The organism is Yinghuangia seranimata (assembly GCF_029953285.1).
Taxonomy (GTDB): domain Bacteria; phylum Actinomycetota; class Actinomycetes; order Streptomycetales; family Streptomycetaceae; genus Yinghuangia; species Yinghuangia seranimata.
This window is the reverse complement of record NZ_JASAOI010000006.1, coordinates 1-57,671: the sequence shown is the minus strand read 5'-3', so window position 1 is coordinate 57,671 and position 57,671 is coordinate 1. Positions and strand designations below refer to the sequence as shown.

The following is a 57,671-nucleotide window of genomic DNA, read 5'->3' as shown; positions in this document are numbered from 1 at the left end:
AAGCGGTTGCCGCCGCGGCTGACGAGCGTGCGCCGGTTGACGGCACCGCTGGTCGAGTCGACGAGTGCCACGTCGTGCTGGGACGGCTTGTCGGCGCCGTTGTACAACCCGCCGATCACATACGGGTGTTCGACGCTGCCCTGCTCGAACCCGACGAGCACCTCGTCGCCGACCTCGGGCCCGAACACCCCGCCGCCGCCCTTGCCGCCGAGCCCGGCCGTGCGCGCCCAGTCGCTCACGTAGTCGTCGGACAGCCACGGGAACGCGAGCTTCACCCGGCCGCGTTCCTCCGGGTCGCGGGTGTCGGTGACGGTCGCGTTGGCGACGCCCGGCACCCGGTCGCGCCCCGGCGCCGCGCCGCCGCCGGACGCCAGCCCGTACAGCGACCGGTCGGCGCGGCCGCTGACGGTGAGCCAGGTCTGGTAGCCGGTGTCCGGGTCGAACACGTGCCGGGTGGCGGTGACGGTGTACCGGCCCTCGAAGGGCTCCCCGACGTTGGCGAGCGCAACCGCGCTCCCGGCCCGCAGCCGCGGGATGCCCATGGCGACCGCCTCCACCTCGGCGAACGACGACGCGATCTCGTCGGCCAGCGAGGCCGCCGCGCGGTCGGCCTCGGCCTGCGTGCGGTGCGGCGTGTCCGTCGCGAGGAACGTGGCCTGCCCGAACGGCGTGGCGGTGTCGCCGGGCGTCAGACCGAGGGCCAGCCGGGTGGTCGAGGTCGCGTCGGCGCGCCCCACCACGGCGCGCTTGGCGTGCACGTCCCAGCCCCGCGCCTCGACGCCGGCGACCTGGTCGGACGAGGTGACCGCGAGGTGGCAGCGCAGCAGGTTGCGGCCCATCTCCAGGACGTACGGGCTCGCATCGACCTTCGTGGACGGGTCGGGCGCCGCCGCGGCCCGCGCCGGGGTCCGGAACGTGAACTTCCCGTCGACGACGGCGACCTCGGCACCCGCGCGCACGGCCAACCGCTGCAGGAAGTCCCAGTCGCTGACGCCCGGTTGCACTAGGTGCTGGTACACGGTGGTCGTCGCGTCGACGGTGCCGACGTCGAGGCCGGCACGCCTCGCGACCTTGGAGGCGACGTCCGAGATCGTCATCTGCTGGTAGCCCGCGACGCGGCGGCCCCGGAACAGCCGGTGCGAGTGGTCGAGTCCGCGCACGACGGTGAACGTCCCGGTCGTGTCGAGGTCGATCTCCAGCGCCGTCACCTCGCCCGACACCAGCAGCCGTCGCTCGCTGTCGTCGCCCGCCCGCGCGTACAGCTTCATCGGCGTGCCGATCCTGATGCCCGTCTTGCCGAGCACCAGCCGGTGCGGGTCGCGGAACCGCAGCGCGAACAGGTCGGGCAGGTTGCGGCTGTCGTCGACGTAGGCGGACACCAGGAGTCCGGCGACGTCGGCGGCGAGCGGCTGCCCGGCGGCCTCGACCGTCAGCGTGTTGGTGAACGTCTCTCCGGCCATGCCGAGCGCCTTCCTTGCCGGGTAAGGGACTTGGGAGTACAGGTGCGAGTAACGGACGCATCAGGAACGCGCGGTCAGTTCCTCGGCCCCCGGGATGAGCAGTTCGCTGCCGGGGCGCAGCCGCATCGGGTCGTCGATGTCGTTCGCCTCGGCGATCTCCCGCCACGCGGTGGGGTCGCCGTACTCGCGCCACGCCAGCATCGCGAGCGTGTCGCCGGCCACTGTGCGGTGCACGCGGCGCGCCGACAGCGCCCCCGACGTCGGGTTCTGGCCCGGCATTTCGCCGCTGATCTCCTCCAGCGTGACCTGGCACGTCGCCCGGACCGGCAGGCCTCCGGAGGTGAACAGCGTGTACTTGACCTGCACTTGGCTGACGTACGCGACGAACCCCGTGAGCCCGCCCCAGTGGAAGATCACCCACGGCGGCACGCCTCGCTGCTGGTCGTGACTCTGGTCGGTCGGCACGCAGCACGAGAACAGCTGCTCGACGGACTTCACGACCTTGTCGCCCATGGTGTCGGTCGCGTCGAAGAACATCTCCAGCGTCAGCTTGCTCGGCTCGGTGCCCTTGAACTCGACCGGGCCCGCCCCTTGCACGCCGGTCGCCGGCTTCCGCTGCCACGACGCGGACTTGGCGAGACTCAGCTCCTTGGGGTTGAACTGGAACTCGATCTTGCCGAGGTGCGGCCCGGGTTGGCTCGTGCCGCCGTCGGACGGCGGATGCCGCAGCTCGAGGTAGGCCCGCTCCAGCTTGGCGGTGCGGCCGCCGACCCCCGCGGTACCGCCCCCGGACGCCGCGGTGAAGACCACCGGTGACGAAGACATGTCGCAACCCCTCCCCTACCGGCCGGCTTCGAGGAAGCCGTGGTGCGCGATCTCCAGCGTCTCGGTGGCCACCTTCGGCGTGTCGAGGTTCAGCGACGGGCCCGACCAGCGCACGGGCACCACGCCCATGAGGTTCCAGCACGCGATGACACTGCCGTCCATGCGCATCGCGCTGATCCGGCCGGTCTTGCGCGTCACGCCCGACGTCATCCCGGCGATCCAGCGCGTGACCCGCATGCTGTCGCGCGTGACCGGGCGCGTCAGCTTGATCGTCGAGTACTTGATACGGGACGGGAACTGCCACACGAAGCCGTTGTTGCCGCCCTCCTCGCGCTGCTCCATGACGACTTCGCAGCCCAGGCCCTCGCAGCTGTTGAAGGCACCCAGGCTGAGGTCGTCGATCTGCACCATGAAGCAGACGCTGACGGCGGGGTCCTCGAACTCCATCCGTGCCTCCTTCTGTTCGGGTCCTTCGCGGGGTGCGGGCGGTGCGGGACGTACGGCGTGGGCGTGCGCGCGGGTCAGTGCCTGATGTCCAGGCGGCGTCCGCCGCGCTCGCGTTCCAGGCGCAGTTCGGCGCGCAGCAGGCGGCTGAGCGGGGCGACGAGACGACGGACGAGTTCGTCCGTGCTCTCCGGCGACGCCGCCGTGGTCGGGGGCGGCTGGGCGGCGGCGGACGGGGTGGCGGGCGAGCCGACCGGGAGTGGGTGGGCCGGGGTCGCGGCTGCGACGAAGCTTTGCGCGGCGGGTGGTTCGGGCTGTCCTCCGGCGCCGGCCGAACGGGCGCCGTCGGCGGGAGGCGAGGGCGGGACGGCGGCGGGCTGCACGTGCGACACCGTCGTCTCGGGCTCCGGGCGACGGAACACCCGTTGTACAGGCGGCAGTCCGGTCGGGGCAGTCGTCACCGGGTCGGCGAACCTGACCGATCCGTCCGGCTCACGCGTGCCGATGCCGTGTGCGATCGCCAACGAGGCGGGGTCGGAGAGCGGTTCGGGTCGCGGCGAAGCGGACGAGGTGACTGCCCGCTGCACGGACGCCGATCCGGACGCGGGACCGGCGGTCGAGGCCGGGGCTGACCCCGCGCGCCAGGTGACCGGGACAGGCGCGGGGGCGAGCGGCGTCGCGTCCATGCCGGACGACCCGCTGGGACCGTCGTGCCCGAGCGCCGGCGCGGTCGGCGTGGGGGCGGCGCGCAGGTCGAGACCGCGGCTGCCGACGAGGCCGGCGACGGCGTCGGGCGTGGCGGCGCGTTGGACGAACCCAACGGCCGAGCTTGCACCCACGCGGGGCTCCGACGAGCCGTCGGCGCTGTGGCCGAGCTGCGGCATGCCGCTGCTCGTTGCCGCGTTCGTGGCGCCCGTCGGGCTCACCGCGCGCTGGACGGCCACAGCGCCGACCGGCATTACGGGTGCGGATGTGAACGCGTGCGCGCCGGAGCCAAGGCCTTGCGCGGATGCCGGGACCGACCCGGCTGCGGGATCGGAGGCATACGACGACGTCGCCGTGCCCCCGCGGTCGCCGGATGCGCCGGGTACAGCGGACGACGGCAAGCCCGGCCGTTCGCCGAGCAGCGGAGCCGTGGACACGCTCGCGGAGGTGGCGGAGGTGGCGGAGGTGGCGGATGAGGTATGAGCGGACAGGCCTGCGTCCGACGACCCGACGGACGTGGCCGCGGAGTCGGCGCCGGAGGACGGAATCCGCTGCACAGGCAGGTCGCCTCCGCCGGCGGCCCGCGCCACCATGCCCGCACGCTCGCCGAGCGACGACGCCGAGAGCGAACCTGCGGAGTCCCCCGCAGGCGGGTCGGCAGCGCGGACGGGCCGACCCGCGTCCGCGCCCGACGACCCGCCCCGGGGGTCCGACGGAGCCGCGGCGCGCTGTACCGCCGCGAGCCCCGCGGACGTGGACCCGCCGCCGGGCGGCAGCAGCGGGGCCAGGCTCGAGGTTTCGACCGAGGGCACGGAGTCGGCCGCCGACGCGCCCTGGCCCCCGCTCGGGGCGACGAGGCCGTGCCGGTCACCGAGCAAGGGCGCCGTCGGTGCCTGGAGTCCCGCCGACAAGACGGAGGTTCCGCCCGGCGGAGGCGTGTCGGCGTCGGATGCCATGCCGGCCCCGGGGTCGACCGTGCCGGACAGCGGCGACGCCGAGGGCAGGCTGCGCCCCTTCCCCGCGGGCTCCGCGGAACCACGGCCGGGCCGACCCGCCTTGGTCCCCGACAGGCCACTGCGGCCGCCTCCTGCGTCGGCCGGAGCCGCAGCGCGTTGCACGACTGCGGACCCGCCGGACGCGGACGCGGACAGGTTGCCGCCACCGGTCGGCCCTTCGCCGCCGACCGGCCCCACGAGGTCCTGCCGGTCACCCAGCAGCGGTGCCGTCAACGACCCGGGCGCGTCGCCCGCGACACGCCCAGAGCCCGCGCCCGGGCGGGACGCGTCCCTGCCCGCCGAGCCGCCGCTACTACCGTGCGCGCCGGTCGGCGCGACGGCCCCGGCGTCGGCCGTGCCGTCGCTCGCGGACAGGTCCCCGAGACCCAGGCGTTCGCCGAGCAACGGCACAGAGGGCAGAGCGGTCCGGCCCCCAGGGGTGTCCATGCTCGACGGCCCTCCGCCGTCGATGTCGGCCGAGGACGCAGCGGCGGCACGCTGCACGGCCGCGAGCCCTGCGACCGAGGAGCCGTGCTCCGTTGTGCCCCCGCCGGCAGCCGAGGCCGAGCCCGACGCGGCCGCGGAGCGCTGCACCGCGGCGGGCAGCGTCGGTGCGGGCGGCGTGGGCATACGCGGCGTGCCTGCCGTGTCGCCCATACCAAGGTCGAGCGCACCGGGCAGCGGCGAAGCCGCCCGTTCGCCGAGCAACGGCGCTGTACGCGAACCCCCTTCCGTGCCCGCCGCGTTCGTGGTGCCGGTGCCGCCTGCCGCCGCGTCGGAGAGACCGGTGTCGTGAGCGCCCGGCTCCGGTGTGGCGGCCCGCTGAACCGGGCTCGGCAGCGTCGTCGGCAGCGGCGCGCCGAGACCGGGCTTACGCGCGGGGCTCGCGGCACGCGGCGGGCCCGCCGTGCGCTGTACCGGCAGTTCGCCGGACGACGGCAGCGGCGCACCCAGCCCGAGTCGGCGGGGCGGGTCGGCGAAGGCCCCGTCACCGCTGCCCTGACCCGCGGTGCCGGTTCGTACCGGCGACGAGTCCGCGGCCTCCGACGGCAGCCGCTGCACCGTGGCGGAGCCGACCTCCGGTGCGGTGTCCGTGTGCGCGAGACGCCGTAGGTCGGGACCGTCGCCGACAGTGGGTGCGGCGTCGTGCACGTCCACCGGCGCTGGTTCCGCCACCGACGCGGGCGTCCTGTCAGGCGCACCGCCGACGACGCCGGACCACGCCCGAGGCACATCGAACTCGCCCGCCGTGGACGCCGATTCCGAACCCGGAACGACCGCGACCGTCCGTACGGGGAGCGGCACCGTCGAGGCTGTCGTCAAGGGCGCGGAGGGCGCGACAGGTTGCGACGTCCCCGCATGCGCGCGCTGCACCCGGGCGCTCGTCGAGGGCGGCGCGGACCGCGTAGGCGGATCCGGGAGATCAGTCGAAGCCTGCTGCGCACGGGTATGCCCACCCGAGCTCTGCCCGCCCGCGACCGGCACCACATCGGCGACCCCGTGCACCACTCCGCCCGGCGCCCCCGCATGCACCGCGTGGCCCAACGGTGCGAGGAACGACGGGTCCTGCCACGACGTCAGCTCGCCGCGGAACGTGTCCGGCGCGCTGACCAGCCGGGGCTCGCTCAGCGTCCTTTGAACCGGCGGCAGTTGCGTCCACGCTGGGGCGGAGCGAACCACAGCGGGCCCGGCCTCCGCAGGAGCGGTCGGCACACCGACCGCGGGCTCATGGCCCTCGTCGCCCGCCGATCCGGCCGTCCCGTGGTCTCCGCCCCGCCACCGCGCGAGCCGGTCGCGCATGCCCATGCGTCAGCGCCCCGAGGCACGGGTGTTCAGCCGGGCGATCTGCTCGACGTAGCGCAGCCGCTCGGAGTGCTCGAGGTCCAGGATGTCGTCCATTCCCCAGTGGAAGTGGTAGGCCACGTACGCGACTTCCTCGTACAGCCGGTCGGTCGCGTACGTCACGATTCCCCCAGGCGCCCGCCGGCGAGGTCGATCGCGAAGTCCGCGGCGCAGGACGGGCAGGTCACCTGTGCGCGGGTGTGCCCCTCGGCGTTGATGCGGCGGTAGAAGTCCTGCAGGAACGCCAGGTCCGACGCGAACAGGTCCTCGATGACCCCGGCGTGCACGTCGGTGACCTCGCCGATCCGCATGACGACGCGGCCGAGCAGCACCACGGACAGGTAGGCCGGGTTCTCGCGGACCCGGTCGTCGCGCAGCGGGACCAGTTCGTCCCGTGCGGTGGCCAGGCGCATGACGCCGGTGCGGTGCACGCGGCCGGCCTCGTCGACGTACCCGCGCGGGAGTTCGAAGGCGAACTCGGTGCGCATGGTCTCGTGTTCGTCCCGTCGGCCGGACGACGGGGCCGCCGCGGCGAACGACGGGGCCAACGGCGGGGCGTCCGCCGCGCCCGGGTCGGGCGCGGCGGCGGCGAGCGGAGAGTGCTGTCGTCGCATCAGGGCCTCACGCGACGTGCATCTCTTCGTACGTGATCACCAGCTTCTCGGTGAGCACGCTGGTGTCGCCGGCCTTCAGCGAGCCGATCTCCAGGCTCTTCGGCCAGGCGTTGACGAACGTGTAGCGCTTGATCGCCTTGCCCTCGTAGTCGAAGACGATGATCGCACCGCCCTTGCGGGCGTTGGCCATCTGACCGAACCGCGACGCCTTGATCCACTTCTCGAAGCCGTCGTCGCTGGTGAGGCCCCGGGTCAGGGTGACCTCGCCGGCCTTGGGGCGGCCGGGGAGCTTCTTGATGACGTACTTGCCGTCGGCGGTGTTCTGCTTGAGCTCGATGACGTCCTGCTCCATCTTGAGCCCGGACACCTCGTTGATCTGCTTGATGACGACACCGTCGAACTCGAGGCCGAAGGAGTGGCCTACCGAGGTGTCCATGTCGGGAAGCGCCATGCGCGGCTACCTGCCTTCCTGGGGAGCCTGGGGGATGCTGCGGGGGTGCGGGCGGAGTGCGGCAGGGCCGCGGGTCACTCGTTCACCAGGCTCGTGCCGCCGGAGAACTGCGCCAGCCGGAAGATCACGAACTCGGCCGGCTTGACCGGCGCGACGCCGATCTCGCACACCACCTGGCCCGCGTCGATGCCCTCGGCCGGGTTCGTCTCGCGGTCGCACTTGACGTAGAAGGCCTCGTCGGGGCTCAGCCCGAACAGCGCGCCCTTGCGCCACTCGTTGACGAGGAACGCCGAGATGGTGCGGCGGATACGCGCCCACAGGGCGTCGTCGTTCGGCTCGAACACCACCCACTGGGTGCCGACCAGGATCGACTCCTCCAGGTAGTTGAACAGCCGGCGGACGTTCAGGTAGCGCCACGACGGATCCGACGACAGGGTGCGCGCGCCCCACACCCGGATGCCGCGCCCGGGGAACGCCCGCAGGCAGTTGACGCCGATCGGGTTCAGCAGGTCGTGCTCGGCCTTGGTCAGCTGGACGGCCAAGTCCACCGCGCCACGCACCACTTCGTTCGCGGGCGCCTTGTGCACGCCGCGGCTCTCGTCGTTGCGCGCCCAGATGCCGGCGACCGCGCCGCTCGGCGGCACGAAGCGGTTGCGTCCGGTGGTCGGGTCCGCGACCTTCGCCCACGGGTAGTACAGGGCCGCGTACTTCGAGTCGTAGCCGGCGCCGACCATGCGCCACTCCTTGACCTGCTGCGGCGACAGCTCCGGCAGCGGGTCGATGATGGCGACGCGGTTCCCCATCAGTTCGCAGTGCGCGATCATCGCGAGCTGCACGGCCTTGACACCCTCGGCGTCCAACGTGCCGTGCTCGTACGCGCTCATCAGGTCGGGCACCGCGAGCATCGTGATCTCGTCGATGGCCTCGAGGCCGGCGAAGCCGGTGCGGTCGTCGGCACTGCCGACGTACTGCGCGGGCGTCACGTCCGCGGCGGGCACGACGGCGCCGACGAGCGCCGCGGCGGCCGGGACGGCCACCGACTGGTTCTCGGGACGCGCGAGCGCGGCCGCGGGCGCGGCCTCCTCGACCACGATCAGGCGGGAGCGTTCGCGGACCACGGTCACCACGTAGTTGCGCTGGCCGCGCTTCGCCGAGACGTCGAACGACTCCGCGGGCTGGCCGCCGCGCTTGACCACGAGGGTGAAGGCGTCCTCGGCGGGGGTGTCCCCTGACGCGTCCGCGACCTCGACGGTGAGCTCACCGGAGGCGGCACCGTCCAGGGGACCGACCTGGAACCCGCCGAGCGCGGCGCGCGGGCCGGCCGGGAGCGCGCTCGCTCCGCCGCCCTTGCCGCGCTTGCCGCCGGGCGCGGCGCCGCCCGCCGCGTTCCCGGCGGGGAGCGCGGCGGCCTCGTCGGCGGCCGGGGCGCCGATGCGGACGACGTAGCAGGAGCCACCGCCGTTGAGGAAGTAGGCGTACACCGCGTGCGCGAGGTACGTCCCCTCGACGAAGTCACCGAAGGCCTGGGTGTACTGGCTCCAGTTGGTCACCAACGTCGGTGTGTCGAACGGGCCGTCGGCGGCGAACCCGACGAACGCGGCCACCGCCGTGCCGACGCCCTCGATCGGGCGGGACCCCGCCTCGACCTCCTCGACGTACACCCCCGGCGAAAGGTACGACGGCATGCTGCTCCTCCCACGGCCCCGACTGGTCAGTGACCAGCCTCCGACAGGCTGCGGGCGGTGTTGAGGGCTGCGGGGGCCCCGGCGAGGGAACCCCGCGATGCCCGAACGGGCAGGTCGTCAGGGGCAGGAGGCCATGTAGGCCTGCACGGCGGGGTCGGCTTCGATGAGTGCCCTGAGCTCGGCCATGCGCTCGGCCGACACCTGTTCGCGGCGGTTCATCACGCGCGCGTCGTCCTCGATGAGCGCCGCGGCGATGGTCCGCTCGTGGTTGATGTTGACCTGTTCCATGTAATCGGCCATGTTCTGGTTGAGGCCGCCGACGACGGGCTCCAGTACGACGCCCGCCATGAAGTCGTCGAACGCGATCTGCTCCGGCGTCCGGTTGGGATTCCGGGCGCGTTCCAGGGCATCGGCCCGGTGCTGCCGCTGGCGCTCGGCCGTCCCCTGCAAGGTCTGGCCGATGTACACCCGGCCGGGGAACCTCGGGTTGGTGCCCCGGTAGATCAGGATGGGGCCGAAGGGGTAGACGGCGATGGGTGCACCGTTGTGGACCAGCGCCCCGGGCCCCACGAAGTAGTTGTGGATCGTGTCCACCGCGAGGTTGTACGTCGTCACGGGCTCGGTGTCGTGGACCTCGTGGGCTTCGACCGGGGTCGGCTCGCCGTCCGGAAGCAGGAGCTTCTCTCCGACGGTGAGTTCGACGGCCGGAACCCAGTCGTCGCGGTCGACGGACCAGAACCGGTGGTCCCTGGTGGACCGGACGAGCCGGCCTCGGACGCGGAGGTGCACGAGGGCGGCCGTCGTACTCCGTCCCAGGTTCCGCAGCGTCGAGACGGTTGCGCGGTCGCGCCCGAAGTCCCATACCAGGACGGGGTCGCCCGGGGTGAGCGAGTCGATGCGCTTGCGGGTCGCGGGCCCGGTCCAGACCAGCGTCTCGCCGGTGAAGCAGGGGATGATGTCGGTGCCCGGGACGGTCACACGCTCGAGCGCGCCCGTTTCGCCGAGGGCCCGGAGGACGCGCCCACGCTGGGTCAGCTCGTTGGTGAGCCGGCCGCGCTCGACCTGGAGACCGCGGATCTTGTCGGCGAGATTGCGGATTGCCTGGTTGAGCCCGGCCAACTTGCGTCCGTTCGCCGCAGTCTGGTTCCGGATATCGCGACACAGCTCTTTCAGCGCGTCCCGCTTCGCCTCCGTGGCGGCCTTCTCCCGGTTGGCCGCGTCGAGGTCTGCCTGGTTCTCCGCCAACGCCTCCTGGCACTGCTGCCTGGCCGCCTCCTGCTCGGCCCTGATCTCCTCGGGCGTCTTGGGCTGCCTCGGCTCCGGCGGCGCTTCAGCGGGAGGCTCGGCCGAGGCGGGCTCAGCGGACGGCGGTTCGGTGGACGGCGGTTCGGTGCTCGGCGGTTCGGTGGACGACGGTTCGGTGCTCGGCGGTTCGTTGCTCGGGAAGTCCACGAGCATGTCCAGCGGGACCTCGTGCGGCGGCTCCGTGCCTGGCGGCTCGGTGCTGCGCGGTTCGGTGCTCGGCGGCTCGGTGCTGGGGAAGTCCGCGAGCTCGCCCCAGTCGACGTCGTTGCCCGACGAACCTGCGTGCTCCGACGGCCCCGGCAACTCGACTACGTGGCCCTGGGCGGCCGGGTTGCCGCCGTTGTTCTGGGGGCCGCCCTCGCCGGCCATGGCCCTCGGCTGGTCGGACAGGCCTCCCGGGATGACCTCGAAGGGGTGTCCGTTCGGGTTGTTCGGGTTCAGCGGCTGGAGGTCGTAGCCTTCGGCGCCGACGGCCTGCTTCATCGGGACGGCTTCGGTCCCGGGGACCGCGTTGTCGTTGGCGGCGGTCTGGCCACCGGGCAGCTCGCTGAGGTCCGTCAGATCGAACGAGGCGTTGTCGTTGGCGGCGCCCGGGTTCGGCAGGTCGGTCAGGTCCGGCGAGGCGTTGTCGTTGGCCGCGTGTTGGGCGTCGGGCAGTTCCACGGGTTCGAGCGCGTGCGGCGGTTCGACCGCGGGTGGGGTCGGCTCCACGGTGTGGGGCGTCGGTTCGATCGGGTGGGGAGCCGTCTCCGGCGCGGCGTGGGGCGGGGCCGCTTCGGCCGCCGCCGCAGGGGCCGCCGGTTCAGGCGCGCCGCCGCCCGAAGGTCCGTGACCCAGGCCGGAGTACTGCATGGCGCCGCCCATCGCCGCGCCCATGGCCGCACCTTGGGCCGCGCCGTGGCCCGCGCCCGACACGATGACCCCCAGCGGGTTGGGGTTGTGCCAGGTGTCCTCGTGCAGCATCGCCCCGGCCGCGCCGCTGACGGCGCCGCCCATGGCGCCTTCGATCGCGCCCTGGAGCGCCGCCTTCGCGGTAGGGGTGAGCGCGCCGCTCTGTGCCGCCTGGCGCAGGATGCCGAACGCCGGCGCCTCCATCAGCGACTTGAGGATCGCCTCCCCCGTCCCGGCGGTCGCGCCCGCGACGACGGCGTCGACGAGGCCTTGGGCGAGGTCGGTCGCGAGGTCCTCGTTGCCGTAGGCGTCGCCCTTGGTCATCGACCGGACGGCTATCCCGGCCGCCGCCGACGCGACCGCGCCCAGGACCGCCGCGGTCGTCGCCGTCGTGACGCCGAGCGTGCCGGCCAGGGACGCGATCCCGGCCGCGACCGCGGGCGCGGCCGTACCGGCGCTGAGCACGGCCACGGTGATGCCCACCACCGTCGCGGCGACCATCGCCCCGGTGTCCGCGATGGTGTCGACGGCCTCGCGGTGTGCCTCGATGTCGAGTTCGCCGTACCCGGCCAGCCGGTCGAAGCGTTCGAGAGCGGCGGCGACCTTCGCGGGGTCCTGCGGGTTCTCGTGGAGCGCGCGCTGGTAGGCCTCGTAGGCGTCCTGGGCGTCGTGCGCGGACTGCTGGAGGTTCGCCTCCTCGGTGTCGTCGAACAGGTCGCCGATGACGCCGGTGCCGTGCTCGGTCTCCCACTCGGCGCGCTGGGCCAGGTAGGCGGCGCGTTCCTCGGGGGTCTTGGAGCCGTTGAGCATGGCGTCGGCGTCGGCCAGGTCGCGGCCGTCGAGGTCGCCGTGCAGGTCCTCGACGAGCGTACGGCCGGTGAGCCGGTAGTACTCGGCCTTGATCGCCTCGATCTCCTCGCGCGACTTGCCGCGCAGGACCTCGCGGATGGCGGCCTCGTTGGTGCCCAGGCCCTCGATGGCGTAGCGGAGCTTCTGCGCGGGGCTGAGGTCGCCGGACTGCTGGACGAGGGCGTGGGCCTCGTTCTTCGACACGCCCTGGAAGTCGTGCTCGATGAAGTTGTCGAAGGCGCCCGGGCCTTCGGTCCCCTGCATGTTGGTGTCGAACGTCGTGTGCAGCGCGTTCATGTTGGCCTGCGCGGCCGCTGTGATGGCGGCCTTGACCTGCGGGTCGTCCTCGAGGTGGGCGAGCCGTTCGGCGCGTTGCGCGGGCGTCAGGGTGGGGTCGCGCTGGATCGCCGCGCGGGCGTCGCGCAGCACGTCGGCCTTGGCGCGGTCGTACTGGTGGCGCAGGATCGCGTTGGCGTGGTCGTCGTCGGTGTACGTCGACTCGTGCTCGATCTGGAGCTGGGCGGCGTCCATCTCGGTCTGGTTGTTGTGCATCTCGCCGAGCGCGAGGTTGAGTTCGCCGTGGTCCGGGTTGTCGCCGCCGTCGGTGAGCTCGTCGGTGATGGCGGCTTCGAGGGCGCCGTCGCCGCCGCCGTGCTGCACGCCGTACCGCTCGGCGACCAGGCGGTTGCGGCGCAGGATCTCGGCGTTCATCTCGGCGGTGGTCATGCCGGTGGCCTGCGCCTGGGCCTCGACCTCGGCGCGGATGCGGGCGTACGCGGCGTGGATGGCAACCTCGTCGGTGCCGGGCCCGTCCATGGCGTTGGCCAGGTGGTAGGCGTCGGCGCCCTCGGCGTCGCCGTTCAGCAGGGCGTGGGCCTCGCCGGCCTCGTTGCCGCTGAGGTCGTCGTCGAGGTCGGCGACCAGCTCGACGCCGTACTTCTCGCGGTAGGCGATGATGATCGCGTCGCGCTCGGCGGCGGTCTTGCCACGCAAAGTCGCCATGATCTGCGCGGTGTTGGTGCCCAGGCCGTCGACGGCGTCGTGCAGGCTGGCGACGGCGGACGCGACGGGGTCGCCCGACATCATCGCGTCGGCGCGCTCTTTCTCCGTGCCCGAGAGCTCGCTCGTCAGCGCTTCGTCGAGCGACGCGCCGTTGTTCATCGACGCGTACATCTTGCGGATGGCGGCGATCTGCAGGGGCGTGTGCCCGCCGAGCGCCGCGAAGAGCTGCTCCTCCTTGGTGCCGAGGCCGCGCATCGAGCTGACGAGCTGGTTGACGGTGGCGCGGGCGTTGAACCCGGGGCTCTGCGCCTGGCCCAGCACGTTGAGGTCGTCGGCGCCGAGCGTCGCGATCGCCTGCTGCTCCAGCGACTTGGCGATGTCCGGCACGCGGCGGTCCTTCAGGCGGGACACCAGCATCTGCGCCACCGTGGTGATCGGGTCACCGCCGCCGGACAGCAGGAACCTTTGGACGAGCCGGAGTTGGTCGGCGGTCAGCCGGGACCGCTCTTCCTCGCTCATCTGCTGGATGCTGGTGATGCCCTGTTCGCGCAGCCTGGCCAGCAGCGCGAAGTCCCCCGCGACCTCGTTCCTGGTCTGGGTGGCGCGCTGCTCCTGCCATGCGGCGGTGTCCGACTTCGCGCCTTGCGCCCAGTCGTGGAAGCTGTCGAGCAGGCGCTCCCACCAGCTGCGCTCACGGCCCTGCTGGGCGGCCGCCCAGTCCCGGATCTGGTCGCGGGCGCCTTCCTTGCGGCTCTGCAACGCCCCGGTCAGCCGCGTGACTTCGGCGTTCGCGTCGCGTTTGAGGGCGGCGGCACGGGCGTCGACGTTCTGGCACTGCGTGTCCACCCAGGCGTGCGCCTTACGGGCGTTGATCTGCGCCTCGGTGTCGGCCTCGCTGCCGGTGAGGATGCGGCGCGCCTCGGCGTCCCCCTGCCTGCGGTACGCGGCGCGCTGGAGGCCGGCGACGCGGTCCAGTTCGGTTCCGCGGGCCTCCCCGGCGGCGCGGAACGCGGCGGCGCCGGCGCTCACCGCGGAGTCCAGGGCGCCGAGGTAGGTGTCCCGTTTGGCGTTGATGGCGGCCGCGTCGGGGGTGCCCTGGGCGGCGGCCTGGCGGCTCTCGATGTGCGCGTCCGCCGCGGCCCGGGCGCCGTCCACGGACTGGAGCTGCTGCTGCTCGCGGTCGCCGACCTGGGTGTGCGCGGTCGCCGCCGCCGACGAGACCTGGTCGGTCGCGGCGACGGTCTGCTGGCTGGCGTTCGCCTGATGCGCGGCCACGGCGGCCGTCATCGCCTGGGTGGCCCCGGCGGCGGTACGGGCGGCCCCCTCCAACTCACCGTTGATCGCCGAGAGCTGGTCGGGCAGGAGCTGCGCGGCGGCGGGCGTGAGGGCGGCGACGCGCTTGCCGGGGTCCAGGCGTTCGCGCCCGGCGTCGACGAACTGCTGGGCGTACTCGGACGCGTGCGCCTTGACGGTGCCGAGCACCTCGCCGATCTGCGCGCCCTGTGCGGGAGTCGGCGCGGGCGGCGCGGGCGGCTGCGAGATGACTGTCTGCTGGCCCGCCGTCCCCGTGGCCGCCGCGGGCGGGGTCACGTTGGTGACCTGGCTGGACACCTGGTCCGCGGCGGGGTCGACACAGACCGGGGCGGCGTCGACGTGACTGGCCTGCGCGGCGGCGTTGCTCGACGTCGCGGGCGTGAGCGCACCCCCGCCGCCACCCCCGCCGCCGTGGCCCGTCGGGCCGAACGACGGCATCGGCACCATGGCCGGGAACGTCTGGTCGCTGAGCCGAGCGGCGGCGGCAGTTCGCACGCCCGCGATCGTCCTGTCCGGCACGGAGGTGTCCAACGTGCTCTGACGCGGCGGCTCAGCGGGAGGTGCCGGCACCCGGGCCGACGCCTCGGCGGCGAAGTCCGGCTGTCGGGCCCGCCGATCGGCATCGACGGCCGAGGCCTGAGCGGTGAGGTCCGCCCCGGCGGTGGCGGGCACGGCGGGCGCTGCGACGGCGGTGGTGGCGCCCTGGATGGACGTGTGCCAGGCGGCCAGGGGATCGCCCCCGGCGGGCGTGGCCGACCCGACAGCGGGCGCGCCACCGGCGGGCGCGGGGCCGTGAGCGGAGGCGGCACCGCCAAGGGGGTGGTGCGCGGCGCCTCCGGCGGTGGGGTGCGAGCCGGCAGCCCCGCCGGGATGGGCAGCGGGGTGCGAGGCGGAGGACGCGGCGTGCGGACCGGGCGAGGCAGGCGGGACGGGCGGGGCCGGGTGGTGAGTGCCGCCGGACGGGGCGTGGCCGCCGGCGGGTGCGGAAGGCTCGATCTCGGACAGGCCGCCGGGGAGTTCGCCAGACGACTGAGGGGGCGCGTGAGTCCCGCTTGCGGGCGCGGCGGGAGTGTGCGCGGACGTAGGGGACGCGTGCGAGGCGCCGGACGCACCGGTGTGCGGCGCTGCGGCGTGCAAGGACGAGGGAGACGCGTGTGAGCTGTCGGCCGTGCCGCTGCTGTTGGCGATGGTCGAAGCCGCGTGCGGGCTACTGGAAGGGCCGCCACTGTGCGCGCCTGCTGCCGGGCCTTCAGTCTCGATCTCGACGAGCTCGTCAACGGTGGTGGAAGGGCTGCTGAGCGCGGTCGGCGCGCCGGAGGCGGCATGCGGCGTAACGTTCGCCGCCGTCGCAGTCGTCTGCGACGCGGAGTGGCCGACCGGCGTCTCGGGCTCGATCTCGACGCTGTCGAGGACTTCGCCGACGTGAGGCGCCACGGCGCTCACGGACGCCGGCGCGGCGGATACGCCCGACGCGGACCCGCTGGACGACGCGAGGCCGCCCGAGACACCCCCGAGCCCGCCCGAACCAGGCAACGCAGCCAGACCGTGCGCCGGAGCCGCGAGCGTGTCGGCTGACGGGACACCTGCGGCCGAAGCCCCGCCGTAGAGCGCGAGGCCGCTTTGCGCACCACCGTGCGCCGCGACCAACCCGGCGTGCCCGACCGACGCCAGGGGGTGCGAGACGCCCTGTCCGAGCGATGCCGCGGGCGTCGACTCGGCGACGTCGTCGAGGACTTCGCCGACGTGAGACAGCTGCGACGCCGCGCCGACAGCCGCCGTCGCAGCCGATGCGCCTGCGGCAGCGCGCGCCCCGCCGCCAGGTGCCAGAGCGCCCAGAGCGCTGCCGGCCGCCGCCGTGTGCACCGCAGCCGACAGGCCGTACTGCGGGCTGGGCCCACCCGGCTCGCTCGTGACGAGGTCGTCCAACATGGCGGCTGCCGCTCCCGCAGCGTCTGCGGGTAGGCCGACGGTATGGCCGGCCGCCACTGCGAGGGCGGTTCCCGAGCCGTCGGGCACGGCGTCGTGTCCGGCCGGTTCCGGTTCCGAAACCGCGGGCACGCCTGTGTCGTTCGCGGCGCCCAGCCCCTTCGCCGTACCCTCACCCGGCCCGTCGGACGTCGTCTCCGTCGCCGAGCCGCCAGGCGCGTGCAGCGTTCCCACCGTCGAAGCGCCGGGGGCCTCCTTGACCGCTCTCTCCGCCGTCGCGACCGCCTCGCGTTCGAAACGGTCTCCCGGGTCGCTCAGTGCGACCCCACCACCCGTGTCCGTCCCGTCGACCGGGCCGCCGCGTTGCTGCACAACGTGCGTGAGCTCGTGCGCCAGCGTCGTCTTGCCGCCGTCCGAGCCCGGGTCGAACGCGCCGTGTTGGAACACCACGTGCTCGCCGGTCGTGTACGCCGTCGCGTCCAGCGACTCCGCCGAGGCGTGTGCGTCGGCGCCCGTATGGACACGTACGTCGCCGAAGTCGTGCCCGAGCCGGTCCTCCATCTCGGCCCGCACGCCCGCCGCCAGCGGTTCGCCCGCCGTCCCGACGACGTCCTGCACCGTCGGGGGGTTCAGTGCGGCCTCGACCGCCGCGTTGCCGACCGTCTGCTGCATCGCGAGCAGTTCGGCCGCGTCGGCGGGCAGGGCGGCGAGGTCGGCGTCCACGGCGGGTCGCAGCGCCGGGTGGGGGTTGGCCACGCCCAAGGCGGCCAGGTCGAGTTCGCGCACCGGGATCCGTCCTCGGCCGTCAGCGGGTGAGCGCCAGGTAGGGTCCGAACTCGCTTTCCAGGCACAGCCGTCCGAGCTTGCGGTACTCGCGGGCGACGGCGGTGATCAGGTCGGCCATCCGCACGGGGCGCCCGGCGTCGGCCGCCGTGTACGCCGCGGTGACCGCCGCGGAGCGGATGTCTCCGCCCGCGAGTTCGAACGCGGCGGCACAGAAGTCCAGGTCCAGGTCGGGGTCGCGGGGCAGCGCCGGACCGAGGCAGCGGGCCCACAGCGCACGGCGCTGGGCGGCGTCCGGCCGGGGGAAGTCCACGACGAGGTCGAGCCGTCGGGTGAAGGCCTCGTCGAGGTTGGCCCGCAGGTTGGTGGCGAGCACGGCGACACCGTCGAACGACTCCATGCGCTGGAGCAGGTAGGCGCTTTCGACGTTGGCGTAGCGGTCGTGGGCGTCCTTGACCTCGGACCGCTTGCCGAACACGGCGTCGGCCTCGTCGAACAGGAGTACGGCGTTGACGCCCGCCGCCTCGGTGAAGATCCGTTCGAGGTTCTTCTCGGTCTCGCCGACGTACTTGGACACCACGGTGGAGAGGTCGACCGTGTACAGGTCGAGGCCGAGCGCGCCCGCGGCCACCTCCACCGACATCGTCTTGCCGGTGCCGGAGTCGCCGGCGAACAGCGCCATGACGCCGCGGCCGCGCCCGCCCCCGGGCCGCATCGCCCAGTCGCCGAGGACGCGGTCGCGGTGCCGGGCGCGGGCGGCGAGTTCGTGCAGCTGTGCGAGGACCGGCGGGGGCAGGACGAGGTCGTCCCATCCGACGGCGGGCCGGATCCGCCGGGCCAGCCGTTCGAGCCCGGCCGAGTTCTGGGCGCGTGCGCCGAACGCGAGGTGGGCCTCGTCGAGGGGCTCGTCGGCGAGGACGGACTGCCGGTACGCGGTGCGGGCGGCGCGTTCCACCTGCTGCTCGGTGAGGGTGAAGGCCGCGACCGCCGCCACGTCCGGGGTTCCGGCCCCGGCGGGGACGGTGCGGCGCAGCGCGTCGCGCCAGCGGGCCGCGCGGTCGCGTTCCGACGGCACCGCCACGTCGACGAGCAGCGGGGTGGCGGGAGACCACTCGGGGTCCCACGGTCCACCGCCGATCATCACGACGAGACCTGGCAACGCGGCGAGTTCACGGATCAGGCGAGGCGTCTCGCGGAGTGCGTCCACGGGTGCGGCGACGAGACCGGCACCGCGTAGCGCGGCTTCGCGGGCCGCCGCTGCGAGGGCGGCGACGGGGTCGGCCGCGTCGGCGAGCCGGGTGAGGTCGAGCGTGAGTGTCCCGCGCCCGGCCGCGGCGAGGGCGTGTGCGGCGGCGGCCTGACCGGCGCCGCCGGGCGGCTGGCGCAGGTACGCGGGGCCGAGACCGTCGGCCAGGGCCGCGCCGAGGTGGGCGGCCTCGCGGTCGGCCGGCACGGGGTCACGGGGCACGGGGGTGAGCAGGCCGGCGAGGAGCGGGTCGGGGGCGTCGTCACCGAGCAGGTGCGCGGCGACCCGATCCGGGACGCGCAACGCGCGGCCGAGGAAAGGCCGTTCGGGATCGTCGACGCGCAGCAGACCGCGCCGGAGCAGCGGCGAACCGGCGGTGAACCGACCACGCGCCGGGGCGGCGAACGGCGGCATGCCGGCGAGTTCGAGCGCGAGCCCGACGGTGGCGCGGCGGCGGGTGACGTCGTCGTTGAGGTAGCCGTAGAACTGTTCGAAGCGGCGGTCGACGTCCGGGGCGAGCGCGATGAGCAGCAGGTCGACGTCGAGCGGCGCGAGCCGGAACTCGCTCTCCAGTTCGGCCAGCCGCAGCACGGCGCCGTTGCGCGCGGCACGCGCGGCCCACGCGTCGGGCGCCCCGGCGCGCACGGCGTCGACGACGCGCGGGCTGACGATCGGCCGGTCGAGCAGCCCGCGCACGGTGTCGGCGGAGAGGTGCAGCCCGCGGTAGGGGTCGTCGGGCCGCGGATCGACCCCGCGGCGCGCGTCGACGGCGTTGCGCACCCGCTCCTCGAGGACGGCGATCCGACCGAGCAGGTGCGTCAGACTCGGATCGCCGGTCCCGTCGAGATCGGCGGAGTACGCCCGGCCGACGTGGCCGCTGCGTGGAGAGTCCACATGCGGGACGCCGGGACCAGTCTCCGGCGGTGCGGGAGTCGTGCCAGGGGCCGCGTCCATCGGCGGCGTGTACCCGAGTCCCGCATGCGGGACGCCGGGACCGCTCCCGGCGGGACCGGACTCCGACGGTACGGGAGCCGGGTCCAGCGGTGGCATGAACCGTGTTTCCGCTGCGGCGGCGTGCGCTGCCCACGGGGGCACGCCGCCGGACGGACCGCCGTCCGACTCCCCGCTCGAAGCCACGTTCGACGTTCCGTTCGAAGCCTCGTTCGAGGCCGCGATCCCTGCGGCCCCCGGTCCGGTCCCCGGCTTGGCGCCAAGCCGCCCGAGTCGGTCGCCCAGCCCTCCGGTGAAGGCCTCGCGCCGCAACGCCGCGTGCGGGGTGGGGCCTTCGACGGGGTACGGACCGGACTCCGGCGCCGCCGTCGGCGTCATTGTCGGCAGCGGCGGGACCTGACCCACATCACCGTCGTGTCCCTCGCGGGTGTCACCCGTCGAATCCCCGTAGGGCGCCGAGTCCTGGCCACCGCCCGCTCCACCGCCCGCCGCAACGCCCAGCGGACGGGCCACGGGTTCCAGCTCACCGCCGGGTCGGCCGGTGAGCACGGCGTCAAAGCCGCCGCCCGGGCCGACACGCACGCCCTCGACCACGACGTCACCCGCATCCGGCGGCCCACTGTTCATCGCGTCGGTGCCTTCACCCGTCTCGGTGCCGAAGCCTTCACCCAGGAGTGTCACGACGACCTCCGTCCCGGGCGGCGGGGACCGCGTGGTCGAGGCAAGGCCGACCCGCGCTCGCCCGTTCCGGTACGCGCGGCGGGAGCGGCCTCCGGTGCCGCGGCACCAGGCCCGGCGGCGGCATCCGTGCCGTCGCCCGGCCCGTCCGACGACGTCGCCGCCGGCCGCCCAAGGTCATTCGTGCGCAGGTCGAGCCCCTCCTCCACGGGCGGCCCCGCCGGAAAGGCGCGGGTCGCGGCGAGCGGAACGCTCACCGCCAGGTCCAGCGACGGCTTCAGCTCGCCGCCGAGGGCCGACCACACATCAGCGAAAGCCCGTTCGTCCTGCGGTGGCTGACCGACGCTCAGCGGCACCGGCAGACCTGTAGCGGCCAGTTCGCCGCCCAGCACCTCCGGAGGCAGCGCCTCGTAGCGCAGGAAGCACCCCAACAGCGAGGACAGCAATCGGTGTTCGTCCTCGGCCCGCTGCGTCCACGCCGACACCAGGTAGGACAGCCGGAAGTACCGAGGCGGCAGCCGACGCGAGACGACCGTGCCCGCGCCGTCGTACTCGTTGTAGCGGCCGCGGGTGCGGCGCCCCATGTCCTCGCGGATGTCGTACAGGTACAGATTCACCGTCGGGGTGTTGCGACGCGCGGCCCAGTCTCGCGTGGGCGCGTCGAAGACGACCTCCACGTCCGCGCCCGCGAGGGCCTGCGACTTCACCATCTCCTTGAGCACGTCGTCGACTTCGTGGATCACCGGCCGGTCACCCCCGCTGCTGGAACGAGTCGGGCTGCAGCACCGCGGGCACGACCAGGAACGGCGCCTTGACCTCGCCGAACAACGTCGGTGCCGCGCCGGGTTCGGGGGACGCGACGGCCTCGCGCGGCCCGAGCGTGTCCTGCACCATCACCAGCATCTGCGTGCGGAACGTCCCATCCGGCGCGACGACGACCGGGGCCATGACCGCCGTGACGCCGCGCGTCCACCGCAGCTGCACCGTGGCGCCGGCGGGGAATCCGGTGCCCTGGACAGCCGCCACAGTGCCGGGCGGGCCGACGTTCGGTACGACGGTCAGCACGGGCTGGATGACGGTCAGCGGCGCGGACGCCGTGTCGTTGTCGGCCCGTTCGTCGTCACCTGTGACCGTCAGGGTCGCTGTCACCGCGCCCGTCAGTGCGGCGGGCGTGCGCAGGACGAGCGTCACGGTGGTCTCCGCGCCGGGCGCCAGCGGGTCGAGCGCGCAGCCGGGCGGTGTCGTACACGGCCGGGTGGCGGATTCCACCGTCACACCGGGCGGTGCCTCGGCCAGCAGCGTGACGCCGGTCGCCGGGGCCGCTCCGGGGTTGCGGACGGTGACGACCGCGGTGGTCTGGCCGCCGACGAACGCCGGATTCGGGCTGACCGTCACGGACACGGCCGGGTCGGCGCGCGGCGCGGGCGGCACCGGGCGGTCCGTCACCGTGAGCGTCGCGGACGCCGTGTTGTTCGCCGGGTTCGCGTCGGCCCCGGTGGTGGTGACGGTCCCGGTGACGGCGCCGGTCAGCGCTGCGGCGGAAGTGAGCTTGTACGTGAAGGGCTTGCTCGCGCCCGGCGCCAACGTCGGCACGGGACAGCCCGCCGGCGGGCACGCGGGCGTGGCCGCGTCGAGGGTGACGCCCTTCGGGAACGCGGTCGTCAGGGTGACGGGCCCGGTCGGCGCGTCGCCGAGGTTGCGGACGGTCACAGTAGCGGTGACCGGATCCCCGGGATGGGCGGCGGCCGGGGCGAGTTCGACGGTGACGGCCGGGTCGGGGCGGCGCGGGTCGACGACCCGGATCGCCGCCTTGGCCTGGTCGTTCGCCGGGTTGTTGTCAGGCGTGGTGGCGGTGACGTGCCCACTGACCGCGGTGTCGGCGGCCGCGTCGGAGGTGACGACCAGCGTCACCGTCTCGCTCGCCCCGGGCGCCAGGTCGGGCAGCCCGCACCCGGCTGCGGGGCAGGTGGGCGTGGCGGAGACGACGGTAAGGGGCGCGGGCACGTCCGGCGTGAAGTGCAGTCCCTTGGCGGTGATTTCGCCCTGGTTGGTGAGCGTGAACACCACGGTGCCGTGCTCGCCGACGCTGAACCCGGGCGGCGTCGCGGTCGCGGTGACGGCCACGTCCGCACCGAGCACGCGCACGGTCGCGGAAGCCGAGTTGTTGTCGGCGCGCGGGTCGACGCGGTCGGTCGCCGCGTTCACCACCGTGCGCTGCTCGCCGAGTTCGGCCGCCTTGGCGTCGATGGTGACGGTGACGTGTTCCCCCGCGGCCAGCACGCCGAGCGCGCACTTCATGGTCGCGCGGTCGCACGATCCCTGCGACGTACTCGGCGTCCCGGTGGCGACCAGGCCCGGAGGCAGGACGAGTTCGACGTTCGTGATGTTCGACGGCGCGGGACCGAGATTCGTGATCGTCGCGGTCACACGCGTGGTCTGGTCGCGTACGGCGGTGGCATCGCCGGTGACCGTGACGTGCAGGTCGGCGGTCTGCTGCCAGGTGGGCATGGCCTGCTCGCTGCGGAACCGGCCGTCGAACACGGCGCCTTGACCGGTGGCGGCGTCGACGACCGCGATGCGGGAGTCCTTGTCGCCGTCCCAGCCGTCCACCTCGATGTCGAGGGCGAGTTGGCGTCCGTCGGGCGACCACGCCGGGTGGTTGGGCGAGCGCATGTCGGTCACCGGCGTGGCGGAGGCGCTGGCCTGAGTCCCGTTGCACGGGCGCCCGGTCGGCACCACGACACGACAGCCGGAGCCGTCGGGCGCGACGACGAGGACGCGGCGGCGCTGAGCGGCCACCTCCCGGTCCAGGTCGGCCTCTTCGCGGCTGAATGCGATGGACGAGCCGTTCGGCGACCAGGCCGCCCAGTCGTCGCGGACGTCGCACACGGTGTTGTCCCCGCACGCGGCGCGGCTGATGTCGGCGGCGTTGCCGCCGTTGACGTCCGACGTCCACAAGTGCCGGTAGCCGGGCGGCGGGTCGACGATGTCGACGCGGCGGATCGGGGCCTGCACGGGACGCTTGGACGCACTGGCGGCCGTGCTCGCGGACCTACCCGAACCCGCACTCGTGCTCGAACTCGCCCCCGGGGACGGCTTGGTGCCGGATGTGGGGCCCGTCGGCCGGGCCAGCTGGATCTCGATCGGCGGCGGAGTGTCGGACGGCGTCGCCGACGGACCGGACTGTATGAAGCACCGGCTCTCACGCCCGAACGCGAGCCGCTTGCCGTCCGGCGACCACGTCGGGTTGGAGTTGTCGGAGTGGCACGTCGAGCCGGGCCGCACCTCGTCGCCGATCGTCGTCACAAGCGTGGCGCGGTCGGGTCCGGCCGAGATGTCGACGACGGCGATCGAACGGTTACGCCCGCCGTCGTTGTAGCCCGGACCGCGGCTGAACGCCAGCTTGGTGCCGTCCGGCGACCATGCCGCCCGGTCGGGGACCTCGCCCTCGATGCGGCCGGGATAGCGGACGGCCACGGCGTGGGCGAGGTCGCCGACGGTGCCGACCATCAGCTCGTCGTCCTCGTGCTCGGAGACGTAACGGGCGCGGATGAACGCCATGCGGCGGCCGTCGGGCGCGTAGGACGGCGCGGAGTACCAGACGTCCCCGCCGCCGACATTCACGAACGGCAGCAGGTCGAGCCGGTCCTGAGGCCCGCCGGCCAGCGCCGCGCTGATGCTGCCGGCGTCGGTCTCCACGGTGACCACCAGCGCGGGCTTGCCGCCGGGCGACTTGACCCAGTCGGCGGCAACAGGAAAGCCGTACACGTACAGCGAGCCGGTGCAGGTGTCGCACGCCCCGGCGGGCGGCGTCACGAGGTCCACGCCCCCGGCGTGCAGCACCGCGAGCTGGGCGCCGTCGGGAGACCAGGCGAGGTCGTCGGGGTCGCCCTTGCGACGGCCCACACCGATCCGCACGGGCGCGCCGCCCCCGGCCGGGACCATCGCAACGGCACGGGTGTTGTCGGGGAGGTCGATCAGCACGGCGATCCGGTCGTGGCCGGCACCGGACTTCGGCTCCCAGGCGGGGCGGTACACAGTGGTGCCGTCCGGCGTGACCTGCACAGGCTGCGCGCCGTCAGCGAGCGCGATGCGGCGCAGCACGCCGTGGTCCTCGTACGCGACCTGCGTGCCGTCCGGCGACCAGGTCGGCGACGAGCCGGGACCTGCCAGCCGCCGCAGGCCCGTTCCGTCCACGCGCACCACCCACACCTCGGGCGAGGCCTGGATGTCGCTGTCGCGGGGCAGGCCTCGGCACATGTCGGACGAGTCGGACCTACTGCCGCGAGCAGGCCAGGCGGCGAACGCGACCCAGCCGCCGTCAGGCGACACCTCGGGGTCTGCGAGGCGCATGCCGGGCGGCGTCGGCAACACCGCCTGCGGACCGGCGCCGAGCATGGTCAGGAGCATCTCGCCCGCGCCGCGCTCGCTCACCCACACGCTGCGGTCGCCGCGACCGGACGCCATGCAGTCGTTGGACCCCGACGCGGGCAGGAACGGCGTGAGCGTGGCCTGCGTCCCGTCACCGGTGGGCGGCACGGTGAGCTGCAGCGTGTGGTGGACGCCGCTGTCCTCGAACGCGATCCGCCCAGGCGCGGCCTGTGGCGTCGGCACGGCCGGGTCGCCCTCGCCGCGCCAGGCCATCAGCATGACCAGGAGGCCGGCGACCAACGTCGCAGCCACCACGGCGGCCAGCACCCGCCCGACCGGCCGATCGACCAGCCGCGCCGGCAAGGCCTCGACGGGCCTGCCCGATCGGGCCGCGGCGGCGGAATCCCGGGCGGCTGCCCGCATCCCACCGGCGGCCGCGGCCGAGGCCCGCCACGCGCCGGGCAGCAGCCCACGTACGGGCGCCCGGCCGGTCCAGCGCAGCGTGAAGTCAAGTCGTCGCACGGTCACCCCGACGAGTCCCCCGCACCCACGACCGGGCGGGCGGCATCCGGTCGGCCCTCCTCAGCGCCCACCCTCCCGGCGCGGGCGAAGGCCGGGACAGCCGGAGTTGGGCAGCGGTTCGGGTGGACGCGGTTGCACGATCGGGCAGCGGACGATCCGACGAGGCCGCCCGGATCGGATTTCCGGCCTCAGCTCCTGCGGTGACGCGACTGTGACGCCGACACCCCCCGATGAGGGAGTTTCGGTGATTCGCATACGTGACGGCACAGTGACCGGGGGTCCGGCGGCTGGGCTGTTCCGCTGCGGCGTGGGAGTCGAAGAGCATGCGCCGTCCCGGACCCGCACGCCGGCGGCGGCGACCTCCCCCTCCCGATTCCGGATTGTCCGCGCGGCCGAACGGCCGTCAAGGCGCGGTGGAGCAGCAGTGAACAGGTGGCCTGTCGCGTGTCGGGGAGGCGCCTTGACAGCCGCCCGGCCGCGCTTCAAACCGCGGCAACTATCGGGAGGGGGAGGCGGTGTGGAGACGCATCGGGTGCGTTGCGTCGCGGGGTTGCGGTCCCAGCGTGGTGGGGCGGGCGACCACCTTTGACGACCGGCGACCGGCCTTCTCGAGTCTTATATCGCACCAAATCGGTGTATTAAGGCGCCGAATCCCTATTGGCTTTGCGTCAAAAGAACCAAATGGCCACCTGGTTGCCATATGGTTCTTTTGAAAACGGTTTCCAGTAAGCCTGCGGCCGCAGCGCGTGGCGCGCCCCCGCCCCACGCCCGACCGGCACCGTCCGGCGACCACCACGCTGGGACCGCAGCGAGCAGCGCAACATGAATCAACGCGGCGCCACACTCCCCGCCCCTCCCGCTAGTTGCCAAGGTCGTTAGCGCGGACGGCCCGCGGGTCAAGCCGCCCCCATCACCCCGGGACAGGCCACCAGGACCGCGTCAGATCCACCGCGGCTTGACGCGCGGGACGGCCGCGCGAAAATCAAAAAGCGGGAGGGGCGGGAGGCCTCCGACAACGCAGCAGCTCAGGAACGGTGCAGCAGGAAAGCCAAGGCGAGGCAGCCCCACCGTCGAGGGCTGCCCCGCCCGAAATCAGCTACCCGTTGGCCGACCCCGTTAGATGAAGCCCTCCCGCACCGCGTACGCCACCGCGTGCGACCTGTTCCTCAGGTGCAACCTGGTGGTCACGTCGTGCAGGATGTTCTTCACCGTCCGCTCGGAGAACGCCAGTTCCCGCGCGATCTCCGCCGTGTCACTGCCCGCCGCGACGAGCCGCAACACGTCGACCTCCCGCGGGGCGAGCCCCGTGAACGCCAGTCCGCGCGGGTCCAGGACCTGCCGTTGGAGCCGCCCGACCTGGTCGAGGAGCCTGCCCAGCAGGTCCGCCGGAACGGTGCCCTCACCCCGGGCCGCGGCCCGGATCGCCTCGACGAGCCGGTCCGCCGTCGCCTCGGAGCGCCGGACCACGCCGACCACTCCGCACTCCACGACGGCGACCAGCCCCGCGTCGTCGATCTCCGCGCTCACCAGCACGGTCCGGGTCTCGCCGCCCCGTTGGAGGCGCCGCAGCCCCTGGACGGCGTCGTCGTCGACCCGGTCGACCGACACCACCACGACCTCGGCCAGCTCGGCCTCGTCGGCGGCCAGCAGCCGCAGTTCCGGCCGGTGCCGCAGGTGGGCCGTCAGCCCCGCCATCGACACCGGGTCCTGTACGTCAAGGTGGACCGGGGTCCGTGCCGTTCCGCTCGCTCCGTCGAATCGCACGTGCGCCTCCCAATGCCGGCCCGCCCCCGCAGGCTCCCCCGATCGGTTGCTCACCAGTGAACACCAGGGCAGTCATCGGGAACTCCACAAGGACTCAACGGGCACCGCGGCTGCCCGCAAGTGTGGCCGGAGGGCATGCGTTCGGCGCCCGTCCCGTTCCTAGGGTCGGCGGCATGACCACTTCAGCCCACCTGGAACCGGCGCTGTCGACGCTTCTCCCCGGCCAGGAGGCCCGGGTCGAGGTGACGCTGCGCAACGGCAGCGACGTCGTGGAGGCGTACCGCTTCGAGGTGTTGGGCGCCGCGGGCGAGTGGACCGCCGTGGAGCCGGAGACGCTGTCGCTGTACCCGGACACCTCGGGCTCGGTGACGCTCGTCATGCGGCCCCCTCGGGACGCGCGCGTGCCGTCCGGCGACGTCCCGTACGGCGTGCGGGTGCTGCCGCAGGAGCGACGTGAGACGGCGACCGTGCCGGAAGGCGTTCTGCGGATCGAGCCGTTCACCGATCTGACCGCCGAAATCACCCCGCGTCTCGGCACGTTCCGGCGCCGCAAGCGGCTCAAGGTCGCGGTCGACAACCGCGGCAACGCGCCCGCGAAGGTGCGGCTCGTGGTGCCGGCCGGGAGCGAACTGCTCACGGTGAAGGTGCCGTCGGAGCCGCTGCCGGTCGCCCCGGGCGCGGCGGTGTTCGTGCCGGTCACGGTGACGGCGAAGCGCCGGGTGTGGCGTGGGGCGCCGGTGTCCCACGCGGTACGGATCGCGGCACAGCCGGACGCCGGCGAGCCGGTCAACCTCGACGCGACGTGCATGCAGCTGCCGATGCTGCCCGCGGGGGCCGGCAAGGCACTCATCGCCGCGCTGGTCGCGGCGGGACTGCTGGCGGTCGCGTGGTTCGCGCTGCTCAAGCCCGCCGTACACAGTGCCGCGAAGAACGCCGTCAAGCAGGACGTCCAGACCGCGAAGGACCAGGCGGCAGGCGCCCAGCAGAAGGCCGCGAACGCGCAGAACGCGGCCGCCGCGGCGCAGGAGCAGGCCGCCGAGGGGGCCAAGGCCGGTTCGGCGGGTGCCGCGGCGGCCGCAGCGGCTGCGAGCCCGTCGGCGGCCGCCCCGGTGCTGTTCTCGCAGCGGCTGAAGGCCACGGCGGCAGCGGGCGCGGGCGGCAAGGAGTCCTACACGGTGCCGGCCGGCAAGACGCTGCGGCTGACCGACCTCGTGCTGGAGAACCCGCAGGGCGACTCCGGCACGGTGACGCTGACGATCGGCGACCGCGTCGTGGTGGCACCGGCCCTGGAGAACTTCCGCGAACAGGACTTCCACTGGTCGTCGCCGATCCAGGCGACGGAAAAGCAGACCGTGACGGTCACGGTGAACTGCCAGCAGGTCGGCAAGCCCGCCGTGGGCGCCGCACCGACGTCGTGCGTGGCCGCCGCGTTCTTCAGCGGCACGCTGGGCTGACAACGCCTCCGGCACGCGCACCCCTCCGACCCGGCCGGGGTCCCGCAAAGCTCCGGATCCATCCCCCGTTTGGTCACGGACGCACGTGTGGGACCCCGGCCGGCACCAGCTCGCACCGGGGGAAGCCAGACGTCACAAGCCAAAGTCTTGGACTCAGAGCGAACCTTCCCGGCAGGACCGCCGCGTTGAAGCCCAGGTCCCCGTCGCCCAGCCCCGTCAGTCGTCCCTTCCCCCGTGCGGTCTCAGCACCTCCGCGAGCTCCGCCCGTCCCGAGACCCCGAGCTTCGTATAGACGCTCGCCAGGTGGTTGTCGACCGTCCGAGGGGACAGCCCCAACCGCTCCGCTATCGCCCGCGTCGTCTTGCCGTCCGCCGCGATGACCGCGACCTCGTGTTCCCGCCGGGTCAGACCCGGCGCGGCGAGGCCGATGATCGCCGGCGTCCGCGCGCCCTGGCACTGGGCGGCCAGGGACCAGGCCCTCGACTCCGCGCCGCGGGCCGCGCCGCCCGCACCGGATGACCGGTAGACCGCCGACGCCGCCGCGGCCGCCTCGGCGGCGAACAGCAGGAACCCGAGCCGCGCGAACTCCTTCGACACGGCCTCGAGTTCGGCGCCCGACCGATATGCCGCCGCACGAACGTGCGCGACGCACGCCGCCGCCAGCGGACCCTCCAGATGCCCGGCCAGTTCGTTCACCGTGTCGACGACGGTCGCCGCCGCGCCGAGCCGGGCCACGTCGTGGAGGGCCAGGAACGCGAACCCGCCCAGCCCGTCGTCGCGCATCGCGGCCGCGCCGCGCTGCGCGAGCAGGACCGCCTGCGACGCGTCCCCCGCGGCGGCGGCCACCCAGGGCCGGGCCAGTTCCGCCCAGCGGTCGTACACGTACTGGCCCTCGACCGCGCCCCGGTCCGCGGCCGCCAGCAGTTCGCGCGCGCCGGCGACGTCGCCCGCCAACGCCGCGGCGTGCGCGGCTCCGCCGAGGTGCGAGGTGTCGAAGTAGCCCTCGCCCCGCGCGGAGGTGCTGCGCCGGAACAGCCTTTGCGCCTCCCCGACCTGACCCCGCCACAGGAGGACCGCGCCACGCATGGCGTCGATCGACCGCTGCGCGATCGGCCAGTCGCTGTCCTCGCCGACGATCTCGGCGAACCGTGCCGTGGACCGGTCGGCACCGTCGAGGTCGCCGTACCAGAACGAGGCCGCGTAGTCGGCCATGCACAGCGGCATGGCCTCCGTCGGGTCGGAGTCGCGCCAGTCGGCGATGGCGTCGAGCAGTCGCCAGCCCTCGTCGGCGGCCGCCCGTGCCGCGTCGGCGCGACCCATATAACTGAGCGCCACCGCGTTGTTGGCGAGCACCGCGGCGTGCAGCCGGTCGCCGAGAGGGGGTTCGGCGAGCAGGTCCATGCCCATGTGCAGGGCGCTGACGTAGTCGCCGCGGGTGCCGACCAGCACCATCCTTCGCCTGCGCAGTTCCTGACGCAGCGCCGCATCGGCCACCCGTTCCTCGGCCTCGGCCAGCACGGTCTCCGCGTCGCTGATCCGCCGCAGGCCCCAACTCAGGTTGTGGGCACGGACGATCGCGTGCTGCGTGCGTTCCTGGTCGGTGCTGAGGCGCTGCGCGCAGTCGGCGAGCAGCTGGGCGGCCTCCTCGTACTGCTCGGACCAACTCAGCACTGTTGCAAGCAGGATCTCGGCGGTGACGCCGCCGCCCGCCGCGCAGGCCGCGCGGCCGAGCCGTACCGCGAGCGGGTAGTCCGCGGCGACCCAGGCGAGCCGGCAGCCGGTCAGCATCGCCGCAGCGTCATGCGCGGTACCGCTCTCCAACCGCCACACCGCGAGCCTCAGCGCGTCCTCGCGGCGGTGCGCGCCGACAACCGAGACGGCGTCGGCGAGTTCGCGGTACCGGCGACGCGCACGCACCTGCGGGCAGCGGGCGCGGATGGCCTCCGCGTACAACGGGTGCGCGGAGCGGACACGGGTCCGCATGCCGTCGTGCTCGACCCGGATGAGCTGCCGGGCCTCGGCGGCCTCAAGGGAGGCGACGCCGGTGAGACCGAGCAGCAGGTCGAACTCGATGGGCTCGCCGAAGGCCACCAGCTCGACGACCTGCAGGACGTCGTCGCCGAGTTGGCCGACCCGGTCGTCGACGAGCTCGGCCAGCCGCGACTCGGGCAGCAGGCCGTCGTCCCAACGCCACTGGCCGTCGCGCCGCGCAAGCGCGCCGCTTTCCATGCCGGAACGCACGAGCTCGCGCAGGAACAGGGCGTTCCCCTGCACCCGCGTGCACAGCCTGCGCAGCGTACGGCGTTCGACGTCGCCGAGGGCCGCGGTCAGCACGGCGGCGGTCTCCTCGACGGTGAACGGCGCGAGGTCGACGCGCGGCAGGATGTCGTCGCGCCACAGCCGGGCGAGCGAGTCCGGGGCGGGCTCGCCGGTGCGCACGGTCACCAACAGCCGCGCGCAGCCGGACCGGGCGAGATGGTGCAGCAGGCCGACGGAGACCGAGTCCAGCAGATGCCCGTCGTCGACGCGGAGCACCAGGTCGCGTCCGTCGGCGGCCTCGACGAGCGCGTCGGACGCCCAACGCAGCACGTTGACGGCAGTGCCGTCAGGGATCCGCACGGGCAACAGGTGCGCCATCGCACCGAACGGCAGCGACCGCGTCGCCGACGTGGCCACGACATCCAGAACCCGATACCGCCGGGCGTCCAGCCGCGCCGCGGCCTCCGCCGTGAGTCTGGTCTTCCCGACCCCCGCGGGCCCGGCCACCACCAGCCCCCGCCTCCCGGGCCCCGCCACCGCGGCCCCGGCCTGGTCGAGCGCGTCCTCACGGCCCACGAACGGCCACAGCATCCCCATGGCGCGATCGTAGGCCGGTCCGACCCCACGTTCGACAGTGCCCCGCACACGCAGCGCCATCGGGCCTGTTGGCTCAGTGACCGTTCCCCGACGTACGGCCATGCCCGGCAAGGCCATTGACGACCCGTCAGTCACCCCGAAGGGCGTGCCCCCGGCGGAGCCGGATACCAGGCACGGACCTCAGGCGCCAACAGGCGTCGGACGTCCGCAAGCACACCCGAGCGAGGCTCCGGCCCCCGTCCGCCGCACACGATCCCCACCCCGCCCGCACGCTCCTTCGGGGGGACCGCGACGCTGACGCGAACGTGGGAGACGGACGCGGCCGAAGGAGGTTGGACACGGGACGCAGGCCACGGGACGTCCCGGGACCGCGCCCGCCTTCCCCTGTATGGCGGGCGCGGTCCGTTGGGGGGTGAGCACCGCGGGCGCGGATATCGCGCAGCCCCCGGTTCGGGTGCCGCGCGGGCGCGGTCCCGGTCGGCCAGTCTTGCCGAGCGGCCATCGCATCGGGTTGACGTCAGGCGCCGGGTTGTTGACCCCACGCGCCAAACTCCCGGTAGGCGCCCGGCGGCATGCCGTACGCGGTGCGGAACGCCCGGGAGAAGTCCGACGCGTGCGTGAACCCCCATCGGGCGGCCAGTGCCGCGACCGGCTCGTGGCGCAGGGCCGGGTCGGCGAGGTCCCGGCGGCAGCGTTCCAGGCGGCGACTGCGGATCCAGCCGGCGACGCCGACGCCCTGGTGCGTGAACAACCGGTGCAGTTGGCGCAGCGAAATGTGGTGCGCGGCGGCCACCGTGGCCGGGGTCAGGCTCGGGTCGCCGAGCCGTTGTTCGATGAACGCGTGGATCCGTACGAGCTGTTCGCGGCGGCGAGTGTCCGGGCACAGCGCCCGCTCGGCGTCCAGCCGCTGGGCGACGAGCGCCGCGACGAGGTCGACCAACACGGTTCCCAGGCGCGCGGATTCGGCGACGCCGAGGCTGTCCTCGCCGCGCGCGAGGCGCGTCATCATGTGCGCGGTCACCGCTGCCGTCCCGGTGCACGGCATGCGGGCGCCGACCAGCGCGTCCACCTGCCCTTTGGGCAGCGGCATCAGAGCACGCGGTATGGAGACGGTGAGAATGCCGCGACGTTCGGGCAGCTCCGCGCGGCTCGGCAGCGAGCTTGCGCTCAGCACCAGTTCGCCCGCCTGGACGATCTCCTGGCCGCGGGCCCGACTCACGCCGATCGGGCCGCCGAGCGGCATGGACAGCAGGTACACCTCGGGGTCGGCGCGGCGCACCATCGCGGGCGTGCGTACGGCGACGAGCGGAGGCGTGGACATCATCGACGTGTGCACCGCGCCGAACTCGACGACGCGCATACGCGCGCGGAAGTCGTCGTCGCGCGGCACCGCGATGTGCGTCGGCAGGGTGACGCGGTCGGTCAGGTCACGCCACCACTCGAGGCGTTCGGCAGGCGGCTGGTCGCGACTGCTGAAGTCGGTCACGATCATCCCGTGGTGCCCCCCGTCGGCACAGGGCCGCACTGACACGGCCTGATCGCTGTGGATGCTGCCAAGGTGGCACGTGCCGCGGCAATGTGGAATCGATCACGAGGCCGCTGACCTGGGATTATGACGCAGCCGACCACATGACAACTAAGCGGTCGACTCGGATGCTTCGGGGTCCTCGCCGACGGACAGGCACAGCGCCGCGACGTCGGCGATGAACCGGTCACCGCACGCCCCGGCCACCGGGGAGACGGTGTCGAGCGTCAAGTACCCGTGCACCATGCCGGGTTCCCGACGAGCCTGCACCGGGACGCCTGCCTTGCCCAGCCGTTCGGCGTACGCCTCGCCCTCGTCGCGCAGCGGATCGTGCTCGGCGGTCGCGACCACGGCGGGCGGCAGGCCGGTGAGGTCGGGGACGAACAGCGGGCTGACGGCCGGGTCCGCGCGCAGCGCCGGGTCGGGCACCCAGTTCTCGGCGCCCCAGGCCACCGCGTCGGCGTCGAGGCCCCATCCGCTGCCCTTGGCCGCGACGCTCGGGCAGGACAGTGTCAGGTCGGTGTTCGGGTACGCGAGCGCCTGGCCGGCGGGCAGAGGGCCGCCCTCGTCCCGCAGGCGGAGGCAGACCAGGGTCGCGAGGTGCCCGCCGGCACTGTCACCCGCGACGACGACCGGCCGGACAGGTCCACCGAGTTCGACGGCACCGCCGGGATCGGTGGTCCCGCCGAGGGCCCAACGGACCACTGCGACACAGTCGTCGACCGCGGCCGGATACGGATGCTCGGGCGCCCGCCGGTAGTCGACGGCGAGCACGGCGGCGTCGGCCCCGACGGCCAGGCGACGGCAGAACCGGTCGTGCGACTCGAGGTCGCCGATGGTCCACATGCCGCCGTGGAAGTAGACGACCAGCGCGACGGATTGGGGCCGGGGCCGGTACAGGCGCACCGGCACCCCGCCGGGCTCCACGACGAGATCCCGGACGACGCCGACCGCGGGCCCCGGCGGACGCAGCACGGCCCGCCGCCGCGCCCCGGCCCGGAGCTCGACCGCCCCGATCTCCCGTACGGACGGCCCGGGTTCGGCACGGACGGCATGCAGGTAGGCGGCGAGCTCGCCGTCCGCGACCGCGGCACGCAGCGCGGAGTCAGGCCCGTCAGATCCGGTCGGCGCTTCGGAAGATCGTCCAGCCATCGCCCCAGGATGCCAGGAGGGGAACGAGGGCCGACAGGACCCAGAGCGCGGCCCGTTCGGCACTGAACACCGGACGGAACGCGGGGCGGCCTGCCGCCGCCTGCAACGGGGTTGGCCTCCCCGCCGGACGGGACTCCGCGCGGCAGCAACGTCTTCGATCAGCACCGTTGTCGGTGGCCTCCCGCCTCTTCCGCTTTCGATTTTCGCGCGGCCGGCCCGCGCCTCAAGCCGCGCCGAACCATCGACATCAACGGCGGTCTGTCCCGGGGTTGAGGGGGCGGCTTGACCCGCGGGCCGTCCGCGCTGAACATCCTTGGCACCTGCGGGAGGGGCGGGAGATCTGGCGACACTCCCGGGGCTCGCACCGCAAAGCCGGCCTCCTCCGCGTGGAAGCCGCACGCGAAGCCCACCCGGCCCCGGGTCCGCCCCGGTGGGGCAGTCTGCCGGCCGCAAGACCGCGCCTCACCCCACCCGCCGGCTCAGCACTGCACGATCAGCCCCGTCAGCACCGAGCACGTCGCCCCGTCCGTGTTGTTCGTCGTCACCGGGTCCGTCGGCGTCGCGCCCGAACTCACCGCGGTCACGGTCAGGTTCGAGCCGATGGTGAGCAGCCCCGGGGAGAACTTCACCGACTTCTGCGCGTTCGCACCTGGAGCGATCGCGCCCATGGTGCACGTCACGGTCCGGGCACTCGTGTTGACCGTGCAGCCCGCCGCGACCGGGTTGGTGAAGCCTGACGGGTAGCTGAACGTCAGCGTCGACCCCGTCGTCGCCGCCGAGCCCACGTTGTCCACCTTCGCGGTCACCGTCACGGTCGGCAGGAGCAGCCCGCTCACCGCCGCGGTCGTCGTCACGGCCAGGTCCGGGGTCGGCGGCCCCTGGACCGCGATGGACACGCCCGCCGCCGCGATCGACGTCACCCTCGTCAGGTACGCCGCACACGGGGCTGTTGCCGCGACCGCGCAGGCCCGTCCGGGGCTGGTCCGGCCGTCGGTTGTGCCCGTGCCGAGTTCGCCCTGGGTGTTGCCGCCCCACGTGTACAGGTCGCCGTTCGTGAGCACGGCCATCGTGTGGTCGAGCCCCACCGCGACCTTGGCCACGCCCGTCAGGTGGCCCGCGCACGGCGAGGTCTGTCCCGGGGCGCACACCGCGACCGGGGTGGCATGCGAGTCGGTCGTGCCGTCGCCGATCTTGCCGGTGCCGCCGTCGCCCCACATGTACAGGTTCCCGGCGCCGTCGAGGGCCGCGAAGGTGTTGCTGTGGCCGTACACCTTGGTGATCCCGGCGAGGTGGCTGCCGCAGGGCGCCGTCGCGCCGACCGCGCAGACCTGGCTCGGGGTGAGGGCGGGCCCGTTGGTGCCGTCGCCGATGCCCGCGTAGCCGGTGCCCCACGCGTACGCGGCGCCGGTCGTCGTCGCGGCGATGCTGTGGCCGCTGCCCGTCGCGACGGACACCGCGTTGTCGAGGTACGCCGCGCACGGCGCGGTCTGCCCCGGCGCGCAGACCCGGACCGGGGTGCTGCGGTCGGTCGTGGTGCCGTCGCCGAGTTGGCCGGAGTCGTTGGCGCCCCAGGCGTATACGCGTCCGGCGGCGTCGAGGGCGAGCATCTGGTTCGAGGCGTAGCCGCCTGGCGAGATCGCGACGATGCCGCTCAGGTACTGGCCGCACGGCGCCGTCGCCCCGACCGCGCACACGCGCGTCGGCACGCCGTGCTCCGCCGTCGTGCCGTCGCCGAGCTGCCCGCGCCCGTTGGCGCCCCAGGCCGCGACGGTGCCGTCGTTGAGCAGCGCGTACGACGCGGCGCTCATCACGGCGACGTCGCGCGCACCGGTCAGGAACTGCGCGCACGGGCGCCCCGTACTCACGGCGCCGACCGCGCACACCGGAACCGGGACCACGCGGTGCGTCGTGGTCCCGTCGCCGACCCGCCCGTTGAAGTTCTTGCCCCACGCGAGCACGGCGCCGTCGACGACGGCCGCTCCGGTGCTGGACGACGCGCTGACCGCCGTCGCCCCCGCGAGCGGGTCGGGGCACGGTCCGGCCGGGTCACTCCCCACCGGGCACACCGGCAGCGGCACCGGCTGCGCACCGACCGCGGGCCGTCCGAGGTTCGCGCCGAACGACTGGCCCCAGCTGAACACCGTGCCGGCCGTCCCGGTCTCCGCACTGGTCGCGGGCGCCGCCGCGATCCCGAGCACGCACAACGCGAGCGTGCACAGCAGGGACCACAGCGACCGGTTCGCGGACGCGGCTCTGTGCGTGCCGATGACTCTGCCCATGCCGTGCGGCCTCCCCAGACGCGCGCCGATCGGGACCGGCGCCCGCCGGATCCCCCCACGGGACACTGTGACGGGAGTGCCTTGGGAGGAACGGGAGTTCTCGGCAAGCGACCGAAATTGCCCGCGTGGCGTCCGTTCGGTTTCGACCGCGCCCACACCCGACGGCGCACGGCACCACACCGCACCGCACGACGCCGCGGACCGCGGACCCCGCTCCCCGAAAGATCCGGCGGCGGTGCCGCGGTCGGCCGCATCATGGGTGCGTGGGGGGATTCCCGAAGCGCCCGCCGCGTGCCGTGCGACCGGAGCAGCCGGAAAACGCGTACACGCCGAGGGCCAGGCGCCGGCCCGCGCTGCCGCTGGTGGTCGCGGGTCTCGTCGTCGCGTTCGGGGTCGCCGTCTCGGCGCTGTCCCTCGACCGGGTGTCCGACGGCACCTCGGTGCCGCTCGGCTGGTCGTACTGGCAGGACGACCGCGTGGGCCCCGACCTGCCGATCGGCTCCCACCAGGGCCCGGACGGCCTGCGGCGCGGGGACGTCGTGATCGCGATCGACGGGCACCGGCTCGGCACCCGCGAGGCGGAGCACGTCGCGGAGCCGCGACTCGGCGGCACCGTCGTCTACGAAGTGCTGCGCGACGGCGGCGTCGAGCAGGTGCGTGTACCGCTGCGCCGCCCCTCCCCCGTCGACCTCATGGTGTCGGCGTGGGGCGACCTGGCCTTCATCGTCATGTACCTGCTGATCGGCATCGCGCTGTACCTGCGCCGCCCCGACGAACCGGTGACCAAGCCGCTGTTGATCGCCTCGGCGCTGATGTTCTGCAGCGTCGCCGTCGAGACCATGGGCCTGCCTCTGGTCCAAGTGGCCGCCGGCGGCACGCCGTTGTGGCTGTACCTCGCCGCGACGGTCGGCGCGCTCGGGCTCGCGATGGGCGCGAACACCGTGGCCGCGCTGAACTTCCCCGCGCCGACGTCCTGGGTGCGGCGGCGCCGCTGGGTGCGGGCCGGGTGCTGGATCGGCATGCCCGCGCTCATGGGCGGCTGGGCGGTGTACGCGCTCACCAGGCACGGCGGCCGGTACCACCAGCTGGAGACGCTGATGGTCGGGCGAACCATGTTCGGCGGCGTGTCCATGGTCGCGAGCGCCCTCATCGGCCTGATCAACTTCCGCAGCCAGAAGAGGCGTTCGCAGCGCACCCGGCTGCTGTGGGTGGGCACCACCGGCGCGCTCTCGGTCACCGCCAACGCCGTGCTGTGGCAGCTGCCCGAAGTGTTCGTCGGGCACGGCCTGTTCCCACCGCGCCTTCAAGGGCTCGCCGGGGTCATCTACCTGTTCGGCCTCTACATGGCCATCTCCCGCGACCAGCTGTGGGGCCTCGGCAAGCTGGTCAACCGCACGGTGGTGTACGCCGCGACCGCGGGCGGCCTGGTCGGCCTGTACCTGCTGTGCGTCGTCGTCCTCGACCACCTGGTGGCCGCGAGCGACACCGCCGCGTCGGCGATCGCCGCCGTCGTGGTCGCGCTCGTCCTCAATCCCCTGCGCCGCTTCCTCGGACGGGCCGCCAACCGCGTCATGTTCGGCGACCGCGCGGACCCGGCGGCGGCGCTCGGCAAGCTCGGCGACCAGCTCGCGGGCGTGCTGATCCCGTCCCAGGTGCTGCCCCGGGTGACGGACACCGTGGCGGCGTCGCTCAGACTCCCCTACGTGTCCATCGAACTCGCCGATCCCACTGGCGAGTTCCGTGTCGCCGCCGAGACCGGGCGGCCGCTCGGCGCCCTGCACACCGAACCGCTGCGCCACCAGGGCCGCACCATCGGCCGACTGGTCGCCTCCACGCGCGAGCACGACGAGCCGTGGGACCCGGACGACATCGACGTGCTGACCCGGCTCGCCCAACAGATAGGCGTGGCCGCCTACGCCGTGCTGCTCCACGAGGACCTGCAGCGCTCGCGCGCGGCCGTCGTCGCGTCGCGCGAGGACGAACGGCAGCGCCTGCGCCGCGACCTGCACGACGGGCTCGGCCCGGCACTCGCCGCGATCGTGCTCAAGGCCTCGATCGCCCGCAAGGTGGTGGGCGACCCCGCCGCGTCCGCAAACGGCGACGGCGAACTCGGCGGCGAGACCGAGGTGTTCGCCGCCTCCGACGGTCGGCGCGCGGCGCACGGCCCGAACACCGCCGTCGCCGCCGTGTCCGCGGCGGCGATCCTCGACGACATCGCCGCCGAGGCCCGCAGCGCGATCGAGGAGATCCGGCACCTCGTCGAGGCGTTGCGCCCGCCGGCCCTCGACCAGCTCGGCCTCGTCGACGCGCTCCGGGCCCGCGCGGACGCCCTCAGCTCCGCAACCGAGTTCCGCGTCGAGGGGCCGGACACCGCGCCGGTGCTGCCGGCGGCGGTCGAGGTCGCGGCGTACCGGATCGCGCTGGAGGCGATGACGAACACCGCGCGGCACGCGGGCGCGCGGCGCTGCACCGTCCGGATCACCGCGGGTGAACTGCTCGAGGTCGAGATCCGTGACGACGGCACCGGGATCGGCCGCACGCACACCGCCGGAACCGGGCTGCACTCGATGGCGGAGCGGGCCGCGGAGATCGGCGGCACGTGCACCATCGCGTCCGGCCCGTCCGGCGGCACCGCGGTGCGGGCACTGCTGCCCCTGCCCGGCGCCGCCCCGGGTCCGCTGCCCGGCACGATGCCGGGCCCCCTGCCGGGACCGCTGCCGGATTCCGGCTCCCCCAACGGAGGTTGACGCCATGGCGCCGATCCGCGTGCTGTTCGCCGACGACCACCCGGTGTTCCTGTCCGGGTTGCGGCTGCTCGCCGAGACGTCCGGCGACCTGACCGCGGTCGGCTTCGCGCACTCGGGCGGCGAGGCGGTCGAACTCGCCCTGGAACTCCGCCCGGACGTCGTCGTGCTGGACGTCAACATGCCGGGCACCACGGGCATCGCCGCGGCCCGCCGCCTGGCCGTCCAGGCGCCGGACATCGCGGTGCTGATGCTGACCATGTTCGACGACGACGAGACGGTCTTCGCGGCGCTGCGCGGCGGCGCCCGCGGCTACGTCCTCAAGGGCGCGGGCCCGGACGAACTCCTGTCCGCCATCCGCGCCGTCGCCCACGGCGAGGCGGTGTTCGGCTCGACGCTCGCCACCCGGATGCTCGGCCACTTCCGCGAACTGGGCGCCCTGCGGCCGTTCCCTGAGCTCACCGACCGCGAGCACGACGTCCTCGAACTGGTCGCGCAGGGCCTGCCGAACGCCGCGATCGCCCGCCGCCTGGCGCTCAGTGAGAAGACCGTCCGCAACCACGTGTCGAACATCCTGACCAAGCTCCAGGTCGACCGCCCCCAGGCGATCGTCCGGGCCCGCGAGGCGGGCCTGGGCACGGGTCCCGGCGACGCGGTGAACGGGTCGGCGGCGGACGGGCCTTCGGCGGGGTAGTGCGCGGGGCCCCACGTTCGGGCATCCGTGTCCCGGCATCCCTTGCGCCCCCGCGCCCCCGCGCCCCTTGCGTTCCTGCGTCCTCATGTCTCCGCGTCGCCGTGGTCCCCGTGTCCCAAGACGGGACACCCGTCCCATGACACCGGGACAACGCCCGCGCCAGGCTTGACCTCGGTGGCGGTCCTCCCCGGGGGAGTGGGAGAAGGACCGGCGAAGGCGGGGGAGTCCGTGGCAGGCCCGCCGGCCCGCAGGGCCGCCACCAGCCACGGGTCTTCCCCATGTCGTTGTCCGGCACCTTCGCGGGCCGCCACGGCACCGCCATGCCGGTGGTGGCCGCAGATCGGGGAACCACCGTGCCACACACACCAGGAGGCCGCTTCGGCGTGCCTCGGCCGAGCCGTTTCCGGGGTCGAACCCGAAGCCGAGCCGGAACCCGAAAGGGAACGAGCGGCCGAACCCGCAGGGGAACCCCCAGCCGCACCCGGGCCACCGCGCTGCTGTGCGCGCTCGTCCTGCTGCTCGGGCTCAGCGGATGCAGCGCCGTCAAGAAGGCCGCCGGGAAGAAGAGCCCGTCGCCGTCGGCGTCCGCGTCCCCGTCCGGCGACGCCGCGAAGGTCACCGAGGACCACGCGGCGGCGTACCGCGACCCGGACACCGGGAAGCTGCTCACCGCCGACGAGGCCAAGGACCCCAAGCGCGTCCAGGACGTGCTCAAGCGCTACTGGACACCCGAGCGCGTCGCCGCCGCGATCGCCGCGACGGGTCCGGTCGGCGGCGCCCCCGAGCCCAGCTCCGCGGCGACCGCCGGCCCGGTCGACGACCCGGGGCACGAGCAGATCTCGGGCCCGGCCGCCGCACCCGGCGGCGGGTCGGTGGGGCGGGCCTCCCCCGTACTGCCGTCCGCCGGCGGGGCCATCCCGAACGCGTCAGGCAAGCTGTTCTTCCACGTCCCCGGCGGGCGTGACGGCACCTGCTCGGCGGCGGCCGTCAACAGCGCCTCCCGGCGGCTGCTCGCCACCGCCGGCCACTGTGTGCACGGCGGCAAGGGCGGCCAGTGGATGGAGAACACGATGTTCGTCGCCGGCTACCGCGGCGGCACGGCGCTCAACTTCACCGCCGCGTTCCCGGCGTACCAGTCGCGCACGTTCACCGCGTGGATCCAGGAGGGCAGCCAGGTCAAGTACACGACCGAGCGGGCCTTCACCCACGACGTCGCGTTCATCACGACCATGAACGGCTTCGACGGACGCCGGATCGTCGACAAGTACGGCGGCTACGGCATCAGGACCGGCCCCTACCCGATCTCCCCGACGAGCGTGCGGCTGCTCGGCTACCCCGACGCGTTCGACAAGGGCGGCGTCGAGCAGGAGTGCGTCTCCGACGTCCGCCTCGACAAGGCCCGCATCGCCGTCGACTGCGGCATGGGGCCGGGGTCGAGCGGCGGGCCGTGGGTGTGGAAGTTCCCCAACGTCGGATGGATCGTGGGCGTGACGTCGACCGGCGCGATCCGGCCCGCGATCGAGCAGAGCGCGCGCTTCGGGTCGGACGTGTGGACGATGTTCCAGGCGCAGGCCGGTACCGCTCCGTAAGCCCGTCGCCGCTGCCCACGTACTGAACCGTTCCGCCCGCCTCGCGCCGATCGAGGTACCGTCCCCGGAGCACACAACGGGCACCGGGGACGGTCGGTACGAACGGAGCGGCAGCGACATGAGCAGCACGAACGTGGTGTGGCACGACAGCGGCGTCACCCGCGCCGACCGCCCCGGTCGGGGCGCCACGGTGTGGTTCACCGGCCTGTCCGGCTCCGGCAAGTCGACGGTGTCGGTGGTGGCCGAGCGGCTGCTCGTCGAGCGCGGCGTCGCGGCGTACCGGCTGGACGGCGACAACGTGCGGCACGGCCTCAACGCGGACCTCGGCTTCGGCGAGACGGACCGTACCGAGAACATCCGCCGGGTCAGCGAGGTCGCGCGGCTGTTCGCGGACGCGGGCGTCGTCGTGCTGGTGCCGGTGATCAGCCCGTACCGCGCCGACCGGGACCGGGCCCGCGAGCTGCACGACAAGGACGGGCTGCCGTTCCTCGAGGTGTTCGTCGACACCCCGATCGAGGAGTGCGAGCGGCGCGACCCCAAGGGCCTGTACGCCAAGGCCCGCGCGGGCGAGATCCGGGACTTCACCGGCATCGACGCCCCGTACGAGGCCCCGCTCTCCCCCGAGCTGCGGCTGACCCCGGCGGACGGCGGACCGGAGGAGCAGGCGGCGCGGCTGGTCGCGGAGCTGGACCGGCTGCTGGGCGCCTGACGCGAAGCCCGCCGAGGCACGAACGGGAAGGGCCCCGGGACCGTGAGGTCCCGGGGCCCTTCCGTGTGGTGACGCTGTGTCAGGCGTCGACGGTCTCGCGCGCCTCGGTGTCCGGCGTGGCACCGTCGTGCCCGAGGCCGCCGGTCGCCTTGGTGCGGCCGTGCTTCATGAAGATCGCGATGGCGAGGCCGATGAGGCCGACGACGACCGCGAGCCAGAAGCCCTGGACGTACGCGTTCTCGGTGTAGACCTGCGGGATCACGTTGGTGGTGACCTGCTGCGTCATCGGGTTCTTGACCGACACCTCGAACTCGTTGCGCGTGAAGATCGGCGAGAGGCACGCGACGCCGACCGACGCGCCGAACGACTGGGCGACGACCAGCATGCTGGACGCGATGCCCTGCTGCTCCTGCGGAACCGCCTCGATCATCAGGTTCGGGGCGGCCGCGTAGTACATGCCGAAGCCGAGGCCGTAGACGATGCCGCAGATGAGCATCAGCTGCCAGTTGTCGTGCAGGAAGACGTACATGAGCGCGCCGGCCGACAGCAGCGACATGCCCGCGATCATCGGGGTGCGCAGGCCGACCCGCTGGCCCCAGGCACCGGCGACGGGGCCGGAGATCATGCTGCCGATGGACTGCCAGATGGCCAGGTGCAGCGCCATGGCGAGCATCGAGAAGCCGAGTGCGTAGCCCATACCGTCGTTGAAGGTGATGCCGTGCTTCACGCCCTCGACGATCGCGGGGATCATCGCGTCGGGCGCGCCCTGCGCCTTCGCGCCGGCCTCGGTCTGCTGCACGATGCCGCCGGTGATCTGACTCTTCAGGTCGCCGGCCTCGGGGGTCTGCGACATGTACGAGGTCAGGTAGTTCTGCACGCCGATGATCATGTTGGCGAGGAACGCGATCGCCAGGACCGCGGCCACCTTCGGCGCGGTGAGCAGCTTCATGTCGATCAGCGGCTGGTCGACGCGCTTCTCCCACAGCGCCCAGACCGCGAGGACGGCGACGCCGCCGACCGCGTAGCCCCAGGCCGTCGGCTTGCCCCAGCCCCAGTTCTCGCCCTGGCTGATGTAGAGCAGGATCATCGCGAGGCCGGCGCCGAGGACGACCGCGCCGACGTAGTCGAGCTTCTGCTGCACGCGGAGCTTGGACTCCGGGACGAACGCGACGAGCAGCGGGATCGCGACGACCATGAAGATCGCCAGGAACCAGAACAGCGAGCGCCACGAGAAGTGGTTGGTCAGCACGCCCGCCAGGATCGGCGCGAGCGCGGCGGAGAGGCCGAGGCCGGTCGCCGAGACGCCGATCGCGACCGGCACGAACTTACGCGGCATCAGGTCGCGGATCAGGCCGTAGACGATCGCGGTCATGCCGAACGCGACGGCCTGCAGGCCGCGGCCGATCAGGAACAGCGACCACGTGCTGGTGGTGGCGCACAGCACGGTGCCGGCCAGGAAGGCGACGCTGGTGACGAGCAGCATCTTCTTCTTGCCGTACAGGTCGGAGAGCTTGCCGATCAGCGGGCTGATCGCGCCGCCGACCAGACCGAGGATGACGATCATCCACGATATGCCCTCACCCGCGGACGGGAAGCTCGGCGCGATCTTGGGAACCGCGGCGGAGATCATCGCGTACTGGAGAGGGACGACCTCGGAGAACAGGACGATGATCGCGAGGATCGCGAAGAGCCGGCCCTTCGAAGCGCCGTCGAGCCGTCCGGTGTCGTCGTCGGAGACCTGCCGGGGAGGTCCTGCTGGGGTTTCTGCGGTCTCAGACATGAGGGCCTGTCCGTTTCTGTGCTGTGCATGAACTGTGTGCGAGGCAGGGCGTGCACGTGACACGTGTCACCACAAGGGCGCACGTGACCGCTCTTGACATACGGAGATGGACGGACGGCCGGTTCAGCGCTCGCCGCGAGCTGCCAACCGAATCCCCGGTTGGGGCTCCGATCCGAACTGGTTGACAGTGTTTAGCATGTGGTTACGTCACTGTGAAGACACATCTCGCCGGTGTTAACCGTTGTGTCCCACCTGTGATGCAGGCCATTAACTGACGCACCGTCAGGTGAACAGCATGGCCACTCGGCGGAGAAAGTCAAGGCCTGGACGTGACGCCGGTCATAGAGCACAATCCGGGGCGGCCTCGCGCACCACCCGGTCGAGGTCGAGCACCCGCGGGCCCGGCGCCTCGCGCGGCCACACCAGCGCCAGACTGGTGTCCGGCAGGTCCCTGATCGGGACGAACGCGACGCCGCGGCCCCGGTTGAACTGCGCGCTCGGATGGCAGATCACCATCGCCGCGCGGTCCGCGGCGACCGTCGTCATCGCGGCCTGGAACGTCCGCACCCGCGGCCCGCGGGCGATCGGCAGGCCGCCCGGCGTACGGGTCGGGGCGAACAGTTCACGCCACGCGGCCGGCGCGGGCTCGTCGATGTCGACCATCGCGCACGCGGCCAGGTCCTCCGCACCGACCGACGCGCGCGCCGCCAGCGGATGCCGCTCCGACACGGCGAGCACCTGCGGCGCCCCGGAAAACGCCCGGCCCACCGCGAGGTCCGGCTCCGCGACCGGCAGACACACGAACGCGGCGTCCACCTCGCCCCGCCGGATCGGCCCGAACGGATCGTTGAGCGCCAGCTCGTCGACGCCGACCTCGACGTCGGGATACCGCAGCGCGTACGCGTCGAGCACGCCCATCAGGCTCCGGTTCGGCGTCCCGACGAACCCGACCCGCAGCCGCCCGGCGACCCCACGAGCGAGATCCCGCGCCCCGGCCACGACCTCGTGCAGAGCCGCATACGCCGGCCGCAGCTCCCCGACGAACCGCTCCCCCAACGGGGTCAACGCCACCCTCCGGCTGGACCGCTCCAGCAACCGCCCCCCGATCCGCGACTCCAGCGCCCGCAACAGCTGGCTGACCCGCCCCTGCGACACATAAAGCCGCTCCGCCGCCCGCCCGAAGTGCAGCTCCTCACTGAGCACAAGAAAGCACTCGAGCTCACGAGCCTCCAGCCCATACACCCGCAACCGCCCCCTGGCCTCGATGGATTAGCCAGGTTAATGGACGGATAAGACCTTCGCCGTTGTTCGGGCCCTGCCCCGCGCGAAGGCTGACCCCATGCAAAGGATCAACGAGCCGACGCCCGGAACGGGCGTCGTGACACAAGGCTCGACGCACGCAGACGACGCGACGGGCACGGCAAGCACGACGACGGGCGCGGTGAGCGCCGGCGAGCACGCGGCCACCCACGCGGCGGGCGTAGCAAACACAGCGGGCGCGGCGAGCGCCGGCGAGCGTGCGCCCAGCCACAGCGCCGGCGCGGCGGGCCCGTCAAGCACGGGCGCCGCAGGCGCCGCGGGCGTTAGCGAGCACGCAGGCACCTACGTGACGGGCGCGCCGGGCACAACTGGCATGGGCAAGCACGTACCAAGCCCCGCAGCAAGCACGACGACGGGCGCGGCGAGCGCCGGCGAGCACGCGCCCAGTCTCACCGACGACGCGGCGAGCACCGCGCGCACTGCCGGCGCGGGGGCCGGCGCGGCGGCCGGCGGGCATGGGGCCGACCACGCCGGCAACGCTGTCGGCGAGCACACGGCCGGTGCACGCGAACCCGGCCTCTCCGAACCCCTCCCCCGTACCCGTTGGGCCGCCGTCGTCGCGGTCGCGTTCGGGACGTTCGCCGTCGTGACGACGGAAATGCTGCCGGTCGGGTTGCTGACGCCCATCGCGACCGGGCTGGACGTGTCCGACGGGACGGCCGGGATTGCCATGACCGTGTGTGGGATCGTCGCGACCGTCGCCGCGCCTGTGCTCACTGTCGCGGTGGGGCGGCTTGATCGGCGGGTTGTGCTGGTTGCGATGACGGCGCTGTTGCTTGCGTCGAATGTTCTTTCCGCGCTCGCGCCGAACTTCGGGCTGTTTCTCGTCGCGCGGGTGCTCGTCGGGCTGAGCGTGGGCGGGTTCTGGGCCATCGGGGCCGGGATCGCCGGGCGGTTGGCGGCGCCTGAGGACGTCGGCCGGGCCAGTGCCGTGGTGTTCGGCGGGGTCGCGGTCGCGTCCGTGCTCGGGGTTCCGGTCGGGACACTGGTCGGTGCGCGCTGGGGCTGGCGCTGGGCGTTCGGCGCGATGGCGGGATTCGCTCTGGTGGTGCTCGTCGTCCTGCTCTTCGTGCTGCCGAAGCTGACGGCGCAGGCGGCGCTGCGGGCCGGTGACTTCCCCAAGGTGCTGCGGGAGCGGCCGGCGCGGGTGGCGCTGTTGGCGTTGCTGCTGCTCGTCGGCGGGCACTTCGCGGCCTACACCTATGTACGGCCGGTGTTGGAGGACCTCGCCGGGCTCGGCGCGGGCGCCGTCGGGGTGGTCCTCGTCGGGTACGGGCTCGCGGGCGTCGTGGGCAACTTCACGCTCGGGGTGGCGGCCGCCGGTCGGCTGCGGGTCACGGCGGTGCGGGCGTTCGCGCTGGTGGCGGGCTCGGTGCTGGTGCTGCCGGTGGCCGGGGTCTGGGCTCCGGCGGCGGTCGCGCTGATCCTGGTGTGGGGAGTCGGGTACGGCGCGGTGCCGGTCAGCCTGCAGGTGTGGATGGCGCAGAGCACGCCGAAGGCGCCCGAGGCCGGCTCGGCGGTGTTCGTGACGGCGTTTCAGATCGCGATCTCGATGGGGTCGGTCGCGGGCGGGCTGGTCGCGGACCACGTCGCGGTCCGGGCGGCGCTGTTCCTCGGCGGCGGCCTGGCACTCGCCGCACTCGCATGCGTGTTCGCCGGTTTGACCCGCCGCATACCCGAAGGGTCACTCAATCGAGTGTAAACACGAAAATCAGCCGCACTTCCCGGAGTTCGGGAGTTGACTGGGTGGCTTCCTGCCTTCCACTCCATCCCCGAGGAAGGGGCGGCATATGAAGATCGGCGACCCGGTGATGGCCGGGACCGACATCGAGAGCTGGAGCAAACCGTACGTACCGCGCGACGCCGAGGGGGTGGTGACCGACGTCGGGTTCCGGGGCGTCTCGGTCGCCTTCACCGTCCCCGGCGTGATGGGCGGCACGCGTCAGGTGATGGTCACTGTCCGGCCGGAGCAACTGATCCCGTTGTCCTAGCCGCGCGCCCGTCCGGCCCGGGCTCCGGGCCCCACGAGCCGCCGTCCCCGTCGGCACCCACCCGCCGTCGGAGCGGCCCTCCGGCCGTCGGTCCCGCCGCACCGTGAGGCGCGGGCGGGCCGGCGGCCGGAGTGAACCGTCAGCCCAGCTTGCGCCAGTCCGCCGCCACCTGGGCCCAGCGCTCCACGACCTCGGGCGACTTCCACGTGCCGACGGCCGAGTACGCGACGAGCCGGTCCGCCTTCCCCCGGTACCGGTCGGCCAGCGCACCCGCCAGGCCGCCCCACGGGGCGCTCACCGTCAGCGCGTCGAGCACCTCGTCGGTGATCGCCTCGCCCATCCCCGCACTGTCCTTCGCCGCGAAGAGCCGGTTCAGGCGCGGCTGGAGGTCGTCCCAGCCGTGCGTCTCGAAGACCTTCGCGTAGCCGGGGGTCGAGCCGTAGAACGCCAGCCGCATGCGCAGTTTGTCGCGTTCGCGGTCGACCTCCTCGTCGGTCTCGCCGGTGGCGGTCATGACGGGCACCACGAGCGCGATGTCCGCCGGGTCACGGTCGGCCCGCGCCGCGCCCGCGGCGAGTTCGGGCCGGACGACCTCGTCGAGGTAGCGGACGCTGTGCAGCGGGTGGACGTGCAGGCCGTCGCCGACCTCGCCGATCATCCGCAGCATCCACGGGTTGACGCCGGCGAGGTAGATCTCCGGGTCCGGCAGGTCGACGGGCCCCGGCGACCACTCCGGTGTCATGAGCGTGAACTTGTAGAACTCGCCCTGGTAGCGCAGGCGTTCCTCGCCGCGGAAGGCCCGCCAGATGGCCCGCACGGACTCCACGTACTCGCGCAGGCGCGGCCCGGGGTGGTCGAAGGCCGCCGAGTAGCGGCGTTCGACGTGGGCGCGCACCTGGGTGCCGAGGCCGAGGATGAACCGGCCCCCGGTGGCCTCCTGGAGTTCGCGCGCGGCGGCCGCGGCGATCATCGGGCTGCGCGCGAACGCGACGGCGATGCCCGTGCCGACGGTGAGCGTCGAGGTGGCCAGCGCGGCGGCGGTCGCGGCGCCGAACGCGGTGCGGCCGCCCTCGGTGAGCCACAGCCCGTCGAAGCCGGCGCGTTCCGCGGCGGCGGCGGTCTCGGCGGTGCCGCGCAGGCCCTGGCCGGCCGCCATGACGTCGAGCGGCGGGAGGGGTACGGCTGCGGCTTGGGTCACGTCTGGTGCTCCTGTTCCTCAAGGTCCTGCACACGATGCCAGTCCTCGCCCACCCGCGAGGTCCACTGCGGCGGGCGCCGCTCCATCCAGGCGAGCGCGCCTTCCCTGGCGTCCGGCCCGCCCATGAGCAGGCGGTGGTACGCGGTTTCGGCGCGCTCGACGGCGTCGGGCCCGGCGTCGTCCCGCCACAGCAGCCGCTTGGTGAGCGCGGCGGACAGCGGGTTGACGTTGAGCGCGATGTCGCGCGCGGTCTCCAGCGCGGCGTCGAGCACCTGGTCGGCGGGCAGGACGCGCGAGGCGATGCCGAGGGCGAGCGCCTCGGTGCCGAGGAAGGTGCGGCCGGTCAGCAGGATGTCGGCGGCGACGGCGCGCGAGGTGGCGCGCGGGAGTGTCCAGTGCGAGCGGGCGTCGGGCACCATGCCGCGGCGCACCTGCGGGATGGCGAGTTTGGCCTCGGCGGCGATGTAGCGGATGTCGCACTCCATCGCGAGCGTGAGCCCGATGCCGATGGCGTGGCCGTTGACCGCGGCGATGACCGGCTTGCGGATGCGCCACGCGGGCGGGTCGACGGGCGAGGCGCTGAACGCCTTCGGCGCCTTGGGCGCGCCGAAGCTGTCGGCCTCGGGGGTGAGGTCGGCGCCCGCGCAGAACGCCCGTCCGGCGCCGGTCAGGACCACCGCGCGGACGCTGTCGTCGGCGTCGCATCGCGCATAGGCTGCGCCGAGTGAGGAACCCATGCCGCCGGAGAAGACGTTGAGCTTGTCGGGTCGGTCGAGTGTGACGACCGCGACGCCGTCGACGATGTCGAGCCGCACGGGCTCGGAGGAGATTTCGGCTGAGGTACCCACCCAGCGCACGCTAAGCAGCACACTTGACCGTGTCAAGCGATGACTTATACGTTGGCCAGGCTCCCGCACGACCCTGAGGAGAAACCCTTCATGACCAGCCCGTTCAGCTACGAAGGCAAGCGCGTCGTCGTCACCGGCGGCTTCTCGGGCGTGGGCGCGGCCCTCGTCGAGCTGCTGACCGAGCTCGGTGCCGAGCACATCACGGTGCTGGACATCAAGGAGCCGACCGGGTCGGCGCAGAAGTTCATCCAGACCGACCTCAACGACGCGGCCTCGATCGACGCCGCGATCGCCGAGATCACCGCCGACGGCCCGGTGCACGCGCTGTTCAACAACGCGGGCGTCGCCGGAACGCTCCCGGCGCCGGTCGTCTTCGGCATCAACTACCTGGGCCTGCGCCGCCTCACCGAGGCGCTCGTCGAGAACGGCACGCTGTCGTCCGGAGCGGCGATCGTCAACACCGCCTCGATCGCGGGCTTCGGCTGGGCGCCGCACCTCGAGGACATCAAGGCGCTCATCGCGATCGACGGCTGGGACGAGGCGCAGGCCGAGCTGGCCTCGCGCGAGGTCGACGCGTACTCCTACTCCAAGGAGATCGTGCAGGTCTACACGATGCACTACGCGCGCACCGCGGCCGGCAAGGGCCTGCGCGTCAACAGCATCTGCCCGTCGCCGATCGACACCCCGCTGCTGCCGGACTTCCGCAAGACGATGAGCGACAAGGTCATCGACTGGAACGTCTCGCAGGGCAACGGCCGCCTGGCCACCGGCCGCGACGTCGCGCTCGGCCTGGCCTTCCTGGGCGCCGACGCCTCGGCGTTCATCAACGGCGTGAACATCAACCTCGACGGCGGCTTCAACGCCGGCCTGACCGTGGGCAACCTCGACTTCTCCGGCCTGGCCTGACGCCCCGCGGCCCGAGCCCCGCCCGACGTCCGCTCGGGCTCGGGTTCAGGTCCCCGGCCAACTCCCGGAGAACACCCGGGCAACGCCGCCGGGACGCCGCACGAAAGGTGCCGCGAAGCCGCCCATCACGCGGAACTCCCGCGCGAACAGGACAGCTTCGCGGCACATCGCGTTCCTACGCTCGCACCCCGAGACGGCCCGGCAACCGGGCCCGTCCGACGAGCAAGGGGACTCCGCACGATGAAGGCAGTACGCCTGACCACCCTGGCCACGACGCTGTCCGGGCTCATGCTGTTCAGCGGGACGGCGTCGGCGCAGGCCGGGTCGGTCACCTGGCAGCCCATCTACAACGGCAACAGCAGCAAGTGCCTGGAGATCGAGAACAGTTCGGGCAGCAACGGGGCGCGCGCCCAGCAGTGGGCCTGCAAGGGCCAGACCGGCGCCCTGTGGCGGAAGATCTACACCAGCGACGACGGCGAGTTCGAGCTGCGCAACTACGACGGCAAGTGCCTCGAGGTCGAGAACTTCTTGACGGCGAACGGCGCGCGGGTGCAGCAGTGGACCTGCAAGGGTCAGCCCGGCTCGAAGTGGTTCCTGTACAACGGCGACATCCGCGGCCCGGTGTACGTGAACGCGAACAGCGGGAAGTGCCTCGAGGTGGAGAACTCGGCGACGTGGGACGGAGCGCGCGTACAGCAGTGGGACTGCGTGCGCCAGCCCGGTGCCTACTGGTGGACGTGACCTGAGCCCGGCACTCCGGGCATGCCGGAACCCGGGCCCGGGAAAGCGTTCCGGGCCCGGGGCGGTGGGAGCGAATCAGGCGCGTCAGCGCGAAGGAGGCGCGCCGGCGCCGCCCTAGGCGGTCTCGTCCTCGACGGTGCCGTGCAGCTCGGTGGCCGCCATGTCCTCGACGAAGCGGTTGAGGAGCTCGGCGAACGCCGCGCGGTCGGTGTCGCTCCACTTCGACAGCATCTCGCTGAGGTGCTGGTCCATCACCGAGGTGAGCCGGCGGCGCACGGCGTCGCCGCGCGGGGTCAGCGAGACGAGGCTGACCCGGCCGTCGTCGGGGCTCGGCGAGCGCTTGACGTAGCCCTCGCGCTCCAGCTGCCCGACCTGGCGCGCGGTGGCGCCCGGGTCCATGTTGGTCAGCCGGGCGAGCTCACCCATCGGCAGCGGCCCGGCCTTCTTGACCCGGCGCAGCAGCACGTACGCCGGCTGCGAGATGGTGGCCCCGGCGACCGCCGCCTGGCGTGCGTAGACGCGGCGGCTGGCGTGCCGCCGCAGGAGGGCTTCCAGCGCCCGCTGGATCGCCTCGACATTGTCGGTGGAGTTCACGATGCCATCGTATCAGTACTTGACTTCGTCAATTTAATATTCCGATTTCCACAACGTTACACCGAGCACTGTAATCGTCCTCGATGTAAGTCGGCGGCCGCCTCGGTCCCGACGGAGGAAACGAGACCGAGACGGCCAGACCCGGACGACGCCGAAGCGCCTATTCCGTGCCCGAAACTATGGCACCGGGAAAGAGATCAGACAATGGCAACCGGGTTGATAGGGCTACCGGTTGCCCCGGTCACCGGCAGCGGGGTCACGGTCAGCAGGCACGCGTACGTGCCCGCGTCCGCCATTCCGCGCGCCAGATCGGTCAGCCACAGGTGCTCCAGCAGCGGCACACCCGACTCCACGAGCAGTGCGATGTGCACCGACAGGAACGTCTCGTTGTCGAACGGGATCACCTCGATCGCGCTGTTGTCCGCCCCGACCAGCGCGATGTCGTGGTCCCTGACGAACGACACGGCGTCCAGCCCGATACCGGCCTGCGCGAACGGCACCTCACGGCCCGCCGCCGTCTCCGCCCGGAAGTTGTCCAGGTGGCCGGTGCGCAGCAGCAGCGCGTCCCCCGCCCGCACCTCGACGCCCTGCGCCTCGGCGCAGCCCTCGAGGTCGGCGCGCGTGACCGTGTAGCCCGGCTCCAGGAAGTCGACGCCCTTGTACGCCGGCAGGTCGAGCAGCACGGCGCGCACCGCGAACGCGCCGAGCTTCTCGATGCCGCACCGGCCCGCGCCCGTGTGCGAGCGGAACGTGTTCGCGTCGAACCCGTTGTAGAACCGGCCGCGGTGCTGCACGTGGCACAGCGCGTCCATGTGCGTGATGCTGTGCGACGCGATGACCAGCACGTCCTCGTTCGCGCCGACCTCCTTGCCGCCCGGGAAGTCCTCGAACTGGTTGTCGGTCTGGCTCGTCAGCGTCAGCCGCTGCGGCGCGCCCCGGTACTCGAAGATCGGCGCGCCCTCCCGCTGGATCGGCAGGCCCAGCGCGTACGCCTGCCCGGTCCGCACCTCGTGCGCCGCGGCCAGCACGCCCTTCGGCTCGATCAGGTTCAGCGCGCCGCGCTCGTCCTCCTCGCCCCACCGGCCCCAGTTGCCCACCGTGCCGCCTACCGTGCCGCCGACCGCCTGCTCAGCCATTCCGGTCCTCTCGTCAGAAGCTGTCCGAAGCCGGGTCAGAAAGCCAGCACGCCGCGCGCGATTCGGCCCGCGTGCATGTCGTCGAGCACGTCATGGAATCCGTCCGACGGGTAAACCTTGGACACCAAGGCGTCCAGATCGAACTTCCCCTGCCGGTAAAGCTCCACGATCGCGCGGATGTCCTCGTGCGGCCGCACGCCGCCCGCGCGCGTACCGAGAATGCCGCGGTCGCATTGCAGGAGATTCGCGATGCGGATGCTGGCGGTCGCGGTCTGCGACGGCTGGCCGACGGCGATCAGGGTGCCGCCCCAGTCGAGCGCCTCCATCGCGTTCTCCAGCACCGCCGGGACGCCCGTGCACTCGAAGATCCAGTCCACGCCGCCCGCGCCGAACGTGCCGACCTTCTGGGTCTCGCTGTACGGGAACAGCGTGCGGATCTCGTCGGCGACGTCCACGCCCCGGCCGGCCTGCACGAAGTCGGTCGCCCCGAACTGCCGCGCCAGGTCGAACTTGCCGGGCACCGTGTCCACGCCCACCACGCGGCCCGCGCCCTTGAGGCGCAGCGCCTGCACGGCGGCGAGGCCCACGCCGCCGAGGCCGATCACCGCGGCGGTCTGCCCCGGCAGCACGTTGGCGCGGTTCAGGACGGCGCCCGCTCCCGTCACGACGCCGCACGGCACGAGGCAGGCGGAGGTCAGCGGCACGTCGTCGGGGATCGTGACGCACTGGATCTCCTTGACCAGCGTCAGCTCCGCGTACGTCGACGCCCCCGCGAAGTTCCACACCGGCTCGCCGCCGACCGAGAACGGCGTGCTGCGGTTGCCCAGCGTCTGGCGGCAGCGGTTCGGGTGCCCGGTCTGGCAGTACCGGCACATGCCGCACGCCGCGATCGTCGTGATCACCACGTGGTCGCCCGGCTTGACCGCGGTGACCCCGGCGCCGACCTTCTCGACGACACCCGCGCCCTCGTGCCCCAGCACCGCGGGGGCCGGCCACTCGATGACGCCTTCCAGCACGCTCACGTCGCTGTGGCACACGCCCGTCGCGGCGATCCGCACCAGCACCTCGCCGGCCTCGGGGTCGCGGACCTCCACATCGTCCCGTATCTCGACGCCCTTGTCGGTGTGCAGGATCGCGCGCATGTACATCTCCTCAAAGCGGCTCGGAGCGCGGCACGGCGAGGTGATCCCCCGCCGACCGGCTCCGATTTAGCCACCGGCCCCTACAAGGGTCAAGGGACGATTCATGCCGCCCTCAGGGCTTTCTCAGAAAGCGGGCGGAGCGTGGTGGGCATGGATACGACACCGATGACACCTCAGCCGGACCCCGAGCGGCCCGGGCCCGAGCCGTGGACGGGGTACGGGGAGCAGCCCGGACACGAGCCGCGGCCCGGAGCCGACCCGCAGCCCCCGCTCTTCCACATCCAGCCGCCGGATCCGGCCACCGACGGCGGTGGCGGCGAGCCTCCCGCGGACGGGCCGACGCCGTCGCCTCTCCCGCCGCCCACTCCCCGGGCCCGGCCTCGGGCGCGCCGAGCCGTTGCCGTCCTCGTCGCGGCGGCCGTCGGCGCCGGGCTGGTCGGCGGGGTGGCGGGCGGGTTCATCGGCGCGGGCCTCGACGACTCCTCCGTCACCGCGACCGTGTCCGCCTCGGGCGCGGCGCCCGTCCAGTCCGTCAGCGACAAGGCCCTCACCGGCGTCTCCGCGGTGGCCGCGGCCGTCTCGCCGAGCGTCGTCGAGGTGACGGTCGAGACCCGGCAGGGCACCGGCACCGGGTCGGGCGTCGTCCTCACGTCCGACGGCAAGATCCTCACCAACGCCCACGTCGTCGACAACGCCGCCAACGGCACGCTGACCGTCACCCTCTCCGACGGCCGCACCGTGGACGCCACCGTCCTCGGCACCGACAGCGCCAGCGACCTCGCGGTCGTCCAGGCCAAGGGCGTCAGCGGGCTCAAGGCCGCCACGCTCGGCGACTCCGACACCGTGGCCGTCGGCGACCAAGTCGTCGCCATCGGCTCGCCGGAAGGGCTCACCGGGACCGTGACGTCCGGCATCGTCAGCGCGCTCAACCGCGAGGTGAAGGTGTCCGACGACACCGGGTCGAACTACCCCTTCAGCCCGACCCGTTCGTCCTCCGACACCACCACCTACAAGGCGATCCAGACCGACGCGTCCATCAACCCCGGCAACTCCGGCGGGCCCCTCCTCGACATGAGCGGCCGCGTGATCGGCCTCAACTCGGCCATCTACTCGCCGACTTCGGGAGCCCTCGGCTCCGACGCGGGCAGCGTCGGGCTCGGCTTCGCCATTCCGGTCAACCAGGTGAAGGCACTGATCAGCACCCTCACGAACGGCGCGGTGACCGCCTGAGCGGCGTCAGTCGGCGAAGAGCCCGGTGTCGACCTCCAGGTCGAACGGGCCGGGGAGCACGATCTTTCCGCCGAACGGTACCCGGCTGACCTGCTGATGCGCCCCGCCGCGTGGGTCCGCGTGCAGAGTCGCCGCAGGTCCGAGCGGATCGAACGCGTCAATGAGGAGGTACAGCGGCACGGGACCGTGCGCGTAGCCCCAGACCTTGGTCTTCCGATCATGCTGCGGATTGCCCGGCGAGGTGATCTCGACGACGAGCAGCGCGTGCTCGGCGGGTGCGGAGTACCCGCGCGCCGGCACCTCGTCCACCGGGTAGACCAGCAGATCGGGAACGAACAAGCCTTCAATCGCCGGCACGGTGATGCCTTGCGTCTGGTAAACGCCCCACTCTTCGGGCGTGTTCCGGACCAGAAGCCGGTGCAGTACCTGCGCGGCGTGGTTGTGGCGGTTCGCGAGCGGCGGCGACACCGTGAGCTCCCCCTCGATGATCTCGACCCTGCTGCCCTCGGGGGCTTCAAGGCTCGCCCAGGCGGCCAGCAACCACTCCCACGTAGTGCCGCACGATGCGGTGGTCACGGTCGGGCTCCTCTCGTCGCGATCACCCTGGCAAGCGCGGGGAGCGGCTCGCCTGGTTCCAGCAGCATGGCACTCAAAGGTGTCAACCTCACCGATTGTCCCGCGCGACACCAACCGGCGGCGCTATACGTGCGGCGACGATCCGGTCGGGGGTCGACCGAGCCTGCCGTTCTCATGCGGTTTTCAGACAAGGCTCAGCCCCGTCACATCGGGGGACGGCAAAGTAGGCGACACGTCGAAGGCCGCGAGCGCACTGCCATCCTCCCCCGCGGCGGCATGACAGCGTTGGGGCGGACCCTGCCGACTCGACCGAGGACCAGGAGCGGAACGAAGCGATGACCAGTCCGGCCAACGGCGGCGCACCGGCCAAGGTGCTGGTCGTCGACGACGAACCCGCGGTGCGCGAAGCACTCGAGAGCAGTCTGCGGTACGAGGGCTACACGGTGCTGCTCGCGCCCGACGGGCTCGCCGCCCTGGAGGCGGTGGAGCGGGACACCCCCGACCTGGTGATCCTCGACGTCCTCATGCCGCGCATGGACGGCCTCACCGCCGCGCGCCGGCTGCGCGGGCGCGGCGAGACCGTGCCGATCCTCATGCTGACCGCGCGCGACGCGGTCGGCGACCGGGTCACCGGGCTGGACGCCGGGGCCGACGACTACCTGGTCAAGCCCTTCGAGCTCGACGAGCTGTTCGCACGCGTGCGGGCGTTGCTGCGGCGCAGCTCGATGGCCGGGCCCGGAGCCGGCGACGCGGCCGACAGCGGCGTCCTGGAGTTCGCCGACCTGCGGATGGACACCCGCTCGCGTGAGGTCACCCGCGCGGGGCACGCGATCGAGCTGACCCGCACCGAGTACACGCTGCTGGAACTGCTGCTGTCCCACCCGAAGCAGGTGCTCACCCGCGAGCAGATCCTGCACAACGTGTGGGGCTTCGACTTCGAGCCGTCGTCGAACTCGCTCGACGTGTACGTCATGTACCTGCGCCGCAAGACCGAGGCCGGCGGCCTGCCCCGCATCGTCCAGACGGTGCGCGGCGTCGGCTACGTCCTGCGCGACCCGGGGACGTCGTGATGCGCCGCATGCCGCTGCGGGCCCGCCTGGCGCTGCTGACGGCGCTCGCGGTGGCCCTGGCGGTGGCGGCGGCCTCGACGGCCTGCTGGTTCCTGACGCGGGACCAGCTGATGTCGCAGATGGACGCGTCGTTGCGGGCGGTCCCCCCTGGCGTGCCGGGCATCAAGTTCACCGACGACTCCTGCCAGGTCCTGCCGAACGGTCGGCAACCCCAGGGCATCGACAAGGGCTTCACCGCGCAGACGGTGCAGGTCGTCCTTGCCAACGGCACGGTCTGCCCCGACCCGTTCGGCTACCAGATCCCGGCCTCGCAGGCGGACATCGACGTCGCGAACCGGAAGCTGAAGGAGACCATTCACGACGCCACGGACGAGAACGGCACGCACATGCGGGTCATCACCCGCCAGTCCAACCTGCATCCGCCGGAAGGAGTGCCTGAGCCGGGCGTATTCCCGAGCACCCAGAACGCGGCTGTCTCCGTCGCCCGCCCGCTGACGGACATCGACAACTCGCTCGACAACCTGGCCCTGCTCCTCGTCCTGGTCTCCGGCATCGGGGTGCTCGCGGCCGCGACGCTCGGCCTTCTCGTCGCCCGTGCCGCGCTCAAGCCGGTCGACCAGCTCACCGACGTCGTCGAGCACATCGCAAGAACCGAGGACCTCGACACGACGATCCCCGTCGAGGGCAAGGATGAAATCGCCCGCCTGGGCACGTCCTTCAACGCGATGACCGGCGCGTTGAAGGCGTCGCGTGAACGCCAGCAGCGCCTGATCGCCGACGCCGGGCACGAGCTCCGTACGCCGCTGACCAGCCTCCGCACGAACACCGACCTGCTCCTGCGCAGCGAGGAGCAGGGCCGTCCGCTCCCGGACGCCGACAAGAAGCGGCTGCTGCGCAACGTGCGCGGGCAACTGCGCGAGCTGTCGGGGCTCGTCGGGGACCTGCTGGAGCTGGCCCGCCCCGAGCGGACCCGCGCGACACCCGTCACCGGGGTCGCCGCCCTGCACACCGCGGTCGAACAGGCCGTCGAGCGCGCCCAGATGCGCGGGCACGAGACGGTCTTCGACGTCGACCTCGAACCCTGGTACGTCCGGGGCGACGAGGCGGCGCTGGAGCGGGCCGCGCTGAACCTGCTCGACAACGCGGTCAAGTTCGGCCCGCCCGACGGCACCATCGAAGTACGGCTGAGACAAGGCGAGTTGACGGTCCGCGACCGCGGGCCCGGCGTCGACCCGGCGGACGCGCCGTACGTGTTCGAGCGGTTCTGGCGCTCGGACTCGGCCCGCGCCCTGCCGGGTTCGGGCCTGGGCCTGGCCATCGTGGCCCGCGCGGTCGCGGAGAGCGGCGGGACGGTCGACCTGGAGCCGGCCGAGGGCGGCGGCACCCTGGCCCGCGTCCGCCTGCCGGGCACGGCGACCCGTCCCGGCGGCGACTGAACCCGTGCCGTGACGCACGTCGGGCCCGGGCCCCCGGGCGGGCGGGCCGGGGCCCCCAGGGCACCCCCGGGGAGTCGC

Annotated in this window: 37 protein-coding genes (1 of these 37 running past the window's edge); 12 read left to right on the top strand and 25 right to left on the bottom strand. The window is 73.2% G+C overall.

The annotated features are described in order from the left end of the window. The 13 genes from QI554_RS03800 to QI554_RS03740 form a co-directional block, all read right to left on the bottom strand. Positions 1-1,460, bottom strand: the 5' portion of a protein-coding gene (locus tag QI554_RS03800; RefSeq protein WP_281465794.1) for a VgrG-related protein. Its footprint begins 391 nt before the window's first position; 1,460 of the gene's 1,851 nt are visible here — the first part of the coding sequence; its start codon is at positions 1,458-1,460; its stop codon lies off the left edge, out of view. Positions 1,461-1,520: 60 nt separating this feature from the next. Then, positions 1,521-2,285 carry a CIS tube protein gene (locus tag QI554_RS03795; protein WP_281465792.1) on the bottom strand — a complete coding sequence of 255 codons (765 nt, stop codon included), beginning with the start codon at positions 2,283-2,285 and terminating at the stop codon, positions 1,521-1,523. Between the two features lie 15 nt (positions 2,286-2,300). Then, positions 2,301-2,732, bottom strand: coding sequence for a phage tail protein (locus QI554_RS03790; protein WP_281465790.1), 432 nt, complete (start codon positions 2,730-2,732; stop codon positions 2,301-2,303). Positions 2,733-2,806: 74 nt separating this feature from the next. Beyond that, entirely contained in the window at positions 2,807-5,587 is a 2,781-nt protein-coding gene (locus QI554_RS03785) for a hypothetical protein (protein ID WP_281465788.1), read from the bottom strand. Positions 5,588-6,238: 651 nt separating this feature from the next. Next, complete coding sequence (locus QI554_RS03780; RefSeq protein ID WP_281465786.1) at positions 6,239-6,394, bottom strand: DUF6760 family protein; 156 nt, start codon at positions 6,392-6,394, stop codon at positions 6,239-6,241. After that, positions 6,391-6,885, bottom strand: coding sequence for a hypothetical protein (locus tag QI554_RS03775; RefSeq protein ID WP_281465785.1), 495 nt, complete (start codon positions 6,883-6,885; stop codon positions 6,391-6,393). Before QI554_RS03775 ends, QI554_RS03780 begins: the two co-directional genes overlap by 4 nt. 7 nt (positions 6,886-6,892) lie before the next feature. Continuing rightward, positions 6,893-7,336, bottom strand: coding sequence for a phage tail protein (locus QI554_RS03770; RefSeq protein WP_281465783.1), 444 nt, complete (start codon positions 7,334-7,336; stop codon positions 6,893-6,895). Positions 7,337-7,410: 74 nt separating this feature from the next. After that, entirely contained in the window at positions 7,411-9,021 is a 1,611-nt protein-coding gene (locus QI554_RS03765) for a phage tail sheath family protein (protein WP_281465781.1), read from the bottom strand. Between the two features lie 117 nt (positions 9,022-9,138). Next, entirely contained in the window at positions 9,139-17,094 is a 7,956-nt protein-coding gene (locus QI554_RS03760) for an eCIS core domain-containing protein (protein WP_281465779.1), read from the bottom strand. A gap of 19 nt (positions 17,095-17,113) precedes the next feature. Further along, positions 17,114-19,291 carry an ATP-binding protein gene (locus QI554_RS03755; RefSeq protein ID WP_425527908.1) on the bottom strand — a complete coding sequence of 726 codons (2,178 nt, stop codon included), beginning with the start codon at positions 19,289-19,291 and terminating at the stop codon, positions 17,114-17,116. A 674-nt stretch (positions 19,292-19,965) separates the two neighbouring features. Continuing rightward, positions 19,966-20,709 carry a Pvc16 family protein gene (locus QI554_RS03750; protein ID WP_281465775.1) on the bottom strand — a complete coding sequence of 248 codons (744 nt, stop codon included), beginning with the start codon at positions 20,707-20,709 and terminating at the stop codon, positions 19,966-19,968. Positions 20,710-20,716: 7 nt separating this feature from the next. Continuing rightward, positions 20,717-24,859, bottom strand: a complete 4,143-nt coding sequence (locus QI554_RS03745) for a hypothetical protein (RefSeq protein WP_281465773.1) — start codon at positions 24,857-24,859, stop codon at positions 20,717-20,719. A 1,116-nt stretch (positions 24,860-25,975) separates the two neighbouring features. Beyond that, the gene (locus tag QI554_RS03740) at positions 25,976-26,623 is read right to left on the bottom strand and encodes a helix-turn-helix transcriptional regulator (RefSeq protein ID WP_281465771.1); all 648 of its coding nucleotides are present in this window, start codon (positions 26,621-26,623) and stop codon (positions 25,976-25,978) included. Between the two features lie 173 nt (positions 26,624-26,796). Here QI554_RS03740 and QI554_RS03735 point away from each other — a divergent pair, with 173 nt between their 5' ends. Next, on the top strand, positions 26,797-28,077 hold the full coding sequence (locus tag QI554_RS03735) for a COG1470 family protein (RefSeq protein WP_281465770.1): 1,281 nt from the start codon (positions 26,797-26,799) through the stop codon (positions 28,075-28,077). A gap of 216 nt (positions 28,078-28,293) precedes the next feature. Here the strand turns inward: QI554_RS03735 and QI554_RS03730 are convergent, their stop codons facing one another. From QI554_RS03730 to QI554_RS03715, 4 genes are all read right to left on the bottom strand, one after another. Continuing rightward, complete coding sequence (locus QI554_RS03730; RefSeq protein ID WP_281465768.1) at positions 28,294-30,933, bottom strand: LuxR C-terminal-related transcriptional regulator; 2,640 nt, start codon at positions 30,931-30,933, stop codon at positions 28,294-28,296. 517 nt (positions 30,934-31,450) lie between these two features. Beyond that, entirely contained in the window at positions 31,451-32,419 is a 969-nt protein-coding gene (locus QI554_RS03725; RefSeq protein WP_281465766.1) for a helix-turn-helix domain-containing protein, read from the bottom strand. Between the two features lie 150 nt (positions 32,420-32,569). Next, complete coding sequence (locus QI554_RS03720; protein WP_281465764.1) at positions 32,570-33,610, bottom strand: alpha/beta hydrolase; 1,041 nt, start codon at positions 33,608-33,610, stop codon at positions 32,570-32,572. A 479-nt stretch (positions 33,611-34,089) separates the two neighbouring features. Next, positions 34,090-35,889 carry a hypothetical protein gene (locus QI554_RS03715; RefSeq protein ID WP_281465761.1) on the bottom strand — a complete coding sequence of 600 codons (1,800 nt, stop codon included), beginning with the start codon at positions 35,887-35,889 and terminating at the stop codon, positions 34,090-34,092. 263 nt (positions 35,890-36,152) lie between these two features. Here QI554_RS03715 and QI554_RS03710 point away from each other — a divergent pair, with 263 nt between their 5' ends. From QI554_RS03710 to cysC, 4 genes are all read left to right on the top strand, one after another. Continuing rightward, a complete protein-coding gene (locus QI554_RS03710) occupies positions 36,153-38,636 on the top strand; it encodes a sensor histidine kinase (protein ID WP_281465759.1) in 2,484 nt (827 codons plus the stop codon). Between the two features lie 4 nt (positions 38,637-38,640). After that, entirely contained in the window at positions 38,641-39,327 is a 687-nt protein-coding gene (locus QI554_RS03705) for a response regulator (RefSeq protein WP_281465757.1), read from the top strand. Positions 39,328-39,710: 383 nt separating this feature from the next. Further along, positions 39,711-40,916 (top strand): trypsin-like serine peptidase, encoded by a 1,206-nt coding sequence (locus tag QI554_RS03700; RefSeq protein ID WP_281465755.1) that lies wholly within the window; start codon positions 39,711-39,713, stop codon positions 40,914-40,916. A 118-nt stretch (positions 40,917-41,034) separates the two neighbouring features. Then, a complete protein-coding gene (cysC, locus tag QI554_RS03695; protein ID WP_281465753.1) occupies positions 41,035-41,625 on the top strand; it encodes an adenylyl-sulfate kinase in 591 nt (196 codons plus the stop codon). Between the two features lie 79 nt (positions 41,626-41,704). Here cysC and QI554_RS03690 read toward each other — a convergent pair whose 3' ends face one another. Then, positions 41,705-43,405, bottom strand: coding sequence for an MFS transporter (locus tag QI554_RS03690; RefSeq protein WP_281465751.1), 1,701 nt, complete (start codon positions 43,403-43,405; stop codon positions 41,705-41,707). Between the two features lie 339 nt (positions 43,406-43,744). After that, positions 43,745-44,647 carry a LysR family transcriptional regulator gene (locus QI554_RS03685; RefSeq protein ID WP_281465749.1) on the bottom strand — a complete coding sequence of 301 codons (903 nt, stop codon included), beginning with the start codon at positions 44,645-44,647 and terminating at the stop codon, positions 43,745-43,747. A 97-nt stretch (positions 44,648-44,744) separates the two neighbouring features. On the opposite strand from QI554_RS03685, the gene QI554_RS03680 reads away from it, so the two are divergent. Beyond that, entirely contained in the window at positions 44,745-46,427 is a 1,683-nt protein-coding gene (locus QI554_RS03680) for an MFS transporter (protein WP_281465746.1), read from the top strand. Between the two features lie 88 nt (positions 46,428-46,515). Next, positions 46,516-46,716, top strand: coding sequence for a hypothetical protein (locus QI554_RS03675; protein ID WP_281465744.1), 201 nt, complete (start codon positions 46,516-46,518; stop codon positions 46,714-46,716). A gap of 139 nt (positions 46,717-46,855) precedes the next feature. Here QI554_RS03675 and QI554_RS03670 read toward each other — a convergent pair whose 3' ends face one another. Further along, positions 46,856-47,914, bottom strand: coding sequence for a TIGR03617 family F420-dependent LLM class oxidoreductase (locus QI554_RS03670; RefSeq protein WP_281465742.1), 1,059 nt, complete (start codon positions 47,912-47,914; stop codon positions 46,856-46,858). Further along, positions 47,911-48,762 carry an enoyl-CoA hydratase/isomerase family protein gene (locus QI554_RS03665; RefSeq protein WP_281465740.1) on the bottom strand — a complete coding sequence of 284 codons (852 nt, stop codon included), beginning with the start codon at positions 48,760-48,762 and terminating at the stop codon, positions 47,911-47,913. The genes QI554_RS03670 and QI554_RS03665 overlap by 4 nt, the downstream gene beginning before the upstream one ends. 90 nt (positions 48,763-48,852) lie before the next feature. Between QI554_RS03665 and QI554_RS03660 the strand changes: the two genes are divergently transcribed. Continuing rightward, complete coding sequence (locus tag QI554_RS03660; RefSeq protein WP_281465738.1) at positions 48,853-49,668, top strand: SDR family oxidoreductase; 816 nt, start codon at positions 48,853-48,855, stop codon at positions 49,666-49,668. A 240-nt stretch (positions 49,669-49,908) separates the two neighbouring features. Continuing rightward, positions 49,909-50,409 carry an RICIN domain-containing protein gene (locus tag QI554_RS03655; protein ID WP_281465736.1) on the top strand — a complete coding sequence of 167 codons (501 nt, stop codon included), beginning with the start codon at positions 49,909-49,911 and terminating at the stop codon, positions 50,407-50,409. Positions 50,410-50,523: 114 nt separating this feature from the next. On the opposite strand, the gene QI554_RS03650 is transcribed toward QI554_RS03655, so the two are convergent. From QI554_RS03650 to QI554_RS03640, 3 genes are all read right to left on the bottom strand, one after another. Further along, positions 50,524-51,003 carry a MarR family winged helix-turn-helix transcriptional regulator gene (locus QI554_RS03650; RefSeq protein WP_281465734.1) on the bottom strand — a complete coding sequence of 160 codons (480 nt, stop codon included), beginning with the start codon at positions 51,001-51,003 and terminating at the stop codon, positions 50,524-50,526. 197 nt (positions 51,004-51,200) lie between these two features. Further along, a complete protein-coding gene (locus QI554_RS03645; RefSeq protein ID WP_281465732.1) occupies positions 51,201-52,139 on the bottom strand; it encodes a cyclase family protein in 939 nt (312 codons plus the stop codon). A gap of 35 nt (positions 52,140-52,174) precedes the next feature. Further along, positions 52,175-53,281: an alcohol dehydrogenase catalytic domain-containing protein gene (locus tag QI554_RS03640; RefSeq protein WP_281465730.1), complete on the bottom strand. Its 1,107-nt coding sequence runs from the start codon at positions 53,279-53,281 to the stop codon at positions 52,175-52,177. A 150-nt stretch (positions 53,282-53,431) separates the two neighbouring features. Here QI554_RS03640 and QI554_RS03635 point away from each other — a divergent pair, with 150 nt between their 5' ends. Next, on the top strand, positions 53,432-54,511 hold the full coding sequence (locus tag QI554_RS03635; protein ID WP_281465728.1) for a trypsin-like peptidase domain-containing protein: 1,080 nt from the start codon (positions 53,432-53,434) through the stop codon (positions 54,509-54,511). Positions 54,512-54,517: 6 nt separating this feature from the next. Here QI554_RS03635 and QI554_RS03630 read toward each other — a convergent pair whose 3' ends face one another. Beyond that, positions 54,518-55,087, bottom strand: coding sequence for a Uma2 family endonuclease (locus QI554_RS03630; RefSeq protein ID WP_281465726.1), 570 nt, complete (start codon positions 55,085-55,087; stop codon positions 54,518-54,520). 335 nt (positions 55,088-55,422) lie between these two features. Between QI554_RS03630 and QI554_RS03625 the strand changes: the two genes are divergently transcribed. Beyond that, positions 55,423-56,157 (top strand): response regulator transcription factor, encoded by a 735-nt coding sequence (locus QI554_RS03625; RefSeq protein ID WP_281465724.1) that lies wholly within the window; start codon positions 55,423-55,425, stop codon positions 56,155-56,157. Then, on the top strand, positions 56,157-57,593 hold the full coding sequence (locus QI554_RS03620) for a sensor histidine kinase (RefSeq protein WP_281465722.1): 1,437 nt from the start codon (positions 56,157-56,159) through the stop codon (positions 57,591-57,593). Before QI554_RS03625 ends, QI554_RS03620 begins: the two co-directional genes overlap by 1 nt. Positions 57,594-57,671 lie beyond the last annotated feature (78 nt).

Coding starts and splice junctions, on each gene's coding strand:
- QI554_RS03795 (WP_281465792.1), bottom strand. CDS start 2,285: ATGTCTTCGTCACCGGTGGTCTTCACCGCGGCGTCCGGGGGCGGTACC.
- QI554_RS03790 (WP_281465790.1), bottom strand. CDS start 2,732: ATGGAGTTCGAGGACCCCGCCGTCAGCGTCTGCTTCATGGTGCAGATC.
- QI554_RS03775 (WP_281465785.1), bottom strand. CDS start 6,885: ATGCGACGACAGCACTCTCCGCTCGCCGCCGCCGCGCCCGACCCGGGC.
- QI554_RS03770 (WP_281465783.1), bottom strand. CDS start 7,336: ATGGCGCTTCCCGACATGGACACCTCGGTAGGCCACTCCTTCGGCCTC.
- QI554_RS03765 (WP_281465781.1), bottom strand. CDS start 9,021: ATGCCGTCGTACCTTTCGCCGGGGGTGTACGTCGAGGAGGTCGAGGCG.
- QI554_RS03755 (WP_425527908.1), bottom strand. CDS start 19,291: ATGGACGCGGCCCCTGGCACGACTCCCGCACCGCCGGAGACTGGTCCC.
- QI554_RS03735 (WP_281465770.1), top strand. CDS start 26,797: ATGACCACTTCAGCCCACCTGGAACCGGCGCTGTCGACGCTTCTCCCC.
- QI554_RS03730 (WP_281465768.1), bottom strand. CDS start 30,933: ATGGGGATGCTGTGGCCGTTCGTGGGCCGTGAGGACGCGCTCGACCAG.
- QI554_RS03720 (WP_281465764.1), bottom strand. CDS start 33,610: ATGGCTGGACGATCTTCCGAAGCGCCGACCGGATCTGACGGGCCTGAC.
- QI554_RS03715 (WP_281465761.1), bottom strand. CDS start 35,889: ATGGGCAGAGTCATCGGCACGCACAGAGCCGCGTCCGCGAACCGGTCG.
- QI554_RS03705 (WP_281465757.1), top strand. CDS start 38,641: ATGGCGCCGATCCGCGTGCTGTTCGCCGACGACCACCCGGTGTTCCTG.
- cysC (WP_281465753.1), top strand. CDS start 41,035: ATGAGCAGCACGAACGTGGTGTGGCACGACAGCGGCGTCACCCGCGCC.
- QI554_RS03690 (WP_281465751.1), bottom strand. CDS start 43,405: ATGTCTGAGACCGCAGAAACCCCAGCAGGACCTCCCCGGCAGGTCTCC.
- QI554_RS03680 (WP_281465746.1), top strand. CDS start 44,745: ATGCAAAGGATCAACGAGCCGACGCCCGGAACGGGCGTCGTGACACAA.
- QI554_RS03675 (WP_281465744.1), top strand. CDS start 46,516: ATGAAGATCGGCGACCCGGTGATGGCCGGGACCGACATCGAGAGCTGG.
- QI554_RS03660 (WP_281465738.1), top strand. CDS start 48,853: ATGACCAGCCCGTTCAGCTACGAAGGCAAGCGCGTCGTCGTCACCGGC.
- QI554_RS03655 (WP_281465736.1), top strand. CDS start 49,909: ATGAAGGCAGTACGCCTGACCACCCTGGCCACGACGCTGTCCGGGCTC.
- QI554_RS03645 (WP_281465732.1), bottom strand. CDS start 52,139: ATGGCTGAGCAGGCGGTCGGCGGCACGGTAGGCGGCACGGTGGGCAAC.
- QI554_RS03640 (WP_281465730.1), bottom strand. CDS start 53,281: ATGCGCGCGATCCTGCACACCGACAAGGGCGTCGAGATACGGGACGAT.
- QI554_RS03635 (WP_281465728.1), top strand. CDS start 53,432: ATGGATACGACACCGATGACACCTCAGCCGGACCCCGAGCGGCCCGGG.
- QI554_RS03625 (WP_281465724.1), top strand. CDS start 55,423: ATGACCAGTCCGGCCAACGGCGGCGCACCGGCCAAGGTGCTGGTCGTC.
- QI554_RS03620 (WP_281465722.1), top strand. CDS start 56,157: ATGCGCCGCATGCCGCTGCGGGCCCGCCTGGCGCTGCTGACGGCGCTC.